54 protein-coding genes, 1 tRNA gene and 1 other RNA gene (1 of these 56 only partly in view) are annotated in these 56,673 nt (G+C 68.3%); 29 read left to right on the top strand and 27 right to left on the bottom strand.

The window, feature by feature from the left end; genetic code table 11:
• Window positions 1–7, top strand: partial view of an alpha/beta fold hydrolase gene (locus tag AC5Y3P_RS05355; RefSeq protein ID WP_500044853.1) — the 3' end only. 728 nt of this gene lie to the left of the window's left edge; the window shows 7 of its 735 coding nt (coding positions 729–735); its start codon lies beyond the left edge, outside the window; its stop codon occupies window positions 5–7.
• On the opposite strand, the gene AC5Y3P_RS05350 is transcribed toward AC5Y3P_RS05355, so the two are convergent.
• Together AC5Y3P_RS05350 and AC5Y3P_RS05345 are read right to left on the bottom strand one after the other, a co-directional pair.
• The gene (locus tag AC5Y3P_RS05350; RefSeq protein WP_500044852.1) at window positions 4–1,728 is read right to left on the bottom strand and encodes an SDR family oxidoreductase; all 1,725 of its coding nucleotides are present in this window, start codon (window positions 1,726–1,728) and stop codon (window positions 4–6) included. The genes AC5Y3P_RS05355 and AC5Y3P_RS05350 overlap by 4 nt on opposite strands.
• A 3-nt stretch (window positions 1,729–1,731) precedes the next feature.
• Window positions 1,732–2,055 carry an oxidoreductase gene (locus tag AC5Y3P_RS05345; RefSeq protein ID WP_500044851.1) on the bottom strand — a complete coding sequence of 108 codons (324 nt, stop codon included), beginning with the start codon at window positions 2,053–2,055 and terminating at the stop codon, window positions 1,732–1,734.
• A 167-nt stretch (window positions 2,056–2,222) separates the two neighbouring features.
• Between AC5Y3P_RS05345 and sucB the strand changes: the two genes are divergently transcribed.
• Both sucB and AC5Y3P_RS05335 read left to right on the top strand, forming a co-directional pair.
• Window positions 2,223–3,989, top strand: coding sequence for a 2-oxoglutarate dehydrogenase, E2 component, dihydrolipoamide succinyltransferase (sucB, locus tag AC5Y3P_RS05340; RefSeq protein ID WP_500044850.1), 1,767 nt, complete (start codon window positions 2,223–2,225; stop codon window positions 3,987–3,989).
• A 3-nt stretch (window positions 3,990–3,992) separates the two neighbouring features.
• Window positions 3,993–4,898: a TIGR01777 family oxidoreductase gene (locus AC5Y3P_RS05335; RefSeq protein WP_500044849.1), complete on the top strand. Its 906-nt coding sequence runs from the start codon at window positions 3,993–3,995 to the stop codon at window positions 4,896–4,898.
• A gap of 40 nt (window positions 4,899–4,938) precedes the next feature.
• On the opposite strand, the gene AC5Y3P_RS05330 is transcribed toward AC5Y3P_RS05335, so the two are convergent.
• On the bottom strand, window positions 4,939–6,012 hold the full coding sequence (locus tag AC5Y3P_RS05330) for an NAD(P)H-dependent amine dehydrogenase family protein (protein ID WP_500044848.1): 1,074 nt from the start codon (window positions 6,010–6,012) through the stop codon (window positions 4,939–4,941).
• A gap of 156 nt (window positions 6,013–6,168) precedes the next feature.
• Between AC5Y3P_RS05330 and AC5Y3P_RS05325 the strand changes: the two genes are divergently transcribed.
• From AC5Y3P_RS05325 to AC5Y3P_RS05310, 4 genes are read left to right on the top strand one after another with little or no spacing between them, the layout of a single operon-like run.
• A complete protein-coding gene (locus AC5Y3P_RS05325; RefSeq protein WP_500044847.1) occupies window positions 6,169–7,224 on the top strand; it encodes an NAD(P)H-dependent amine dehydrogenase family protein in 1,056 nt (351 codons plus the stop codon).
• Between the two features lie 50 nt (window positions 7,225–7,274).
• A complete protein-coding gene (gene lipB, locus AC5Y3P_RS05320) occupies window positions 7,275–7,970 on the top strand; it encodes a lipoyl(octanoyl) transferase LipB (RefSeq protein WP_500044846.1) in 696 nt (231 codons plus the stop codon).
• Window positions 7,967–8,905, top strand: coding sequence for a lipoyl synthase (lipA, locus tag AC5Y3P_RS05315; RefSeq protein ID WP_500044845.1), 939 nt, complete (start codon window positions 7,967–7,969; stop codon window positions 8,903–8,905). The genes lipB and lipA overlap by 4 nt, the downstream gene beginning before the upstream one ends.
• Window positions 8,906–8,929: 24 nt before the next feature.
• The gene (locus AC5Y3P_RS05310) at window positions 8,930–9,685 is read left to right on the top strand and encodes a DUF4191 domain-containing protein (protein WP_500044844.1); all 756 of its coding nucleotides are present in this window, start codon (window positions 8,930–8,932) and stop codon (window positions 9,683–9,685) included.
• A 527-nt stretch (window positions 9,686–10,212) separates the two neighbouring features.
• On the opposite strand, the gene AC5Y3P_RS05305 is transcribed toward AC5Y3P_RS05310, so the two are convergent.
• A complete protein-coding gene (locus AC5Y3P_RS05305) occupies window positions 10,213–10,692 on the bottom strand; it encodes an RDD family protein (RefSeq protein ID WP_500044843.1) in 480 nt (159 codons plus the stop codon).
• 192 nt (window positions 10,693–10,884) lie between these two features.
• On the opposite strand from AC5Y3P_RS05305, the gene glnA (AC5Y3P_RS05300) reads away from it, so the two are divergent.
• Window positions 10,885–12,321, top strand: a complete 1,437-nt coding sequence (glnA, locus tag AC5Y3P_RS05300) for a type I glutamate--ammonia ligase (RefSeq protein WP_500044842.1) — start codon at window positions 10,885–10,887, stop codon at window positions 12,319–12,321.
• A 54-nt stretch (window positions 12,322–12,375) separates the two neighbouring features.
• Here the strand turns inward: glnA (AC5Y3P_RS05300) and AC5Y3P_RS05295 are convergent, their stop codons facing one another.
• The gene (locus AC5Y3P_RS05295) at window positions 12,376–12,636 is read right to left on the bottom strand and encodes a hypothetical protein (RefSeq protein WP_500044841.1); all 261 of its coding nucleotides are present in this window, start codon (window positions 12,634–12,636) and stop codon (window positions 12,376–12,378) included.
• Between the two features lie 70 nt (window positions 12,637–12,706).
• Here AC5Y3P_RS05295 and AC5Y3P_RS05290 point away from each other — a divergent pair, with 70 nt between their 5' ends.
• From AC5Y3P_RS05290 to AC5Y3P_RS05275, 4 genes are read left to right on the top strand one after another with little or no spacing between them, the layout of a single operon-like run.
• A complete protein-coding gene (locus AC5Y3P_RS05290) occupies window positions 12,707–14,203 on the top strand; it encodes a carotenoid oxygenase family protein (protein ID WP_500044840.1) in 1,497 nt (498 codons plus the stop codon).
• An 8-nt stretch (window positions 14,204–14,211) separates the two neighbouring features.
• Window positions 14,212–14,643, top strand: a complete 432-nt coding sequence (dtd, locus tag AC5Y3P_RS05285; RefSeq protein WP_500044839.1) for a D-aminoacyl-tRNA deacylase — start codon at window positions 14,212–14,214, stop codon at window positions 14,641–14,643.
• Window positions 14,644–14,688: 45 nt separating this feature from the next.
• On the top strand, window positions 14,689–15,081 hold the full coding sequence (locus AC5Y3P_RS05280) for a DoxX family protein (protein ID WP_500044838.1): 393 nt from the start codon (window positions 14,689–14,691) through the stop codon (window positions 15,079–15,081).
• 10 nt (window positions 15,082–15,091) lie between these two features.
• The gene (locus tag AC5Y3P_RS05275; RefSeq protein ID WP_500044837.1) at window positions 15,092–16,243 is read left to right on the top strand and encodes an acyl-CoA dehydrogenase family protein; all 1,152 of its coding nucleotides are present in this window, start codon (window positions 15,092–15,094) and stop codon (window positions 16,241–16,243) included.
• An 87-nt stretch (window positions 16,244–16,330) separates the two neighbouring features.
• On the opposite strand, the gene ahpD is transcribed toward AC5Y3P_RS05275, so the two are convergent.
• The 9 genes from ahpD to AC5Y3P_RS05230 all read right to left on the bottom strand — a co-directional run bounded on the left by ahpD (window position 16,331) and on the right by AC5Y3P_RS05230 (window position 28,187).
• Window positions 16,331–16,864, bottom strand: a complete 534-nt coding sequence (gene ahpD / locus AC5Y3P_RS05270; RefSeq protein ID WP_500044836.1) for an alkylhydroperoxidase, AhpD family — start codon at window positions 16,862–16,864, stop codon at window positions 16,331–16,333.
• Between the two features lie 2 nt (window positions 16,865–16,866).
• On the bottom strand, window positions 16,867–17,454 hold the full coding sequence (locus tag AC5Y3P_RS05265; protein ID WP_500044835.1) for a peroxiredoxin: 588 nt from the start codon (window positions 17,452–17,454) through the stop codon (window positions 16,867–16,869).
• A gap of 200 nt (window positions 17,455–17,654) precedes the next feature.
• The gene (locus tag AC5Y3P_RS05260) at window positions 17,655–18,515 is read right to left on the bottom strand and encodes a TIGR03619 family F420-dependent LLM class oxidoreductase (protein WP_500044834.1); all 861 of its coding nucleotides are present in this window, start codon (window positions 18,513–18,515) and stop codon (window positions 17,655–17,657) included.
• Window positions 18,512–19,138 (bottom strand): PaaI family thioesterase, encoded by a 627-nt coding sequence (locus tag AC5Y3P_RS05255; RefSeq protein ID WP_500044833.1) that lies wholly within the window; start codon window positions 19,136–19,138, stop codon window positions 18,512–18,514. The genes AC5Y3P_RS05260 and AC5Y3P_RS05255 overlap by 4 nt, the downstream gene beginning before the upstream one ends.
• A 77-nt stretch (window positions 19,139–19,215) precedes the next feature.
• The gene (locus tag AC5Y3P_RS05250; RefSeq protein WP_500044832.1) at window positions 19,216–22,185 is read right to left on the bottom strand and encodes a bifunctional [glutamine synthetase] adenylyltransferase/[glutamine synthetase]-adenylyl-L-tyrosine phosphorylase; all 2,970 of its coding nucleotides are present in this window, start codon (window positions 22,183–22,185) and stop codon (window positions 19,216–19,218) included.
• Window positions 22,186–22,231: 46 nt separating this feature from the next.
• On the bottom strand, window positions 22,232–23,572 hold the full coding sequence (glnA, locus tag AC5Y3P_RS05245; RefSeq protein ID WP_500044831.1) for a type I glutamate--ammonia ligase: 1,341 nt from the start codon (window positions 23,570–23,572) through the stop codon (window positions 22,232–22,234).
• 34 nt (window positions 23,573–23,606) lie between these two features.
• Window positions 23,607–25,130: an alpha/beta hydrolase gene (locus tag AC5Y3P_RS05240; protein ID WP_500044830.1), complete on the bottom strand. Its 1,524-nt coding sequence runs from the start codon at window positions 25,128–25,130 to the stop codon at window positions 23,607–23,609.
• Window positions 25,131–25,195: 65 nt separating this feature from the next.
• A complete protein-coding gene (locus AC5Y3P_RS05235) occupies window positions 25,196–26,740 on the bottom strand; it encodes an alpha/beta hydrolase (protein ID WP_500044829.1) in 1,545 nt (514 codons plus the stop codon).
• A gap of 40 nt (window positions 26,741–26,780) precedes the next feature.
• Window positions 26,781–28,187 (bottom strand): WS/DGAT/MGAT family O-acyltransferase, encoded by a 1,407-nt coding sequence (locus AC5Y3P_RS05230; RefSeq protein ID WP_500044828.1) that lies wholly within the window; start codon window positions 28,185–28,187, stop codon window positions 26,781–26,783.
• A 155-nt stretch (window positions 28,188–28,342) separates the two neighbouring features.
• On the opposite strand from AC5Y3P_RS05230, the gene panB reads away from it, so the two are divergent.
• Window positions 28,343–29,194: a 3-methyl-2-oxobutanoate hydroxymethyltransferase gene (panB, locus tag AC5Y3P_RS05225; protein WP_500044827.1), complete on the top strand. Its 852-nt coding sequence runs from the start codon at window positions 28,343–28,345 to the stop codon at window positions 29,192–29,194.
• A gap of 52 nt (window positions 29,195–29,246) precedes the next feature.
• Here the strand turns inward: panB and AC5Y3P_RS05220 are convergent, their stop codons facing one another.
• Both AC5Y3P_RS05220 and AC5Y3P_RS05215 read right to left on the bottom strand, forming a co-directional pair.
• Window positions 29,247–30,026 (bottom strand): enoyl-CoA hydratase/isomerase family protein, encoded by a 780-nt coding sequence (locus AC5Y3P_RS05220; protein ID WP_500044826.1) that lies wholly within the window; start codon window positions 30,024–30,026, stop codon window positions 29,247–29,249.
• Window positions 30,023–30,694, bottom strand: coding sequence for a TetR/AcrR family transcriptional regulator (locus AC5Y3P_RS05215; RefSeq protein WP_500044825.1), 672 nt, complete (start codon window positions 30,692–30,694; stop codon window positions 30,023–30,025). Before AC5Y3P_RS05215 ends, AC5Y3P_RS05220 begins: the two co-directional genes overlap by 4 nt.
• Window positions 30,695–30,916: 222 nt before the next feature.
• Between AC5Y3P_RS05215 and AC5Y3P_RS05210 the strand changes: the two genes are divergently transcribed.
• The 4 genes from AC5Y3P_RS05210 (at window position 30,917) to AC5Y3P_RS05195 (ending at window position 35,815) form a co-directional block, all read left to right on the top strand.
• The gene (locus AC5Y3P_RS05210) at window positions 30,917–31,660 is read left to right on the top strand and encodes a DUF1989 domain-containing protein (RefSeq protein ID WP_500044824.1); all 744 of its coding nucleotides are present in this window, start codon (window positions 30,917–30,919) and stop codon (window positions 31,658–31,660) included.
• Entirely contained in the window at window positions 31,657–32,289 is a 633-nt protein-coding gene (locus AC5Y3P_RS05205; protein ID WP_500044823.1) for an urea amidolyase associated protein UAAP2, read from the top strand. The genes AC5Y3P_RS05210 and AC5Y3P_RS05205 overlap by 4 nt, the downstream gene beginning before the upstream one ends.
• Window positions 32,289–34,283: a 5-oxoprolinase/urea amidolyase family protein gene (locus AC5Y3P_RS05200; RefSeq protein WP_500044822.1), complete on the top strand. Its 1,995-nt coding sequence runs from the start codon at window positions 32,289–32,291 to the stop codon at window positions 34,281–34,283. Before AC5Y3P_RS05205 ends, AC5Y3P_RS05200 begins: the two co-directional genes overlap by 1 nt.
• A gap of 98 nt (window positions 34,284–34,381) precedes the next feature.
• A complete protein-coding gene (locus tag AC5Y3P_RS05195; protein ID WP_500044821.1) occupies window positions 34,382–35,815 on the top strand; it encodes a CYTH and CHAD domain-containing protein in 1,434 nt (477 codons plus the stop codon).
• Window position 35,816: 1 nt separating this feature from the next.
• On the opposite strand, the gene rnpB is transcribed toward AC5Y3P_RS05195, so the two are convergent.
• From rnpB to AC5Y3P_RS05165, 6 genes are all read right to left on the bottom strand, one after another.
• Window positions 35,817–36,180, bottom strand: an RNA gene (gene rnpB / locus AC5Y3P_RS05190) — RNase P RNA component class A.
• Window positions 36,181–36,198: 18 nt separating this feature from the next.
• Window positions 36,199–37,473, bottom strand: coding sequence for an HNH endonuclease (locus AC5Y3P_RS05185; RefSeq protein ID WP_500044820.1), 1,275 nt, complete (start codon window positions 37,471–37,473; stop codon window positions 36,199–36,201).
• A 75-nt stretch (window positions 37,474–37,548) separates the two neighbouring features.
• A complete protein-coding gene (locus tag AC5Y3P_RS05180; RefSeq protein ID WP_500044819.1) occupies window positions 37,549–37,905 on the bottom strand; it encodes a VOC family protein in 357 nt (118 codons plus the stop codon).
• A 31-nt stretch (window positions 37,906–37,936) separates the two neighbouring features.
• Window positions 37,937–39,118 carry a bifunctional RNase H/acid phosphatase gene (locus tag AC5Y3P_RS05175; protein WP_500044818.1) on the bottom strand — a complete coding sequence of 394 codons (1,182 nt, stop codon included), beginning with the start codon at window positions 39,116–39,118 and terminating at the stop codon, window positions 37,937–37,939.
• Window positions 39,115–39,843 (bottom strand): zinc ribbon domain-containing protein, encoded by a 729-nt coding sequence (locus AC5Y3P_RS05170; protein WP_500044817.1) that lies wholly within the window; start codon window positions 39,841–39,843, stop codon window positions 39,115–39,117. Before AC5Y3P_RS05170 ends, AC5Y3P_RS05175 begins: the two co-directional genes overlap by 4 nt.
• Window positions 39,843–40,964, bottom strand: a complete 1,122-nt coding sequence (locus AC5Y3P_RS05165) for a Nif3-like dinuclear metal center hexameric protein (RefSeq protein ID WP_500044816.1) — start codon at window positions 40,962–40,964, stop codon at window positions 39,843–39,845. Before AC5Y3P_RS05165 ends, AC5Y3P_RS05170 begins: the two co-directional genes overlap by 1 nt.
• Window positions 40,965–41,007: 43 nt before the next feature.
• Here AC5Y3P_RS05165 and AC5Y3P_RS05160 point away from each other — a divergent pair, with 43 nt between their 5' ends.
• From AC5Y3P_RS05160 to AC5Y3P_RS05150, 3 genes are read left to right on the top strand one after another with little or no spacing between them, the layout of a single operon-like run.
• A complete protein-coding gene (locus AC5Y3P_RS05160; RefSeq protein WP_500044815.1) occupies window positions 41,008–41,682 on the top strand; it encodes an HAD-IA family hydrolase in 675 nt (224 codons plus the stop codon).
• Window positions 41,675–42,160: a low molecular weight protein-tyrosine-phosphatase gene (locus AC5Y3P_RS05155; protein ID WP_500044814.1), complete on the top strand. Its 486-nt coding sequence runs from the start codon at window positions 41,675–41,677 to the stop codon at window positions 42,158–42,160. Before AC5Y3P_RS05160 ends, AC5Y3P_RS05155 begins: the two co-directional genes overlap by 8 nt.
• On the top strand, window positions 42,157–42,987 hold the full coding sequence (locus AC5Y3P_RS05150) for an SURF1 family cytochrome oxidase biogenesis protein (protein WP_500044813.1): 831 nt from the start codon (window positions 42,157–42,159) through the stop codon (window positions 42,985–42,987). The genes AC5Y3P_RS05155 and AC5Y3P_RS05150 overlap by 4 nt, the downstream gene beginning before the upstream one ends.
• On the opposite strand, the gene AC5Y3P_RS05145 is transcribed toward AC5Y3P_RS05150, so the two are convergent.
• Window positions 42,969–43,940 (bottom strand): cobalamin biosynthesis protein, encoded by a 972-nt coding sequence (locus tag AC5Y3P_RS05145; RefSeq protein WP_500044812.1) that lies wholly within the window; start codon window positions 43,938–43,940, stop codon window positions 42,969–42,971. The genes AC5Y3P_RS05150 and AC5Y3P_RS05145 overlap by 19 nt on opposite strands.
• A gap of 37 nt (window positions 43,941–43,977) precedes the next feature.
• Here AC5Y3P_RS05145 and AC5Y3P_RS05140 point away from each other — a divergent pair, with 37 nt between their 5' ends.
• Together AC5Y3P_RS05140 and AC5Y3P_RS05135 are read left to right on the top strand one after the other, a co-directional pair.
• The gene (locus AC5Y3P_RS05140) at window positions 43,978–44,799 is read left to right on the top strand and encodes an oxygenase MpaB family protein (RefSeq protein WP_500044811.1); all 822 of its coding nucleotides are present in this window, start codon (window positions 43,978–43,980) and stop codon (window positions 44,797–44,799) included.
• Between the two features lie 127 nt (window positions 44,800–44,926).
• Window positions 44,927–45,187 carry a hypothetical protein gene (locus AC5Y3P_RS05135; RefSeq protein ID WP_500044810.1) on the top strand — a complete coding sequence of 87 codons (261 nt, stop codon included), beginning with the start codon at window positions 44,927–44,929 and terminating at the stop codon, window positions 45,185–45,187.
• A 30-nt stretch (window positions 45,188–45,217) separates the two neighbouring features.
• Here AC5Y3P_RS05135 and AC5Y3P_RS05130 read toward each other — a convergent pair.
• The 4 genes from AC5Y3P_RS05130 to AC5Y3P_RS05115 form a co-directional block, all read right to left on the bottom strand.
• Window positions 45,218–45,292, bottom strand: a tRNA-Val gene (locus AC5Y3P_RS05130).
• 71 nt (window positions 45,293–45,363) lie between these two features.
• A complete protein-coding gene (locus tag AC5Y3P_RS05125; protein ID WP_500044809.1) occupies window positions 45,364–45,834 on the bottom strand; it encodes a peroxiredoxin in 471 nt (156 codons plus the stop codon).
• On the bottom strand, window positions 45,834–46,262 hold the full coding sequence (locus tag AC5Y3P_RS05120; RefSeq protein ID WP_500044808.1) for a DUF3052 domain-containing protein: 429 nt from the start codon (window positions 46,260–46,262) through the stop codon (window positions 45,834–45,836). Before AC5Y3P_RS05120 ends, AC5Y3P_RS05125 begins: the two co-directional genes overlap by 1 nt.
• A 73-nt stretch (window positions 46,263–46,335) precedes the next feature.
• Entirely contained in the window at window positions 46,336–46,881 is a 546-nt protein-coding gene (locus AC5Y3P_RS05115; protein ID WP_500044807.1) for an Rv2240c family protein, read from the bottom strand.
• A 136-nt stretch (window positions 46,882–47,017) separates the two neighbouring features.
• Between AC5Y3P_RS05115 and aceE the strand changes: the two genes are divergently transcribed.
• The 7 genes from aceE to AC5Y3P_RS05080 form a co-directional block, all read left to right on the top strand.
• The gene (aceE, locus tag AC5Y3P_RS05110; RefSeq protein WP_500044806.1) at window positions 47,018–49,816 is read left to right on the top strand and encodes a pyruvate dehydrogenase (acetyl-transferring), homodimeric type; all 2,799 of its coding nucleotides are present in this window, start codon (window positions 47,018–47,020) and stop codon (window positions 49,814–49,816) included.
• A gap of 85 nt (window positions 49,817–49,901) precedes the next feature.
• Entirely contained in the window at window positions 49,902–51,188 is a 1,287-nt protein-coding gene (locus AC5Y3P_RS05105; protein ID WP_500044805.1) for a PucR family transcriptional regulator, read from the top strand.
• 145 nt (window positions 51,189–51,333) lie between these two features.
• The gene (locus AC5Y3P_RS05100) at window positions 51,334–52,251 is read left to right on the top strand and encodes an ACP S-malonyltransferase (protein WP_500044986.1); all 918 of its coding nucleotides are present in this window, start codon (window positions 51,334–51,336) and stop codon (window positions 52,249–52,251) included.
• A 153-nt stretch (window positions 52,252–52,404) separates the two neighbouring features.
• Window positions 52,405–52,704 (top strand): meromycolate extension acyl carrier protein AcpM, encoded by a 300-nt coding sequence (gene acpM, locus AC5Y3P_RS05095; RefSeq protein ID WP_500044804.1) that lies wholly within the window; start codon window positions 52,405–52,407, stop codon window positions 52,702–52,704.
• Complete coding sequence (gene kasA, locus AC5Y3P_RS05090) at window positions 52,701–53,951, top strand: 3-oxoacyl-ACP synthase KasA (RefSeq protein WP_500044803.1); 1,251 nt, start codon at window positions 52,701–52,703, stop codon at window positions 53,949–53,951. The genes acpM and kasA overlap by 4 nt, the downstream gene beginning before the upstream one ends.
• Window positions 53,952–53,989: 38 nt before the next feature.
• Window positions 53,990–55,243, top strand: coding sequence for a 3-oxoacyl-ACP synthase KasB (gene kasB, locus AC5Y3P_RS05085; RefSeq protein ID WP_500044802.1), 1,254 nt, complete (start codon window positions 53,990–53,992; stop codon window positions 55,241–55,243).
• 19 nt (window positions 55,244–55,262) lie between these two features.
• On the top strand, window positions 55,263–56,673 hold a 1,411-nt coding region (locus AC5Y3P_RS05080; protein ID WP_500044801.1), incomplete at its 3' end, for an acyl-CoA carboxylase subunit beta.

Here is a 56,673-nt window from a genome sequence, read left to right as displayed (position 1 = left end):
GTTCTAGAACGGATTGGTCCGCGCGGCCCGGCGCAATGCTGCGGGCAGCACCCGCGACAAGCCGTAGACCGCGTAGGCCTCGGGTGTCACCGGCCGGATCGGCGTGTCCCGCTGGACCGACGCCAGGATGGCCGCGGCCACCTTCTCCGGGCCGTAGCGCCGTTTGGTGAACATCTCCCGGCCCCGGTCGCGGGCCGACTCGATCAGCTCCTCGGGCAGGTCGAAGCGCGTCGAGTTGACGATGTCGGTGTCGATCACGCCGGGGCAGATCGTCGTCACACCTATTGCAGCGCTGGACAATTCAGCGCGCAGACAGTCAGAGAACATATACACCGCAGCCTTGGACGTGCAGTAGGCGCTCATCGTGCCCAGGGGTGCGTAGGCCGCCATCGACGCCACGTTCACGATGTGACCGCCGGTGCCGCGCTGCACCATCCGGGTGGCGAACGCACGGCACCCGTTGACCACACCGCCGAGGTTGACGTCGAGCACCCGCTCCCACTGTTCGGGCGGGGTGTCCAAAAACGCGCCGGCTTGACCGATCCCGGCGTTGTTGACCACCACGTCGGGCACGCCGTGGACCGCGCACACCTGCTCGGCGAACTCCTCGACCGCGCCCGAGTCGGCGACGTCGAGCCGGTAGGCGTGCGCGAGGCCGCCGGCGTCGGCGATGGCCGCCGCGGTCGCCTTGGCGGCGGCCTCGTCGATGTCGCTGACCACCAGTTCGGCGCCCTCGGCGGCGAACGCCAGCGCGGTGGCCCGCCCGATGCCGCTGCCCGCGCCGGTCACCGACACCAGGGTGTGGCCGAACGCACCGCCGGTTGCGCCGACCTGCGCGCGGGCCAACGCCCGGGCCTGCGGCGCGCCGTCGAGGTGCTCGACGAGCTCGATCACCATCTGCGCCAGCGCCGGGGCGTGCGACATCGGCATCCAGTGCCCGGCGGGCAGCACCCGGCGCCACAGCCGCGGGGTCCAGCGGGCTTCCTCGGTCAGCCCGTAATCGCGCACCACCAGGTCGTGCTCGCCGGTGACCACCTGCACCGGCACCGAGACGTAGTGGTCGCGCCGCACCGTGCGCATCGAACTGACCAGCGCGGGATAGATCTTGAGCAGGTTGGCGGCGTCGTCGTCGAAGTTCTCGCCGCGGTACTTGGGCGCGCCGGCCGAGTCCAGCGCCTGCATCCGGCGTGCCAAGCCGCGCCGCATCAGCGCCGGGGCCAGCACCGGCACCGAGAACGGCAGCCAGTAGCTGAACCGCGCCGCCAGGCCTACCGCGCGGGCGAACTGCACGGGCCGGTACGGCCGGGCCAGCCCGGCCCGGATGAACGCGCTGTAGTGGTCGCCGCTGGGACCGGCGACCGAGGTGAACGACGCCACCCGCTGGTCGGCGCCCGGGCGGTGCAGGTACTCCCAGATCGACACCGAGCCCCAGTCGTGGGCCAGCACGTGCACCGGCGCATCCGGGCTGCAGGCGGCGATGACGGCCGCGAAGTCGTCGGCCAACCGGTCCATCCGGTAGGCCCGCACCGGCTTGGGGACCGTCGAGTTGCCCGCGCCCCGACCGTCGTATCGGATCAGCCGGAATCGATCCGCCAGCAGCGGCACCACGCCGTCCCACAGCGCATGCGAATCCGGCCAGCCGTGCGCCAACACCAGCGGCGGCCCGTCCGGATTGCCTTCCTCGTACACCGCGATCCGAACCCCGTCGCTGCTGTCGACGAACTGCACGTGTCAGCCTCCGAGTTCCTCGCGCAGCGCACGTTTGCGCTGGATCCGCCGACGGTTGTCGAAGTCCCGCATGCGCTGCGGGTATCCGGTCTTCTGCACGTCGTACACCGGGATGCGCAACTGATCGGACAGCTTGCGGGCGCCGGCTTCGCCGACGGTGCGGCGGGTCCATTCGCCGTCGGCGGCCACCAGCACCACGGTGACGTCGGTGACCGTGGTCTTCGGTTCGACGAAGGCCTCGACCCCGGTTCGCTGCGCCATCCACTCCCGCATTGCGCGTACCTCGGTTCCGCTACTGCGGGAACGGAACCTGTCCAACCAACCCATGAATTCGATAGTGCCAGAATCATCGCGGTTGGCCCGGGTTCATGGCCCAGCCCGATCAGTGACAGGATGGAGTCGGACAGACCGCCCTGGACGCCCACCCGCAGGCGCGCCGCTGTGGTAAGCCAGAGTTCGACCCGTGATGACTGACCTTCGAGGAGTCAATTGACATGGCCGTCTCCGTAACGATGCCCGCACTCGGTGAGAGCGTGACCGAAGGGACTGTTACCCGCTGGCTCAAGCAGGAGGGCGACACCGTCGAAGTCGACGAGCCTTTGCTCGAGGTTTCCACCGACAAGGTCGACACCGAGATCCCGGCACCTGCCGGCGGTGTGCTGACCAAGATCATCGCGCAGGAAGACGACACCGTCGAGGTCGGCGGCGAACTCGCCGTGATCGGCGACGCCGGTGAGGCACCCGCGGACTCCCCGGACGCCACCGAGGCCGAGCAGGCCGAGCCCGAGGTCGAGCAGGCCGAGCAGCCGGCCGAACCGCAGGTTCCCGAGGAAGCGCCGGCCGAACCGGCCGCGCAGTCGTCGGGCGGCGGCGACGGCACCCCGGTGCTGATGCCGGAGCTGGGCGAATCGGTCACCGAGGGCACCGTGACCCGCTGGCTGAAGAAGGTCGGCGACTCGGTCGAGGTCGACGAGCCGCTGGTCGAGGTGTCCACCGACAAGGTCGACACCGAGATCCCGTCGCCGGTGGCCGGCACGTTGCTGTCGATCAGCGCCGAAGAGGACGACACCGTCGAGGTCGGCGGCGAGCTGGCCAAGATCGGTGACGCGCAGGCCGCAGCCGCTCCGGAACCCAAGCCCGAGCCCAAACCGGAGCCCAAGCCCGAACCCAAGCCGGAACCCAAACCGGAGCCGAAGCCCGAACCCAAGCCCGAACCGGTCGCCGAGGCCAAGCCGGAGCCCAAGCCCGAACCGAAACCGGAACCCAAGCCCGAACCGGCCGCGCAACCCGCGGCCTCCGGGGACACCCCGTACGTCACGCCGCTGGTCCGAAAGTTGGCCGCGGACAACGACGTCGACCTGAGCACCGTGCAGGGCACCGGCATCGGTGGCCGCATCCGCAAGCAGGACGTGCTGGCCGCTGCGGAAGCCAAGAAGGCCCCGGCTCCGGCAGCTGCCCCGGCCGCCCCGGCCGCTTCGGCTGCCCCGGCCGCCCCGGCTGCTGCTGCGGCACCGTCGGCCCCGAGCCCGCTGGCGCATCTGCGCGGCACCACCCAGAAGGCCAACCGGATCCGGCAGATCACGGCCAAGAAGACCCGGGAATCGCTGCAGACCACCGCGCAGCTGACCCAGACCCACGAGGTCGACATGACCAAGATCGTGGCGCTGCGGGCCAAGGCCAAGGCCGGGTTCACCGAGCGCGAGGGCGTCAACCTGACCTACCTGCCGTTCATTGCACGCGCGGTGATCGACGCGCTCAAGGCGCACCCGAACATCAACGCCAGCTACAACGAAGAGTCCAAGGAGATCACCTACTTCGACGCCGAGCACCTCGGCTTCGCGGTGGACACCGAACAGGGTCTGCTCTCCCCCGTCGTGCACAACGCCGGCGACCTGTCGCTGGGCGGTTTGGCGCGCGCCATCCACGACATCGCCGACCGCGCCCGCTCGGGCAACCTGCGTCCCGACGAGTTGGCCGGCGGCACCTTCACCATCACCAACATCGGTAGCCAGGGCGCGCTGTTCGACACGCCGATCCTGGTGCCGCCGCAGGCCGCGATGCTGGGCACCGGCGCGATCGTCAAGCGACCCCGGGTCGTGGTCGACGAGAACGGCAACGAGTCGATCGGCGTCCGTTCGATCTGCTACCTGCCGCTGACCTATGACCATCGGTTGATCGACGGCGCGGACGCCGGTCGGTTCCTCACCACGGTTCGTAAGCGCCTCGAGGAAGGTGCATTCGAGGCCGACCTGGGGCTGTAAGTCATGGCCTCCTCGACGGTCGCCATCGCGGGCTCCTCGGGTCTGATCGGTTCGGCGCTGAGTTCGGCGCTGCGCGCCGACGGTCACCGGGTGCTGCGGCTGGTTCGGCGCGCACCGTCGAACCCGGATGAGCGGCACTGGAACCCCGCGACCGGCGAACTCGACCCGGCCACCCTGGACGGCGTCGACGCGGTGGTCAACCTGTGCGGCGTCAGCGTCGGCGGCGGCCGCTGGTCGGGTGCCTACAAGCAGAGCCTGCGCGACAGCCGGATCGACCCCACCGAGGTGCTGGCCCAGGCCATCGCCGACACCGGTGTGCCGGTCCTGGTCAACGCCAGCGCGGTCGGCTTCTACGGCGACACCGGAGCCCGCACGGTCGACGAATCCGATCCGGTCGGTACGGGTTTCCTGGCCACGCTGTGCGCAGACTGGGAGGCCGCCACCGCACCGGCAGCCGATGCCGGAGCCCGCGTGGTGTTGGCCCGCACCGGACTTGTGCTGTCCCGCACCGGTGGCATGCTGGCCCGGCTGCGTCCGCTGTTCGCGGCCGGACTGGGCGCGCGGATCGGCAACGGCCGGCAGTATCAGCCGTGGATCACCCTCGACGACGAGGTCCGTGCGTTGCAGTTCGCGCTGTCCGACGACCGCCTGGCCGGACCGGTGAACCTGACCGGACCGGCCCCGGTGACCAACGCCGAATTCACCGACGCGCTGGCCAAGACGCTGCACCGGCCGTCGTTCGTGTTCATCCCGAGCTTCGCCGCCAAGCTGGCGTTCGGCGAGTTCGCCGAGGAGGGGCTGCTGGCCGGGCAGCGCGCCATCCCGGCCGTGCTGGAACGCGCCGGCTTCGAGTTCCGGCACAACACCATCGGCGAGGCCTTGGCCTACGCCACCAGCCGACCGAGCTGAGCCGTCCCGGCGGGGATCGAACTCGGCCCGGCGAGCGCACTCACCACATCAGGCCGCGCACCATCTCGGTCGGCGGGATGGCGTCGACGGCGATCAGGCCCGCCGGGGCGCGGCACACCCAGTCGATCGCGTTGACCGCGCGCGCCGCCGTCGACAGGCAGCCCGCTTCGGTGACGTCCAGCGTGGGATGCGACAGGCTGGTCTGGATCTCGATGCGCGGTTCGCCCTCGATGATCACCTTGTGCACACCCGGCATACCCTCCGGCGGGTACTGCCAGTCCGGTCCGGACGCCGGGGTCAGCCGGTTGACGTGCTCGACGGTGATGACCGGCGCACCGTTGCGCACACCCTCGGCCGCGAACCGCACGGCGGCCAGCTGGCCGGGCTCGACGGTGGTCATCACGCACTCGATGCGCTCGTCGGTGTACCAGGGCTCGAAGCGCTGGCGCACCTCGTCGAGTTCGACACCGAGCTGCGTGGCGATGTTGCGCACCAGGCCACCGAACATCGAGACCACCACGCCCGGCTGGAACGCCAGCGGGGTCTGGTCGTCCGGAGTGCTGCCGAATCCCATTGCGGTTCCGGTGTATTCGAAGTCGTCGTAGTTGCCGTAATCGAAAATCTCCTGCACGGTCACCGATCGCGCGCGGGTCACCAAACTCAGCGCGCCGTACACCGCGGTGTCGCTGGAGTAGCCCGGGTCGATGCCGTTGATGTACAGCGACGAGTTGCCGGCTGCACACGCCTCCTCCAAGGGCACCCGCAGCCAGTCGTCGGCGTGGTGCGGCGCCACCAGCCACACCATCGACGTGCCGACCACGTTGATGCCCGCCGCCAACAGCTTCGTCATGTCGGCCAGAGCCTCCATCGGCCGGGTCTCGCCCAGCGCGGTGTAGAGCACGCAGTCCGGCCGCAGCGCGATCAACTCCTCGATGTCGCCGGTGGCGATCACCCCGGTCGGTTGCCCGAGGCCGCACAGTTCGGCGGCGTCCTTGCCGATCTTGTCCGGACCGGACGCGTGCACCCCCACCAATTCCAGGTCGGGTCGGCCGATGATGGCCGCCAGCGAATGCCGACCGACATTGCCCGTGGAGAACTGCACGACTCTGCGCATCGCGTGAGATCCGTTCCTAGTTCGTGAATCCGGCGGCCACCATGCCGAGGCCGCGGCGATGCACATCGCATCGCCGAGTTCCACTCTGCCTGCCCACAGCGGCTCGTGGATGCGCTTTACTGTAAACCCGACGGGAAAGATTTCAGGAGGCTTCCTATGACGCAGCGGCCCTACCGCGTCGTGCAGTGGATGACCGGAGACGTCGGGCAGGTGGGCATCCGACACTTCACCGAGAACCCGGTCTACGACCTGGTCGGGGTGCTGGTGCACAGCGCCGACAAGGTGGGCAAGGACGCCGGTGCCCTCGCCGGCATCCCCGACACCGGCGTGATCGCCACCGACGACGTCGAGGCGATCATCGCCACTGACGCCGACGTGGTGTTCTACACACCGCTGCTGATGGACGTCGAGACCGTGTGCCGACTGCTGCGCTCTGGCAAGAACGTCGTCACCACCAGCGGCTTCTATCACCCGTCGCCGGACTTCGCCGCACCCGCCGCGGCCGTCGCGGCGGCCTGCGCCGACGGTGGCACGTCGCTGCACGGCGCCGGCATCCACCCCGGGTATGCCGGCGACCTTCTGCCGCTGACCCTGGCGCGGGTGATGAGCCGGATCGACCGGATCGACGTCTACGAGGTGGTCGACGTGCTGGCCGATGCCCCACTCGACCACGTCGACTGGATGGGCTTCGGCAAGGACCCGGAGAAGTTCCGCACCGAGCCGACCATCCTGGGCATGGCTGTGCCGTTGTTCGCACAGTCGATGTACCTGGTCGCTGACGGCCTGGGCGTGCAGATCGACGAGGTCACCGCCGCCGAGGTCGAATGCGCGGCGGCCGCCCGGGACATCCCGTATGCCGAGGGCGTCATCCCCAAGGGCACCGTCGCGGCACAGAAGCACCGCTGGAGCGCGTGGTCTCAGGGCCGCGAACTGATCACCTACCACCCCATCTACCTGATTGGATCGCCGGAAGACCTTGACCCACAGTGGGATTGGGGCGAGACGCGGTACCGCATCGTGGTCGAGGGTGATCCGCCCACCGAACTCACCCTCAAGGGTGTGCGCCGCGACGACGGCACCATGAAGCATCCCGGCTACACCTGGACCGCGATGGCCGCGATCAACGCGATCCCCGACGTCTGCGAAGCGGCCCCGGGCTGGTGCAACCATCTCGACCTCGGCCTGGTCCGGCCCCGCGGGCTGGTGCGCTGATCGAGCTGATCCGCCGCCGGCTGCGACGCTGATCCAGGTACGGTCGACCCATGACCTCGATCCGGGCCTCGAGCGCACCGCTGGTCGTCCGCGAACTCGACGTGCTGGACTACCAGGCGGCCTGGGATCTGCAGCGCGAACTGGCCGAAGCCCGGGCCGCCGGCGGGCCCGACACGCTGCTGCTGCTCGAACATCCCAGCGTCTACACCGCCGGGCGGCGCACCGAACCGCACGAACGTCCGGTCGACGGCACGCCGGTGGTGGACACCGACCGCGGCGGCAAGATCACCTGGCACGGCCCCGGTCAGCTGGTCGGCTATCCGATCATCGGCCTGGCTGAACCGCTGGACGTGGTGAACTTCGTGCGGCGGCTGGAGGAAGCACTGATCGAGGTGTGCGCCGGATTCGGACTGGACGCCATCCGGGTGGACGGCCGCTCCGGGGTGTGGCTGCCCGCCGACGAGCTGCGCCCGGAACGCAAGCTCGGCGCGGTCGGGATCCGGGTGACCCGCGCGGTCACCCTGCACGGCTTCGCGTTGAACTGCGATTGCGATCTGGGCGCCTTCGGGCGGATCGTGCCGTGCGGCATCGCCGACGCCGGCGTCACGTCCCTTTCCGCCGAACTCGGCCGCCGGATCGGCGTCGACGACGTTCGCGAACAGGTGGCCGACGCGGTCTGCGCCGCTCTCGACGGGCACCTCGAAGTCCGCGAGCACGCACCGACCCGGGTACCATCACAGGGGTGACTGTCGATCCCGGGGCCCGAAAGCTGCTGCGTCTGGAAGTACGCAACGCGCAAACCCCGATCGAACGCAAGCCGCCGTGGATCAAGACCCGAGCCAAGATGGGCCCGGAATACACCGAACTGAAGTCACTGGTCCGCCGCGAAGGCCTGCACACGGTGTGCGAAGAAGCAGGCTGCCCCAACATCTACGAATGTTGGGAGGACCGCGAGGCCACCTTCTTGATCGGCGGTGAACAGTGCACGCGGCGCTGCGACTTCTGCCAGATCGACACCGGCAAACCCGCCGATCTGGACCGTGACGAACCGCGCCGGGTCGCCGAGAGCGTGCAGGCGATGGGCCTGCGCTACTCCACGGTCACCGGCGTGGCCCGCGACGATCTGCCCGACGGTGGCGCTTGGCTCTACGCCGCGACGGTGCGACAGATCAAGGCGCTGAACCCGAACACCGGCGTCGAATTGCTGATTCCCGACTTCAACGGGCACGCCGACCAACTCGAGACGGTGTTCGAGACCCGTCCGGAGGTGCTGGCGCACAACCTGGAGACGGTGCCGCGGATCTTCAAGCGGATCCGGCCGGCGTTCCGCTATCAGCGCAGCCTCGACGTGCTCACCGCGGCGCGCGACTACGGCCTGGTGACGAAGTCCAACCTGATCCTGGGGATGGGCGAAACCATCGATGAAGTGCAAGACGCGCTGCGCGATCTGCACTCGGCCGGCTGCGACCTGGTCACCATCACGCAGTACCTGCGGCCGTCGGCGCGCCATCATCCGGTGGAACGCTGGGTCAAACCCGATGAGTTCGTCGAACTCGCCAAGTTCGCCGAGGAACTTGGCTTTGCCGGGGTGCTGGCCGGACCGCTGGTGCGTTCGTCCTACCAGGCGGGTCGGTTGTACGCGCAGGCGGTCGAGGCCCGCACCGCCGCCGCAAAACCCTGAGCGCCGCCACCGTATCCTTGGTGCATGGCGAAAACCCGTACGCCCGCCGAGCTCAAGGCGGCCAAGGCCGAGGCGAAGGCGGCCCGTAAGGCCGCCGCCAAACAGCGGCGCAGTCAGCTGTGGCAGGCCTTCCAGATGCAGCGCAAGGAAGACAAGCGGCTGCTGCCCTACATGATCCTGGCCTTCGTGCTGATCGTCGGATTGTCGACGGCCGCGGGCATCTGGATGGGTGGTCTGCAGATCTACCTGATGCCGGTGCTGGGTGTGATCCTGGGCGCGCTGGTGGCGTTCATCATCTTCGGCCGCCGCGCCCAGAAGTCGGTGTATCAGAAGGCCGAAGGCCAAGCCGGTGCAGCGGCCTGGGCGTTGGACAACCTGCGCGGCAAGTGGCGGGTCACGCCGGGAGTGGCCGTCACCGGCAACTTCGACGCCGTGCACCGCGTGATCGGCCGGCCCGGGGTGATCTTTGTCGCCGAGGGCTCCGCGTCGCGGGTCAAGCCGCTGCTGGCCCAGGAGAAGAAGCGCACCGCGCGCTTGGTCGGCGACGTGCCCATCTACGACGTCATCGTCGGCGCCGGCGAGGACGAGGTCCCGCTCGCCAAGCTGGAACGACACCTCAACCGGTTGCCGGCCAACATCAACGTCAAGCAGATCGACACGCTGGAATCCAAGCTCGTGGCCTTGGGCAGCAAACTCGGTCCGGCCGCGGCGATGCCCAAGGGGCCGTTGCCCACCCAGGCCAAGGTGCGCAACGTCCAGCGCAGCGCGCGACGTCGGTAGGGCCTGGCGCCGGTCGGCCTACGGCTACCGCCCCTGATTCCTCACTCGACACCGGCCCGAGGTACGTCACTCCTCACCCAGCAGCCGTCCAGATACGACATTCCTCACTCGACACCGGTCCAGCTACGTCATTCCTCACTCGAGACCGCCCGAGGTACGGCATTCCTCACCCGAGACCGCCCGAGGTACGGCATTCCTCACCCGAGACCGCCCGAGGTACGGCATTCCTCACTCGACGGTGAACCTGTGCCGAGTGAGGAACCACGCACATTTTTCCTGCCGAGTGAGGAATCCTGCAGGTGACACGTGCCGAGTGAGGAACCCTGTACACAAAGTGCGAGTAACCCTGTGCGTCACTCCTCACTCGAAACCCGTCGAGGTACGGCATTCCTCACTCGGCGGTGACGCGGTACCTGATTCCTCACCCGCGGCGCTACCCACACGAATGAGGGTCCTGCATGGCACTGGCAATCAAGGCCGCCAACAGTGCAGTTGCCCGCGGAAGGGCAGACAACCCTGCATACAAGTCAGCGCCGCACTACGGCCGTATTGGTGAACTTGTCGTGCAGACCGCGGCCGTCGGCGTCCATGAACAGCGCCGGGATGACCAGTGCCAGCAACAGTCCGCGCACCACCGCGCGACCGAAGCCGACGTGCAGCCGCCCGTCGATCGGGACGACCTGCAGGCCCAGCGCCAGTTGCCCCGGTGAGAAACCGAACAGTCGTACCGAAATCGCACCGATCGCGAACCAGATGCCGATGATCGTGGCCGAACCGACCCAGGTGTAGCGCAGCGTCTCCAGGCTCATCAGCCCGAGCGGTATGGCCAAACCAGCCAGCCCGTAGGCGATGAACCAGTCCAGCAGCAGTGCCCCGAACCGCCGGAAACTGCGGGCCAGTGAACCGGGGCCGGTCTCCGGCAAACCCAACGAGGCGCCCGGATAGGCGTCGGGCGGGGTTTCGTCGGGATCGCGGCCGTACAGCCAGGACGAAATCGGGCGGGACATGCCCACCAGCATAGGTGTCGGCAAATTCCGCGAAATTGCGTAACGTCGGCGCAACATTCGGTTGACTACTGCGCAACATCACCTCCATAGCGTCAGCGCCGGGTTGGACACGCACCGCGAAAGACACGCGCTCAAACCAGGACCTGCCCTCAGAAGGACATGCGGCTCAGAAGCACTCAGAAGGAGTAGTAAGTGGCAGAACAGACGCAAGACGACATTTTCAAGCTGATCAAGGATGAGAATGTCGAGTACGTCGACATCCGCTTCTGCGATCTGCCCGGTGTGGTCCAGCATTTCTCGATCCCCGCGTCGGCGTTCGACGAGAGTGTCTTCGAAGACGGCCTGGCCTTCGACGGTTCCTCGGTGCGCGGCTTCCAGTCGATCCACGAATCCGACATGATGCTGCTGCCCGATCCGGCAACCGCCCGCATCGACCCGTTCCGGGCCGCCAAGACGCTGAACCTCAATTTCTTCGTGCACGACCCGTTCACCCGCGAGGCGTACTCGCGTGACCCGCGCAACGTCGCCCGCAAGGCCGAGAACTACCTGGCCAGCACCGGTATCGCGGACACCTGCTTCTTCGGCGCCGAAGCCGAGTTCTACATCTTCGACTCGGTGAGCTTCGACTCCAAGATCAACGGCACCTTCTACGAGGTCGATTCGGAGTCCGGCTGGTGGAACACCGGTGAGCCGTTCGAGGCCGACGGCTCGGCCAACCGCGGCTACAAGGTGCGCCCCAAGGGCGGCTACTTCCCGGTCGCCCCGTACGACCACTACGTCGATCTGCGCGACGAGATGGCCACCAACCTGATCAACGCGGGCTTCACGCTCGAGCGTGGCCACCATGAGGTCGGCACCGCCGGGCAGGCCGAGATCAACTACAAGTTCAACACGTTGCTGCACGCAGCCGATGACGTGCTGCTGTTCAAGTACATCATCAAGAACACCGCGTGGAAGAACGGCAAGACCGTCACCTTCATGCCCAAGCCGCTGTTCGGCGACAACGGCTCCGGCATGCACGCCCACCAGTCGCTGTGGAAGGACGGTAAGCCGCTGTTCCACGACGAGTCGGGCTACGCCGGCCTGTCCGACATCGCCCGGCACTACATCGGTGGCATCCTGCACCACGCCCCGTCGCTGCTGGCGTTCACCAACCCGACGGTGAACTCCTACAAGCGACTGGTGCCCGGTTACGAGGCCCCGATCAACCTGGTTTACAGCCAGCGCAACCGCAGCGCGTGTGTGCGTATCCCGATCACCGGCAACAACCCGAAGGCCAAGCGCCTCGAGTTCCGCTGCCCGGACAGCTCGGGCAACCCGTACCTGGCGTTCGCGGCGATGCTGATGGCCGGCCTGGACGGCATCAAGAACAAGATCGAGCCGCTGGCGCCGGTCGACAAGGATCTCTACGAGCTGCCGCCGGACGAGGCCGCCAACATCCCGCAGGCACCCACGTCGCTGGCCGCGGTGATCGACCGGCTCGAAGCGGACCACGAGTACCTCACCGAGGGCGGCGTGTTCACCGAGGACCTGATCGAGACCTGGATCTCCTACAAGCGGGAGAACGAGATCATGCCGGTGCAGATCCGTCCGCACCCCTACGAGTTCAGCCTCTACTACGACTGCTGAGTCGTGATACGAAAAGCCGGGTGGCGCAGCTGCGCCGCCCGGCTTTTCGTTGCGCTAAACACATACCGAAGCTGCTGCGGCCGTGGCGATTTCGTCGTCGCTCAAGGTATTGCTCGGCGACAGGTAGTGCGACAGCACGGTGCGCACCAGCAACTCGGCGTGCGGTTCGGCGGCCAGCACCGGTTCGACGGTTTGGGCCACCAGGTCGATCACAGTGAGATCGGCGCCGGCGTGCGGCACGACCAACTGCAACAGTTGGTCGACGTCGTGGTCGCGGATCGCGCCGAGTGCGCGATGCGCCCGCAGGTAGTCCAACGCGAACCGGACCAGGGTTCAGCCGGGATAGGGTGAGACTGAATCGTATATCCGTCTCACGGAGGTGCGCATGACCACAGCCCAGCATCCGACTCCCGGACCAGCACTGCTCAGCTATCTGGAGTCGCTGCCGGGTGCCCGGCGTCGCGCCGCACAAGATCGGATCGCCGCGCTGCCCCCGCACGAATTGGCCAGCTTGGGCGCCTCCGAGCCGCAGTACTTCGAATACGACTACGCCGTCACCGAGGTCGAGGGCACCGTACCGGCCGGGCTGTCCGGCGCGCTGTACCGCAACGGCCCGGGCCGCTGGGAGGACTATCGGCACCGCCCGCTGAATCACCTGTTCGACGGCGACGGGATGATCTCCAAGTTCGCCATCGGCAACGGCGCGGTGCGGTACCGCAACCGCTACGCGCGCACCCGCCACTACGGCGGCCGGGGCAGCACCACGCATATCGGCACCCCGTCGCAGGGCGCTCGGCTCAACCGGATCCTGCATCCGATGCCGTCGAATCTGGCCAACACCAACGTGATTCAGCACGCCGGCCGGATGTATGCACTCTGGGAGGGTGGCCCACCGCATGAGCTCGATCCGGAGACGCTGGAAACCCTCGGCGTGCGCCGGTTCGGTGGGCAGCTGCGCTGGCTGGGCTCCTACTCCGCGCACCCGTCGGTGTGCCCGGACTCCGGCGAGCTGTACAACTTCGGAGTCGAGCTGTTCCCGGCACCGCATCTGCGGGTGTACCTGACCAACACCCGCGGTCGGCTCCGGCATCTGACCTCGCTGAAACTGCCGTACGCCGCGATGATCCACGACTTCGCGCTCACCGAACGGCATCTGGTGTTCCTGGTATCCCCGATCATCCCGGCCGCGCTGCCGATGCTGCTCGGCGAGAGCCCGCTCGGCGATCTGATGACCTACCGGCCCGAACGCGGTTCGGTGGTGATCGTGGTCGACCGTGACGGCACCAACGCCCGCACTATCGAAACCGACCCGTTCATGCAGTTCCATCTCAGCAACGCCTACGACCGCGGTGACGACGTCGTCGTCGACGCCATCACCTACCGCGGCGGTGCAGTGTTGGCCGGCATCGCCGACTTCCGCACCCGGTCGCTGGCCGATGCGCACTCGGAGCTGACCAGGTTCACCGTGACCCGCTCCGGAGCCGTGCGACGCGACACCATCAGCAGCACGTCGTGTGAATTCCCGCGCCACCACCCGGATTTGGAAGGTAAGGACTACCGGTACTGCTACTTCTCCAGCCGCAACCAACTGGCCACGCTGTATGACGCGGTCACCAAACTCGACGTCGTCGCGCAGACCGAGACCCGCTACGTCGCCGAGCAGGCCGGAAACAGCTTCTGCGAACCGGTGTTCACGCCACGCCCCGACGGCACCGACGAAGACGACGGATGGCTGCTGACCGTGGAGTATGAGGCCGCGAGCCACCGCTCCCGGCTGGTGGTGCTTGATGCCCGCGACCTGGCAGCCGGTCCGGTGTTCCGCGCGCAGCTGCACCATCACATTCCGCAGGGCTTCCACGGCAACTTCTATCCGGCTGATTAGATTGCTGCATGCGGGTTTTGGTGCAGCGGGTCAGTTCGGCCAGCGTCGTCGTCGATGATCAGGTGGTCGGCGAGATCCAACCGGAAACCCAGGGTTTGGTGGCCTTGGTCGGCGTCACGCACACCGACGACCCCGCGGTGGCCCGCAAGCTGGCCGAAAAGCTGTGGCGGCTCCGGATTCTGGACGACGAGCGCAGCGCAGCCGATGTCGGTGCGCCGATCCTGGTGGTCAGTCAGTTCACGCTGTACGCCAACACGGTCAAGGGCCGGCGGCCGTCGTGGAATGCCGCGGCACCGGGACCGGTGGCCGAACCGCTGGTGGAGGTGTTCGCAGCGGCGCTGCGTGAGCTGGGCGCCGAGGTCGCCACCGGGAGCTTTGGTGCGCACATGCAGGTCGCGCTGGTCAACGACGGTCCGGTGACACTGATGCTCGAATCGTGACCGTGGGTTGCCTCCATCTTCACCAGCGGCCCCTACCGTCAGTCCATGGCAACTAAATTCGATGACCGCGTCACGACGTACTCATCACCGATGCTGAGCGTCTTCCGAATCGTGATCGGATTGCTCTTCTTGCTGCACGGCACCACGAAGCTGTTCGCCTGGCCGGGTGCCGGGCCGGCGGCCGAGATGTTCACCTGGCCGTACTGGTGGGCCGGCCTGATCGAACTGGTGGTCGGCGTCCTGGTAACGGTCGGCTTCTTCACCCGCGAGGCCGCGTTCATCGGCTCGGGCATGATGGCCGTCGCCTATTTCTGGCAGCACTTCCCCACCGACTTCTGGCCGATCAACAACGGTGGCGAGCCGGCGGTGCTGTTCTGCTTCGCGCTGCTGCTGCTGGTGTTCACCGGTCCCGGATCGTGGGCGGTGCAGCGCAGGTAGTCTGCCCTGCATGGTCAACAAGCACGTTCCGTCCTGGTACGACGACGAAGTCTCGGCACTGTTCGATCTGGCGAAGGGCTTCTTCGAACGCGAGGTCGTCGCCCACGTCGAGAAGTGGGATGCCCAGCGGCACATCGACCGGTCGGTGTGGCTGGAGGCCGGCAAGCTGGGACTGCTGTTGTGCTCGATACCAACTGAATATGGTGGCGGCGGCGGCACTTTCGCCCATGACCTCGCCGTGTTCGATGCCCAGGGATATGCCGGCGACCTGTCCCTGGGCATCGGCGTGCACAGCGGCATCGTGCCGCATTACATCCTGAGCTACGGCAGCGAGGAACAGAAGAAGACCTGGCTGCCGTCGATGGCCAGCGGTGAGGTGCTCGGCGCCATCGCGATGACCGAACCCGGGGCCGGATCGGATCTGAAGGCCATCCGCGCCACCGCGGTCCGCGACGGTGATGGCTACGTGATCAACGGATCCAAGACGTTCATCACCAACGGCAGTCAGGCCGACCTGGTGCTGCTGGCCGCCAAGACCGATCCCAAGGCCGGCGCCCGCGGCATCTCACTGCTGCTGATCGACGTGCGCGACTGCCCCGGCTACCAGGTCACCCGGGTGCTCGACAAGGTCGGCATGCACGGTGCGGACACCTCGGAGATCTCCTTCACCGACGTGCGGGTGCCCACCTCGGCGCTGCTCGGACCGGACGACGGCAAGGGTTTCGGTCAGATGATCGCCCAACTCGCTCAGGAGCGGCTGATCGTGGCGGCCCAGGCGGTCGGCGGCATGGAGCGCGCCGTCGATGAGACGATCGCCTACACCAAGAGCCGGGAAGCCTTCGGGCACAGCCTGTTCAATTTCCAGAACACCGCCTTCGAGTTGGCCGAGTGCATGACCATCGCGCGCACTTCACGGGTGTTTCTGGACCACTGCATCGAGACCCATCTGCGCGACGAACTCGACGGCACCGAGGCCGCGATGGCCAAGTACTGGCTGACCGACAAGCAGTGCGAGGTGATCGACCGCTGCGTGCAGTTGCACGGCGGCTACGGCTACATGCGCGAGTACCTGATCGCCCGGATGTACGAGGACGCCCGCGTGCAGCGGATCTACGCCGGGGCCAACGAGGTGATGAAGGAGATCATCGCGCGCTCGCTGTAGCACGCGACGACCAGCTGAAAAAGCACGCAGGCCCGCAGCGATCCGAAGATCACTGCGGGCCTGCGTGTTCGTACCAGGCCAAGAGCCTTAGGCCGAGGACAGCACGTCCGCGGTCACCAGCGCTTGGGCCACACCGGAAATGATGGCCGCCAGCCGGATTGCCTCGAAGATCGCAGTGCGCGAAACTTCGGCTTCGCGCAGCACGTTCTCGTGAGCCTCCAGGCAGTGCGAGCAGCCGTTGATCGCCGACACCGCCAGGGACCACAGCTCGAAATCAGCCTTGGGCACACCGGGATTGGCGATGATGTTCATCCGCAGCCCAGGCCGCAGGTCGTCGTAGCGACCCTCGAGCTGGCCCCGAGTCCGGTAGAACACGTTGTTCATACCCATGATCGAGGCGGCGCCGAGCGCAGCGTGGTAGGCCTCCTCGGAGAGCACGTCGAGGGCGTCCTCGGCGATCTCCTTGATCAGCCGCTCGTTGCGCGTCGCGGCTGCGGTCGCCACCAGGGCGCCCCACAACTGCTGCTCGTTGAGCTCCGTGCTGCGCGCGATGTTGCCAAGGTTGAGCTTGAGGTCCTTGGCGAACTCCGGTAGCGCTTCCTTGACGTTGTCGATACTCATGGTTAGACCGCCTCAGACAGCAATTCGCCTGCGTTGATGGTCGGGTCGCCCTTCTTCCAGTTGCAGGCGCACAGCTCATCAGACTGCAGAGCATCGAGCACGCGCAGCACCTCGTCGACGTTACGACCCACCGAGCCGGCGGTCACGGACACGAACTGCACCTCGTTGTTCGGGTCGACCAGGAAGGTCGCGCGGTCGGCCACACCGTCGGCGTTGAGTACGCCGGCTGCGGTGACCAACTCGCGGTTGAGGTCGCTGAGCATCGGGAACGGCAGCTTCTTCAGATCCTCATGCTGGGCCCGCCACTGGAAGTGCACGAACTCGTTGTCCACCGACACGCCCAGGACCTTGGCATCGCGGTCCTCGAACTCGTCGTTCAGCTTGCCGAACGCAGCGATCTCGGTCGGGCACACGAAGGTGAAGTCCTTCGGCCAGAAGAACACCACGCGCCACTTGCCCTCGTACTCCTCGCTGCTGATCTGCGTGAAGTAGTCGTCGGGAGACTTGGCCTCGACCTCGGACAGGTCGCCACCGATGACGGCCTTCAGATCGTAGGACGGAAACTGATCGCCGATGGTGAGCAACGCCACGACAAACACCCCTTTTCTGGAATTAGTCCAATTTGGTTACGTTCCCATTGTGCCTGGGAAAACCGCACCAGGGAACACCCTGGGACGTGATTGCCGCCACATTTGCTGCGCGAGATAGCCTGCGTATCAAAGAATGTGAGGAACTTCAAGCGATGCCGTCACACCCTATGGGTGATCTTGGCAACGAATCGGCGCCCCGGCTACCGTTCCATCGCGACGTCGTCGGCGAACCTTCGCAACCCGTCGATCTTCTCGGCCGGCGTCGCGTCCGGACCGGCGTAGAACATCCACGGCATGGTGACGATGCCATGGATGCCGCCCTCTTCGGCGCGCCGGTAGTGCTCGGCCGTGTAGGCGTCGGCCAGCGGTGTGATGATGGTGAAGTCGTCCATGCCCAGACCGTCGGCAGCGCGCAACTCGCGCAACCGCTCGATGCGCGACAGCGCGTCGTCGAGGGTGATCAGATCCCCGATCCAGCCGTCGTACCGGGCCGCGCGCCGCATCGCCACCTCGGAGAGCCCACCGACGTAGACCGGGATGCGCGGCGGCGTCGGTTCCATCTCGAGTCGGGGCACGTCGTAGAACTCGCCGTGGAACTCGGTCCAGCCTTCCGACCAGAGTGCTTTCATCAGCTCCAGCATCTCGTCGGTGCGCTTGCCGCGCCGTTCGAACTCGGCACCGAGCAGTTCGAACTCGTCGCGGCACCACCCCACGCCGATGCCCAACTCCAGCCGGCCGCGGGCCAGATAGGCCGCCGTCCCGATGGCCTTGGCGGCCGCGAACGGATTGCGCATCGCCGGGACGTACACCGTGGTGACGAACCGCAGCCGCTCGGTGACCAGGGCCAGCGCTCCGATCAGCACCCACGGGTCGGGCCACGGCGTGAACGGCTGCCAGCGCCGCTGGCCGTCCTTGGTGTAGGGATAGGGGGTCTGGAGCGTCTCCAGGTTGACCACATGGTCCGGGACGGCCATCCCGGCATAGCCCAGTTCGTCAGCGGCCCGGGCAATTTCGACGGCCTCGTGGGTCTCCATGAAGGCGGTGCCGACGTAGAACCTCACTGCGGGTCCCGGGCCCACTGCGGCTGGATGAACACACCTTCGGCCTCGACGGTGGGTCCGGCGGCGTCGGCGATGAAGCCGCGGCAGAAGGTCTTGATGCCGTCCACCCGCTCGATCCAGGCCTCGGTGCGCAGCCGGCCCAGCGGGGTGCCACGCAGATAGCGCAGCGAGATGGTGCCGGTGAACAGCGGGCGGGTCAGACCGGCGCTGGCGGCCTCGCCGAGGATGTGGTCGAGGATCAGCGCGCTCATCCCGCCGTGCACGTGGTTGGGCGGTCCCTCGTAGGCCGCACCGAACTCGAAGTCGGCCCAGCAGCGCTCGCCGTCGCGTTCGATCGACAGCGGCGGCGCGATCGGGTTGCGCAGCCCCACCACCGGGTTGCCCCAGGATTGGCCCTCGCCTTCGACGGTGAACCGCACCCCGAACGGACCGTCGAGTTGCCGTTCCCGCAGCGACGCCGTCACCGCCTCGATCGCCGCGGTGGCGGCGGCGATCACCTCGGCGTCGGCCTCGGTGCGAATGGTGGCGTCCACCAGTTCTCGCACCGCCACGGCCAGCGGCTCATAGATCACCCGCTGCGCGGCGGCCTCCTCGTCGCTGATCGCCTGATAGCTGAACTGCACCCGTTCTTCATATCATCGCCGGGTCTATGAAACGGTGCGGGGCCGACGGCGCGGCCCACCACGGCAAGCCTCCGGCCTCAGCCGAACACCTTGCGCACGACGGCCTTGGCCCGGCGGGTGACCCGCAAGTAGTTGTCCAGGAACTCGCCGCCGTCGTCGGTGGGCCAGCTGGCCGCCACCGCGACGGCGTTGAGGAACCGGCCCGGTCCGGGCAACTGATCGACCGGCTTACCCTTGACCAGCACCAGCGCGTTGCGCGCCGCAGTCGCGGTCAGCCACGCGTCGCGCAGCAGATCCACGTCGCCCTCCGAGATCAACTCGGCCGCACCGATCGCATCCAGGGTCTGCAGCGTCGAGGTGTTGTGCAGCGCGGGCAGGTCGTGGGCGAACCGCAGCTGCAGCAGCTGCACGGTCCACTCGATGTCGGCCAGCCCGCCGCGGCCCAGCTTGGTGTGCGTGTTGGGGTCCGCACCGCGCGGCAGCCGCTCGGCGTCCACCCGGGCCTTGATCCGCCGGATCTCGTTGACCGTCTCCGCCGAGATCCCGCCCGGCGGATACCGGAACTCGTCGATCATCAGCAGGAACCGCTCCCCCAGCTGCACATCGCCGGCCACCCGGTGGGCCCGCAGCAACGCCTGCACCTCCCACGGCTGGGACCACTGCCGGTAGTAGGCCTCATAGGAAGCCAAGGTGCGCACCAGCGGTCCGTTGCGACCTTCGGGCCGCAGGCTGGCATCGACCTCCAGCGGCGGGTCGGCGCTGGGCGTGCCCAATAGCGTGCGGATCTGCTCGGCCACCGAGGTGGCCCACTTGACCGCGACGGCTTCCTCCACGCCGTCGGCCGGCTCGCACACGAACAGCACGTCGGCGTCCGAGCCGTAGCCCAGCTCGCGGCCGCCGAGTCGACCCATGCCGATCACCGCGATCGTCGCCGGCGCCCGGCCGGCCGCGGGGCCGTCGTCGGGCACGTTGGCGCGGATCACCACGTCGAGAGCGGCCTGCAGCACCGCCACCCACACCGAGGTCAGCGCCGCGCACACGTCGCGCACCTCGAGCATGCCGAGCAGATCAGCCGACGCGATCCGGGCCAGTTCGCGCCGGCGCAGCGTGCGCGCCGACGCGATCGCCTTGGCCGGGTCGGTCTGCCGGCCCGCGGCAGCCACCAATGCCTTGAACACACCGTCGGGTTCGACCTCGAGCAGCTTGGGTCCGGTCGGCCCGTCGGCGTAGGACTTGATCACATCCGGTGCGCGCAGCAGCAGTTCGGGCACATAGGCCGAGGTACCCAGCACCCGCATCAGGCGTTTGGCCACCGCGCTCTCGTCGCGCAGGGTGGCCAAGAACCAGCGCTGATCGGCCAGCGCATCGGACAGCTTGCGGTAGGACAACAGACCGGCGTCCGGATCCGGGGTGTCCGAAAGCCAGTCCAGCAGGGTCGGCAACAGCACGGTCTGCACCTGACCACGCCTACCGGTCTGGCCGGCCAGCGCGCGCAGATGCGTGATCGCCGAGCGCGGCGCCTGATACCCCAGGGCGGCCAACTGACGCTCGGCCGCCTCGGTCGACATTCCGGTGGAAAGCTCCAGCGAGGCAACCGATTCCAGCAGCGGCTGATAGAACAGCTTGGCGTGCAGCCGGGTCACCCGCAGGCTTTGCCGCTTGAGTTCCTTGCGCAGCACCCCCAAGGCGTCATGCGTGCCGTCCGGTCGGACGTGTGCGGCGCGGGCCAGCCAGCGCAACGCTTCGTCGTCGTCGGGTTCGGGCAGCATGTGGGTGCGTTTGAGTCGCTGCAGCTGTAGCCGGTGTTCGAGAAGTCGAAGGAATTCGTAGGAGGCGCGCATGTTCGCCGCATCGTCACGGCCGACGTAGCCGCCGTTGCCGAGCGCGGTCAGCGCGTCCACGGTCGAGGTCACGTGCAGCGATTCGTCGTTGCGGCCGTGCACCAATTGCAGTAGCTGCACCGCGAATTCGACGTCGCGCAGCCCGCCGGTGCCCAGTTTGATCTCGCGGTCGCGCACATCGGCCGGCACGTTGTCGATCACCCGACGGCGCATGGCCTGGACGTCGGCGACGAAGTCCTCGCGTTCGCAGGCGGTCCACACCATCGGCATCAGCGCGGCCATGTACTGCTCGCCGAGCTCGGCGTCGCCGGTGGCCGGGCGGGCCTTGAGCAACGCCTGGAACTCCCAAGTCTTGGCCCAGCGCTGATAGTAGGCGATGTGGCTGTCCAGGGTGCGCACCAGCGGCCCGGCCTTGCCCTCCGGGCGCAGTGCGGCGTCGGTTTCGAAGAACGTCTCCGAAGCGAATCGCATCATCTCCCCGGCCACCCGGGTGGTGACCGAGTCGGCCTCCGCGCCGACGAAGATGATGTCGACGTCGCTGACGTAATTCAGTTCGCGCGCACCGCATTTGCCCATTGCGATGATGGCCAGCCGGGGCCGGGGAGCGTCGTCCTTGCACACCGCGTTCTCGGCCACCCGCAGCGCGGCGGCCAGCGCCGCATCCGCCAGGTCGGACAGATGCTCCCCCACCGTCGGGAACGGCAGCACCGGCTCGTTTTCCACGGTCGGCGCGGTGTCCAGGCCGGCCAACACCAGCAGCCGGTCCCGGTAGACCTTGCGCAGCGTCAAACTCAGTTTGTCCGTGGGGGTTTCGTCGACGCAGTCGCACAGTTGCCGGGTCAGTTCGGCGGCCGTGGGCAGCTGAACGTCACCGGCCAGCAACCGCCAGGACTGCGGGTGGGCCACCAAGTGGTCGCCGAACGCCAAGGACGAACCCAGCACCGCGAACAGCCGACCGCGCAGACCCTTGTCGGTCAGCAGCGCGACGTTCAGTTCGTTCCAGTCGGACTCCAGCGCATCGGCCAACCGGACCACCGCGCGCAGTGCCGCATCGGCGTCCGGAGCGCGCGACAGCGACCACAGCAACTCCACATGCGCATCGGTGTCCCAGCCCAGCCGCGCCAGGTCGTCCGCAGCGGTCCGTCCGACCAGGCCGAGCCGACCGACTCCGGGCAGCGTAGGACGCTGCGTCGATGGTTTGGCCACGTCTAGAACCGTAACGCACCAGACATATCGAGCAGGCCGGCCGGGGCTAGAGCGACAGGTAGTTCTTCAGCTCGAACGGGGTGACGTTCTTGCGGTAGTTCTCCCATTCGGCGTGCTTGTTGCGCAGGAAGAAGTCAAAGACATGCTCGCCCAAGGCTTCCGCGACCAACTCCGAGTTCTCCATGGCTTCCAGCGCCATGCCCAGGCTGGTGGGCAGTTCGCGATAGCCCATCGCCCGGCGCTCCTCCGGCGTCAGACTCCACACGTTGTCCTCGGCTTCCGGTCCCAGCTCGTAGCCCTTCTCCACCCCGCGCAGCCCGGCGGCCAGCAGCACCGCGAAGGTCAGGTAGGGGTTGCAGGCCGAGTCGGGGCTGCGCACCTCGACGCGCCGCGAGGCCGCCTTGTTCGGGGTGTACATCGGGACCCGGACCAGCGCCGACCGGTTGGCCGCGCCCCAGGACGCCGCCGTCGGGGCCTCGCCGCCGTGGATCAACCGCTTGTAGGAGTTCACCCACTGGTTGGTGACCGCGCTGATCTCGTTGGCGTGTTCCAGGATCCCGGCAATGAACGACTTGCCTACCGCGGACAGTTGCAGCGGATCGTCGGGGCTGTGGAAGGCGTTGGTCTCACCTTCGAACAGGCTCATGTGGGTGTGCATGGCCGAGCCGGGATATTCGGTGAACGGCTTGGGCATGAACGAGGCCCGGACCCCGTCGGCGAGCGCGACCTCCTTGACCACGTACCGGAACGTCATCACGTTGTCGGCCATCGACAGGGCGTCGGCGTAACGCAGATCGATCTCCTGCTGGCCGGGCGCGCCTTCGTGGTGGCTGAACTCCACCGAGATGCCCATCTGTTCCAGCGCCTCGATGGCGTGCCGCCGGAAGTTGGGTGCCGAGTCGTGCACGGCCTGGTCGAAGTAGCCGCCGTCGTCGGCCGGGGTTGGCACGCTGCCGTCGGCCGGGCCGGGCTGCAGCAGGAAGAACTCGATTTCCGGATGCACGTAGCAGGTGAAGCCCAGATCGCTGGCCTTGGCCAGCTGGCGGCGCAGCACGTGCCGCGAGTCGGCCCACGACGGTGAACCGTCGGGCATGGTGATGTCGCAGAACATCCGTGCCGAGTAGTGGTCACCGCCGGCCGAGGTCCACGGCAGCACCTGGAAGGTCGACGGGTCCGGTCGGGCGACGGTGTCAGATTCCGAGACCCGGGCGAACCCCTCGATCGAGGAGCCGTCGAAGCCGATGCCCTCAGCGAAGGCGCCTTCGAGTTCGGCCGGGGCGATCGCCACGGATTTCAGATAGCCGAGAACGTCGGTGAACCAGAGTCGGACGAAGCGGATGTCCCGCTCCTCCAAAGTGCGCAGCACGAAATCGGTCTGGCGATCCATGCAGTGAGCGTAGGCAGTGGCTGTTAATTCTGTGTTACGGGCGTGTCCCGGGTCCGCACTGCATATTGCCGGGCACCACGCCGTCGACGAGGTAGTTCACGATCGCGGTGTCCACACACTCGTAGCCGTTGAACACCACGGTGTGCTGCGAACCTTCGAAGCTCAACAGCGGTGCACCCAACTGTTGCGCCAGACTCACCCCGGCCGCGTACGGCGTGGCGGGGTCGTGCGTGGTGGAGACGACGACGACTTTGCCGTGCTGCACCGGGTTGGCCCGGTGCGGCGCCGACGTGGCCGGCACCGGCCAGAACGCGCAGATGTCACGCGGGGCGTAGCCGGTGAACTGGCCGTACGCCGCGAACGGGGCGACCGCCCGGATCTGCCGGTCGGCTTCCACCCACACCGCCGGATCGGTGGGGGCCGGCGAGTCCACGCAGCGCACAGCGTTGAACGCGTCCTGGACGTTGCGGTATTGGCCCTGCTGGTTGCGGCCCTGGTACTCGTCGGCCAGCAGCAGCAGGTCACCCGGATCGGTGCCGCGGGCCAGCCCGAGCAGGCCGCTGGTCAAGAACCGCCAGAAGAACTGGGTGTAGAGCGCGTTGAAGGTGCCGGTGTTGGCGTCGGCGTAGGACAGCCCGCGCGGGTCGGACGGGGTGACCGCGGGACGCAGCGCCAGCGGCTCGACCAGTGCGCGGTAACGGGCCACGGCCTGGCTGGGGTCGGTGCCCAGCGGGCAGCCCGGTGCTGCCGTGCAGTCCGCGGCGTAGTCGTCGAACACGGTTTGGAAACCGGCCATCTGGTTGATGCTGGCGGAGATCGAGTCGACGGTCGGGTCGATCGCGCCGTCGAGCACCATGGCGCGCACGCGCTCGGGAAACTGCTGGGAGTATTCAGTGCCGATCGAGGTGCCGTAGGAGAAGCCGAGGTAGTTGATCTGTTCCTCGCCGAGCAGCCCGCGCACCAGATCGAGGTCGCGGGCGGCTTCCCGGGTGCCGACGCTGGCCAGGAAGGCCGGTCCCATCCGCTGCGCACAGTTCTGCGCGTACTGCGCGTAGATCGCCTCGATGTGGGCCACCCCGGCCGGGCTGTAGTCGACCATCGGTTCGCGCCGCCAGGCGTCGAACTCGGCATCGGTGCGGCAGCGCAGTTGCGGCCGGGAGTAGCCGACACCGCGCGGGTCGACGCCGATCAGATCGAAGGCCTCGTTGATCGGTGAACCGGCCAGCGCTATCCCCATCCCGGCGACGCTGTCGACCGCCGAGGCCCCCGGCCCGCCCGGGTTGACGAACAGCGCACCGATCCGCTGCCCGGACGCCGGGATGCGGATGACGGCGACCTGGACCTGCGGGCCACCCGGGTCGTCATAGCTCAGCGGGACGTCCACCAGCGCGCACTGCGCGGTCTCCAAATCGGTTATGTCACCGAGGAATCCAACGCACGAGGACCAATTCGCTTGCGCTGCAGCAACGTTGGGTTCAGCCGAGCTGAGTGGCGGTTGCGCGCCGAAGAGCAAAGCGAGACTCAGCAGCGCAGAGCCCAGTTTCGTAGTGCGCTGCATCGCCACATCGTCGCATGGTCAGATCACGGCTCGGTCTCGGGTCGGCGTCAGCTCGCGGTCTGCGCTCAGGAACACCGCGCGCCTTCCGGCGGCAGGGTGCCGTCGATCAGGTAGGCGGTGGCGTAGTCGTCGACGCACGGGTTGCCCTGGAACACCACGGTGTGCTGGGTGCCCTCGAAGGTCAGCAGCCGGCCACCGAGCTGGCGGGCCAGGTCGACGCCGGCCTGGTACGGGGTGGCCGGGTCACCGGTGGTCGAGACGACCAGCGGCGGCGGCAGGCCGGGCACCGACAGCTCGTGCGGTTCGCTGGTCGGCGGCACCGGCCAGAACGCACACGTGGACAGCGGTGCGTGCCCGGTGAATTCGCCGTAGCTCATGAACGGTGCGACCTCACGGACCCGGCGATCCTGCTCGACGGCAACCTCCCGGTCGGTGATCGCCGGCTTGTCCACGCAGTTGATCGCCACCCGGGCGTCGGTGGAATTGTTGTAGTGGCCCTGGCTGTCTCGGCGCATGTACATGTCGGCGAGGATCAGCAGGGTGTCACCGGAGCCGTCGCGCAGCTCGGTCAAGCCCGCGGTCAGGTGCTGCCACAGCTGCGGCGAGTACAGCGCCATGATGGTCGCGATCACCGCGTCGCTGTAGGGCAGCGTGCGACCGCTGCGGGTGGGCGCGGGGTTGCCGACCAGTTTGGCCACCATCTCGCGGTACACCTCGGTGGCCTTGGCCGGGTCGGTACCCAGCGGGCAGTCGGAGTCCTTGGCGCAGTCGGCGGCGTAATCGTCGAACGCCTGCTGGAACGCAGCGGCCTGGGCGATCTCGGCCTCCACCGGATCCGCGTTGGGGTCGACGGCACCGTCGAGGATCAGCGCGCGCACGTTCTGCGGGAACTGTTCGGCGTACAGCGCGCCGATCCGGGTGCCGTACGAGTAACCGAGGTAGGTCAGCTTCTCGTCGCCGATGGCCTTGCGGATCTCGTCGAGATCCTTTGCCACGTTCACGGTTCCGACGTTGGCCAGGAACTCCTTGCCCATCTTCTCGACGCACCGGGCGATGAAGGCCTGGGTTTCGCTTTCCATGTCGGCGACGCCGGCCGGGCTGTAGTCGACCATGTCCAGGGCGCGCAGCCGGTCATTGTCCTCATCGGAGTTGCACCACAGCGGAGGCTGCGAGGACGCCACCCCGCGCGGGTCGAAGCCCACCAGATCGAAACGCTCCCGCACCTTGGCGGGCATCAGGTCGACCAGCCCGACGGCGGCCTCGATGCCGGATTCGCCCGGCCCGCCCGGATTGACCAGCAGCGAGCCGATCTTGTCCCCGGTCGCCGGGAACCGGATCATGGCCAACTTGATCGGCTCGCCGTCGGCGTCGGGCTCGGCATAGTCCACCGGCACCGCGATGAAGCCGCACTGGGTGTTCGGCGGCAGCTGGGTCTCGGCGCCACTCTTGAACCGGCACTGCTCCCAATTGACCGGGTCGCCGATGCGCGGTCCGGCGATCCGGGGCTGGCCGTCGACGACTCGGCTGCAACCGGCCGAGGCCACCAGCGCGAGCACGGTCAGCGCGATCAGGACGGTGCGCACGAATCGTCGGGGGCGAAACAAGCTCATGGCACGTCACTCTGCCATGACCACCGGAGGGGCCCGCAGATCACCGCGCCGCGGCGAGCAGTTCTGCCATCGCGGCTTTGAAGTCGTCGGCCATATCCCACAGGTCCGGCAGCAGGTCCGGGCAGGAGATCAAGCCGACGTCGAGGTTTCCGGACAGGCTCATCACGGTGATGTTCAAACCGGAGCCGTGGAAGATCGGCCCCAGCGGATACATCGCCTTGACCTCACCGCCGAGGAAGTACAGCGACTCCTGCGGTCCGGGCACGTTCGAGATCACCAGGTTGTGCACCGGCCGGGCCTCGGTCAGCCGGGTGCCGGCATAGAGCCGCATCGCGACGCCGAACACCGCGGGTGCGGCGAACTGTGACCAGTCCTGCAACAGCGTGGCGGGGATGGCCGAACTGTGTTCCTTGGCAACCGAACTGGCCTGTGCGATGGCCAGCAGCCGCTCGGCGGGGTCCTCGATGTGGGTCTGCAGGCTGGAGAACATGCCGGAAACCTTGTTGCGGCCGGGCCGATCCGAGCGGCCGTGCACCGACACCGGCACCATGCCCACCAGCGAGGTGGTCGGCAGCTCACCGCGGTCGGCGAGGAACTTGCGCAGCACCCCGGACACCAGGGCCATCACCACATCGTTGACCTTGACGTGGAAGTGGTTCTTCACGGTCTTGACGTCCTCGAGATCCAACTGCGCGTAGGCGATGTTGCGTTGGCCGCTGATCCCGGCGTTGAACGCGGTCTGCGGCGCGGTGAACGGGCTGGCCATCGCGGCACCGGCCATCGCGCGTCGCACGGTGTCGACCACGGTGCTGACGGTGGCCGGCAGCGCCCGGGTGGCCAGGTACACCGGTCGGGTGGCGAACCGGGCCAGGCCGCGCGCGGCGATCTCGAGTTGGTTGGCACCGCCGGGTGCCTCGACCGGGTCGGGCGGTGCGCTGGCCGGTTCGGTGGTGCACAGCTGCGACATCAGGTTGGCTCCGGTGACGCCGTCGACCGCGGCGTGGTGCACCTTGGTCATCACGGCCAGCACCGCGCCGTTGCGGGCGTCGGCGCCGTCGACGTTCTCGATCACCAGCATCTCCCACAGCGGTTTGCTGCGGTCCAGCGGCAGCGACGCGAAATGGCCGCAGATCTCCGCCAGTTCGTCCCGGCCGCCGGGCGCGGGCAAACCCACCCGGTGGATGTGCCGGTGCACGTCGAAGTGCTCGTCTTCCACCCAGACCGGGTGGTCGAGGTTCAGGAAGCTGTCGGTGATCTTCATCCGGAACTCCGGCATGGCGGTGAGCCGCAGCGCCAGTTCGTCGCGCAGCCGGTCGAACGTGTAGCCGCCCGGCATGGTCGAGGTGTCGATCTCGAGCAGCGAGCACACATGCAGGGGCTGGGCGGGCGTCTCGAGATAGAGGAAGCTGGCGTCGAGGCCGCTGAGCCGCTGGTAACCGGGGGACATGGGTGCAGATCGTAAGCCCGCCACCTCGGCGGTGTGAGGAAGTCCACTCAACAACCGGTTCACCCCGGCGTGTCATCTTTGGCAGACTGGACCGGTCAGCGACCCGGGGACCCGTTCGAGGCCTCGAGGATCGACCAGACGAACGAAGGACGACGATGTCTGATCTGCCCGTCTACGGTGCTGCCCCCGATTCCGGCACCACTGCCCGTCCCCGCACCAAGGTACGTACCCACCACCTGCAGAAGTGGAAGAGCGAAGGCCACAAGTGGGCCATGCTCACCGCCTACGACTATTCCACCGCCCGGATCTTCGACGACGCCGGCATCCCGGTGTTGCTGGTCGGCGATTCCGCCGCGAACGTGGTCTACGGCTACGACACCACCGTTCCGGTCTCGATCGACGAGATGATTCCGCTGGTCCGCGGTGTGGTCCGGGGTGCTCCGCACGCCCTGGTGGTCGCCGACCTGCCGTTCGGCAGCTACGAGGCCGGCCCCGAGCAGGCCCTGGCCACTGCCATCCGGTTCATGAAAGAGGCCGGTGCGCACGCGGTCAAGCTCGAAGGTGGTGAGCGGGTCGCCGACCAGATCGCGATGCTGACCGCCGCCGGCATCCCGGTCGTCGCGCATATCGGCTTCACCCCGCAGAGCGTCAACACCCTGGGCGGGTTCCGGGTGCAGGGCCGCGGCGACGCCGCCGAGCAGACCATTCACGACGCGATCGCGGTGGCCGAGGCCGGCGCGATCGCGGTGGTGATGGAGATGGTGCCGGCCGAGCTGGCCACCCAGATCACCGGCAAGCTGACCATCCCCACCGTGGGCATCGGCGCCGGCCCCAACTGCGACGCGCAGGTGCTGGTCTGGCAGGACATGGCCGGCATGACGTCGGGCAAGACCGCGAAGTTCGTCAAGCGGTTCGGCGACGTCGGTGCCGAGCTCGGCCGGGCGGCCGCGCAATACGCCGAGGAGGTCGCCAACGGCGCCTTCCCGGCCGAAGAGCACAGCTTCTAGCCGGCGATTTCGGTGCGTTTGGGTGCGCCCACCGCCCCCAAACGCACCGAAATCACGCGAACTTGGGCGCGCGCTTGTTCAGGAACGCCTCGATGCCCTCGCGGCCGTCGGCGCCGTCGGCGTTCTGGGCGATCAGCTGGCTTTCCAGGTCCAACTGGGCTTCGATCTCGTTGCCGTAGCTGGCGGCCAGCAACTTCTTCACCGCGGCTGCCGAACCCTTTGCACCGGAGGCGATTTCGTTGGCAATCTGGTCGACCTTGGTTTCCAGTTCGGCGTCGTCGACGACGTAGTTGACCAGCCCCCAGTCCTCGGCCTGCGCGGCGGTCAGCTTGCGGTTGGTCAGCATCAGGTCCGCGGTGCGGCGCACCCCGACCAGTCGCGGCAGATAGTAGGACGCGCTGCCGTCCGGGCTCAGCCCGGCGCGGGTGTAGGCCATCGTGAACGACGCCGACGACGTCGCCACCACCAGGTCACCGCTGACCGCCAGCGAGAACCCGGCCCCGGCCGCAGTGCCGTTGACCGCGGTGATCAGCACCGCGTCCATTCGGGCGAACAGCGCGATCGCCTTGTGCAGATCGTCGGCGATGCCCTTGACGAACGGTCCCGGGCCCAGCGGTGAGGCGGCCATCGCCTTCAGATCGCCACCCGCGCAGAAGAATCGACCGGCACCGGTCAGCACCACGGCCTTGGTCTCGGCGCCGCGGCAACGCTGCGCGGCGTCGGCGAGTTCACGGGTCAACACGTCGTTCATCCCGTTGGCCGCGTCGGGCCGGTTCAACGTGATGCGGGTGATCGGGCCGGACGAATCGAAGAGCAGGGTTTCGTAGGTCACACCGTGACGTTAACGCCTGCCGATTCCAAACGGTCAGCCGTCCCCCGGCGCAGCGCGGCGAAGTCGCCGTCGTAGCCCAGCGCCCGCAGCGCGCCGTCGGCGACGGTCCAGGGCTGCTCGGGTGGGCAGCTGCCGTCGTCGGAGCGACAGTTGATCACCGATTCGACCAGCCGGAACGGCAGGTCGTCGGCTTCCGGTGGGCCGCCACACTCCCCGATCACCTCGGCTGCCAGCCGCCGGTACCGCGCGCGCAGTTCGGCACGCCGTTGCCGGAACGTCTCGAACCGGTCCAACCGCAACTCCGGCAGCAGGTAGAGCGCACCCAGGTTCCACCGCCCACTGCTCAATTGCGCTGCGTCGCAGGTGATCAGCGCGTGCAGCCGGGCTGCGGCCGGCCCGGGTTCGGCCAGCAGGTCGGCGGCCAACTGCAGAGCCTGTTCGATGGTGCCGGACAGCAACGCGTCCAGGATGTCGTCCTTGGTCGCGAAGTGGTGATACAGCGAGGCTTGGCGCACGCCGACGGCGTCGGCGATCGCGCGGGTCGAGGTGCTGGCGTAACCGTTGGTGGTGAACAGTTCGGCCGCGGCGTCCAAGATCTCCTCGCGCGCGGTGCTGCCCGGCCGCTGGGCCCGCTTCAGGCGGGGACGTCCGCGGCCATCGCTGCTCATGGCCGACATTATGGCCGACATCGCTGGCGCCTTCCGTTTCACATGACCTCGCCCCTCGCCTTCACATGACCTCGCCCCTCGCCTTCACATGACCTCTCCCCTCGCCGCCACCATTTCCTGTCAATTGACAGGAAATGGTCACACGGATGTAACCGACCGGACATCGGGCCGGAATGACCCGTCGCAAAACTTTCGACCGACAGTTATTCGAGGGAGGACCCAATGAGCACTGCATCCACCCGGGACGCCCGTGCGCACGCTCGCGCACAGGCCCATGACGCCACGCTGCGGATCCCGCCGAGCCCGGGGCTCGCGCCGCTGTGGGCCGAATCGGTGCCGGCCGGCTCGTATGCCAGCCGGGTGCTCGGCCGCGGCACCCGGCTGCGACTGGCCGATCCGGACGGGCGGGCCTGCGCGCACCTGCTGCTGTTCCGCGCCGACGCGCCGTGGGAGCGACTCAACGTCGCCGACACCATCAAGGTGCCCTGGCAGGCCTACCTGGGCGTCGGTCATCCCCTGCTGTCCGACCAGGGCCGGGTGCTGGCCACCGTCGTCGCCGACAGTTCCGGTCAGCACGACACGCTGTGCGGGCCCACCCCGGCGGGTTGGCAGGCGCTGCTGCTGGGTGCGCACAAACACGGGCTGGACAGCCGGGACCTGGCCCCCTCCGTCTCGTTCTTCCAGGGTGTGCGGGTGCAGTCCGACGGTGAGCTGAGTTTTATCGGCTCGGCGAGCCCAGGCACCGCAGTCGACCTGCTGGTGCACCTGCCGGTGGTGGCGGTGCTGGCCAACACCGCCCATCCATTGGACCCGAATCCAGCAGGCAGTCCGCTCGACGTGCTGGCCTGGCGCGCCGACGAGCAGTTGAGCACCCCGGTCAATGCCGACCCGGAATACCTGCGCGCCCTGTTCAACACCGAATCCACCTGGGCTGCAGCCCAATCCAGCGCAAGGACCATGCCATGACACTGACCACCGATCGGACCGTCGTCGTCGACCAGGTAGTGGCGGCCTGTGCGCCGTGGTCGGCCATCCTCACCGCCGGCCAACACCTGCAGATCATCGACCTGCACGGCAACCAGGCCGTCGACACGCTGTTCTACGGTGTGCGCGACGGAGTGCCGGACCCGCAGCTGCGCTACAGCGCGCAAGCCACCGTGGCCGCGCAGCGCAACGTGTTCCTGACCACCGGTTCGGTGTTGCGGGCCGCCGACGGCACCGCGTTGGTGAGCATCGTCGCCGACGAGGTGGGCAACCACGACACCATCGCCGGGGCGTGCTCCAAGGAGTCCAACACGCTGCGCTACGGGCATCACACCGTGCACCAGCACGCGTGCGCCGAGAACTTCCTGGCCGAGGCCCTCCGCTGGGGTATGAGCAAGCGCGACCTGGTGTCCAACGTCAACTTCTTCATGAACGTCCCGGTGGAAGCCGACGGCACGCTGGGCATCGTCGACGGGCTGTCGGCGCCGGGCAAGTCGCTGACACTGCGGGCCGAGACCGACACTTTGGTACTGGTGTCCAACTGCCCGCAGATCAACAACCCTTGCAACGGCTTCGACCCCACCCCGGTCCAGATGGTGATCACGCGGTGATGATCGAGGTGATCAGCCCCGGCATGCTGACCACGGTGCAGGACTGGCCCGGCCGGGTGGGCCACTGGGGCGTCGGGGTGCCGCCGTCGGGCCCGATGGACGACCTGTCGTTCCGGATCGGCAACCGGGTGCTGGGCAATCCGGAGGGCGCCGCCGGCCTGGAATGCACCCGCGGCGGACCAACGCTGCGCTTCCCGGACGGCGGTCGGGTCGCGGTGACCGGCGCCCCGGTACCGGTCAGTGTCGACGGCCGTGCCGTACCGATGTGGCAGTCGGTGCGAGTGCCGTCCGGCGGCGTGCTCGAGGTGGGCGCGCTGTGCGGACCCGGTATGCGCTGCTACCTGCTGTTCGCCGGCGCGCTGATCGAACTCGAATACCTGGGCAGTGCAGCGACGTTCACGCTGGCGGCGTTCGGCGGCCACGACGGCCGGACGCTACGGGCGGGCGATCAGCTCACCGTCGGCGTCGACCCGGGCCCGCACCGGGCCGAGCGAGACGCGCGCGCCGCGATCGACGAGCAGCCCGCGATCGGGCACCGCTGGCAGTTGGCGGTCACCGAAGGCCCACACGGCGCACCGGAGTTCTTCACCCGGGCCGACATCGAGAGCCTCTTCGGTACCGACTACACCGTGCACTTCAACTCCGACCGCACCGGTGTGCGCTTGGAAGGACCCAAACCGCAGTGGGCCCGCACCGACGGCGGCGAGGCCGGTCTGCACCCGTCGAACATCCACGACAACGCGTATTGCGTTGGCGCCCTGGACTTCACCGGCGACACCCCGATCCTGCTCGGCCCGGACGGCCCCAGCCTGGGCGGGTTCGTCTGCCCGGTCACCGTGGTGGCCGGGGACCGCTGGAAACTGGGTCAGCTCGCACCCGGGGACACCGTGCGCTTCGTGCCGGTGCGCACCGACCGCGCGCCCTCGCCACGCACCATCGACGCCGGCCGGCGGGCGGCCTGGCCGTGGGTCAGTTCGGCCGGCGGCGACGGCGACGACGGCGTGTTGAGCCGATTCGTCAGCGCCGACGGCACCGACGTCACGGTACGTCGTTGCGGCGACGGTGGCGCGCTGGTCGAGTACGGACCGATGGCGCTGGATCTGACGCTGCGCGCGCGGGTGCACGCGCTGCATCAGCGGCTGACCGAGATCGAGGTGCCTGGGGTCACCGAACTGACGCCGGGAGTCCGGTCGCTGCAGGTGCAGTTCGATCCCGCGGTGTGCTCACCGGCCGAGGTCGCCGCGTTGCTCGGTGAACTCGACGACGCGTTGCCACCGGCCGATCAGCTGGTGCTGCCCAGCCGCACGGTCCGGTTGCCGCTGTCCTGGGACGACCCGTCCACCCGGGAAGCGATCCAGCGCTACGTGCACGGCGTGCGCGCCGATGCGCCGTGGTGCCCGGACAACATCGAGTTCATCCGGCGGATCAACGGTCTGGCCGACGTCTCGGAGGTCTACGACACCGTCTTCGCTGCGCAGTATCTGGTGCTCGGCCTCGGTGACGTGTACCTGGGTGCGCCGGTGGCCACGCCGCTGGACCCGCGGCACCGGTTGGTCACCACCAAGTACAACCCCGCGCGCACCTGGACCCCGGAGAACGCGGTCGGCATCGGCGGCGCCTACCTGTGCATCTACGGCATGGAGGGACCGGGCGGCTACCAGTTCGTGGGCCGCACCACCCAGGTGTGGAACCACTGCCATCCAGGTACCGCCGGTTCGTTCGAGCCCGGCACGCCGTGGTTGCTGCGCTACTTCGACCGGATCAGCTTCTACCCGGTCAGCGCCGAGGAGTTGACCGAGTTGCGCGCCGACATGGCCGCCGGTCGCGGCGCGGTCGAGATCAGCGACGGCCAGTTCTCGCTACCGGCCTATCAGCAGTTCTTGGCCGCCGAGGCCGAGCCGATCGCGGCGTTCCGCCGGCAACAGGTCGCCGCGTTCGGCGCCGAGCGACAGGCCTGGGCCGAGGCAGGCGAGTTCCAGGCCCGCGCATCCTGACCCCGGTGTCAATGCCGTCGTCGTCGCCACTTGGCTAGGCTGGGAGGAACCCGCGGCGCCCGCCGCCCCCCGACGCGAAGGTGAGCAAAGGCGCCGATATGGCCAAAGACAAGCCAAAATCCGTCCGCTACACCGAAGTCGAGCGCAAGTTCGACGTCGATGACACCGCCGTCGCGCCGTCCTTCGACGGTTTGACCGTGATCGCGCACGTCGAGTTGTCACCGACCCAGGAACTCGACGCGACCTACTTCGACACCGCCGAGCATGACCTGGCACGGAATCGGATCACGCTGCGCAGGCGCCGCGGCGGCCCGGACGACGGCTGGCATCTGAAGTTGCCGGCCGGCCCGGACTCCCGCACCGAGGTGCACGTCCCGGTGGACTCCGAGGACGTGCCCGAGGAGTTGCGCGACGTGGTGCTGGCCGTGGTGCGGGATCGGCCGCTGGTTCCGGTGGCCCGGATCCAGACCACCCGGCAGGTGCAGTCGCTGCGGTCGGCCGAAGGGCCGCCGCTCGCCGAGTTCTGCGACGACCAGGTGACCGCCTCGGCCGGCGAGAACGAACAGCAGTGGCGGGAATGGGAATTGGAACTCGCTCCCGGCGTCGACGACTTCGACTTGCTGGACCGGCTGAGCAACCGACTGATCGACGCCGGGGCCCGTCCGGCCGGTCACGGATCGAAGCTGGCGCGGATCCTGCCTGCCAAGCCGGAAGGCGTGCAAGCACCCAAGAAGTCGGTTCAGCGAGCCATCGCCGAGCACGTCGACGAGCTGATCATCTGGGATCGTGCCGTGCGCGCCGACGCCTGGGATTCGGTTCACCAGATGCGGGTCACCATCCGCAAGTTACGCAGCCTGCTCAAGGAGGTGGGCTTCGACAAGGCCGAGGACGCCTGGGTGCTCGACGAGTTGCGCCAGCTGGCCGCCATCCTGGGCACCGCGCGCGACGCCGAAGTGCTCGGCGAGAAGTACCAGCAGGCCCTGGACGCGCTGCCGGAGGCGCTGATCCGCGGGCCGGTGCACGAGCGCCTGGTCGGCGGTGCGCGGCGCCGCTACGACACCGGGCTGCGCCGCTCGCTGATGGCGATGCGTACGCCGCGCTACTTCCGTCTGCTCGACGCCCTCGAACACGTCAGCGCGTTGCCCGCGGACAGCGACGATGCCCCGGTCTCGCTTGACGCCGCCTACCGTCGGGTGCGTAAAGCCGCCAAGCACGCCGATACGGCCGACGCCGTGCATCACGACGAAGCGTTGCACCGAATCCGCAAGAGCGCCAAACGATTGCGCTACACCGCGGCGGCCACCGGCAAGGCCAAGGTGTCCGAGGCCGCCAAGACCATCCAAACCTTGCTCGGCGATCACCAGGATGCCGTGGTCAGCCGCACCCACCTGGCCAAGCAGGCCCAGGCGGCGCACGAGGCCGGTGAGGACACCTTCACCTACGGCGTGCTGTACCAGCGCGAGGACCAGTTGGCCCGCGACGCGCGGGATCAGCTCGGCGCTGCCCTGAAGAAGCTCAAGAAGGCGATGTAGGCGAACGAGTTGGCCTGTAAGCCGGATTCTGTTCTGTAGCGCAGCTACAGCGGCGACCATCCATCTGGGCACACCGTCGCCGGGTACCTCGAGCGGCCTACCCGCAGGCTCGGGCGAGCAGCCCTCGAGCGCCTGCGCGACCGCATCAGCGGCCTTCTTGGCCTTGCTTCGGGTGGGGTTTGCCTAGCCACCCCGGTCACCCGGGATGCTGGTGCGCTCTTACCGCACCGTTTCACCCTTACCTTTCGGCGGTCTGTTTTCTGTGGCACTTTCCCGCGAGTCACCTCGGATTGCCGTTAGCAATCACCCTGCTCTGTGAAGTCCGGACTTTCCTCGGATCTCTCCGCGGCCGCCCGGCCAACTCGTTCGCGCAGATCAGCGTATCAAGCCGCGTGCCGGTCGCAGAGCTTCCAGCCCAACTCCCCCTCGACCGCGCTTTCGCGTCGCCGCGGACGACGCACCGGCGGTGCCGTCGAGTCGTACTGCGCACCGGTCGGCGTGGTGATTTCGGTGCTGTGCCTGCCGCTCGTCTGCACCGGTTTGGCCCGCCAGCGTTCGCCCTGTTTGACGTAATTGCACGCCTCGCACAGCCCCTGCGCGTTGATCCCGGCGGTCGGCCCGCCGTGCGCGGCAGCTTCGACGTGGTCGATGTGCCGGATCGGGGCGTCGCAATACGGGGTGCGGCACTGCTGATCCCGCAATCCGATGAACGCCGCCAGGCCCTTGGGAAATTTCCGGGACCGAGACTCCATCGCCACCAGAGCGCCGGTCTCGGGGCTGGCGTACAGCTTGCGCAGCGTCGCTGTCGAGGCCGGATCGGTCAGCGCGGCTTCGACCAGACGGCAGGCGATCTCGGCAGGCACCGGCCCGTAGCCGCTCACTGTGGCCGGCGCCGAGCCGCCCATCAGGCTGTCGTCAGAGAGCACCAGGTTGACCGCGATCGGCGTCGCAGTTGCGGCCGACCGGCCAGTCACCCGCTCTACCAGGGTGTCGGCCATGACCTGAGCGCGCGAGCGTCCATCGCAGCACACGTCGGCCTCCCGCTTGAGCGCGGCGTACACCGAAACTCCCTGCGCCATCGGCAGCAGAGCGGTCACGTAGGACATGGTGTCCGGGGCCGGCCGAACCGTCACGCAGCGTTCGGATTCGGCGCGCGCTGCCCGATCAACGATGGCCTTCGGATCCAACCGGTAGGCGATCGCCTTGGCTGCCGCGGCGATCCGGGCGTCGCCAAGCCCGACCAATCCCGCCGGGTCAGCGCACAACTCGGCATCCAAGGTCCGCCGATGCTCGACGTCCAGGCAGGCCGATTCGCGGACCACCAGCGTGGCCCGCCACTCCGAGAGCACCCCGGATTCCAGTGCGGCCAAGGTGTGCGGCATCTCGTGTACAAGGGCCTTGGCGAACCCGAGATGCCGGTTCCCGCGTGCCGGCGAATCCTTGCGTGCCAACGCCACTTCGGCGGCCAACCCGCGGCCGCGGCGAGCGGCGGATACGCCGCGCGCAATCTCGTCGGCCTGCCGCGCCGCCGCCAGCGCAGCCGCCGCCCGCGCCTGCTGCGCGGCGGCCGCAGACTTGAGTGCCTCCATCTCGCCGATGAACGAGATCAGGCTCGCTTCATCGGCCGCGGGGTCGAACTCCGAAACATTCTCGAACATACTTTCGAAGGTACACCGACCCCACGACAATTCCTGCCCACTTCAGTGGGCAGTCACCGCAGCGAGCCCGCGCGGCTACTTGCGCGGCAGCGGACTGTAGAACACCAGGCCGTTGCCCTTGTTGTCGTAGACCACGGCACGGCGTTCATGGGCGTCGTCGTACGGGCCCTTCACCACGCCGCCACCCTGCGCCTCGATGGCCTTGGCTGCGCCGTCGACGTCGGCGGTCTTGATCCCCACCACCACCTGACCCGGAATCGGATGGTCGACGGCGGTGGCCAACGCCAGCGTGATGGATCCGCCGTCGAGCGCCGCGAAGTGCGCGCCGTCGCGGAACTTCAGCGGCATGCCCAACGTCTCGCTGTAGAACTTGATCGACTCGTCCAGATCGTCGGTCGACAGCACAATCATCCGTACTTCGTGATCAGACACTTCTTCCTCCCCAAGGTGAACTACCAACCGATTACAGATATGACGTCTCGTTGACCAACCGTACCGACGCCAAGCCGTCAGAGTAGAACTCCGCGATGGACAGCGACGCCAGATCCAAATGCAGCCGGTACAGAATGCTCGGACCGGCGTCCAGCGCCATCCGCAGCACGGTCTTGATCGGCGTCACGTGCGACACCACCAGCACCGTCGCGCCACCGTGTTCGGCGATGATCCGATTGCGGGCGCGCCGCACCCGGTCGTGCACGGCATCGAAGCTCTCGCCGCCCGGCGGCAGCACCGAGGTGTCCCGCAGCCAACGCCCGTGCAGCTCAGGGTGTCCGGCGCTGGCTTCACCGAACGTCAAGCCCTCCCAACTGCCGAAGTCGGTCTCGATCAGATCGTCGTCGACCGTCACCGGCAGCCCCAGCTCCGCGGCCACCGCGGCTGCGGTGTCATAGGCGCGCTGCAGCGGCGACGAGTACACCGCCGCGATCCCGCCGCGCCCGCCGATGAAGTTCGCGGCCGCGGCCGCCTGGGCCCGGCCCAGCTCGGTCAGCGGCGGGTTGCCCCGGCCGGAATAGCGGCGCTGCACCGACAGGTCGGTCTGTCCGTGCCGCAGCAGCAGCAACCGGGTCGGGGTACCGCGCGCCCCGGTCCAGCCCGGCGCCGCGGGCTTGTCCCCCAGCGCCGGGGGCTTGTCCCCCGCCGCGGACGACGCATCCCCGGAAACTGGTTCCACCCCTTCGGAATTCGACGACGACGTCTCCCCGGAAACCGGTTCCGCCCCGCCTCCCGCGCCGCCCGCCAGCTCCGCCGCGGCATCCATCGCCTCATTGGCCAACCGGTCGGCGTGCGCATTCTGGGCGCGCGGAATCCAGCGGTAGGACACCGCATCGAAGCGGCCGGCCAACGCCCGGGCCTGGCCGTGCAGGTCGATCAGATCCGGATGCTTGACCCGCCACCGGCCCGCCATCTGCTCGACCACCAACTTGGAATCCATCGCGACCGCAACCTCGGCGGCACCGAGCTCGGCCGCGGCAGTCAATCCGGCGATCAGACCGCGATACTCGGCGACGTTGTTGGTGGCGATCCCGATGGCTTCCTTGCGCTCGGCCAGCACCGTGGCGCGGTCAGCCGAAAACACCACGGCGCCATAGCCGGCCGGGCCGGGGTTGCCGCGCGAACCACCGTCGGCCTCGATCAACACCTTCACAGCGTGGCCCGCACCAGCACCGCGCCACACTCCGGGCAGCGCATGACGTCGTCGTCGGCGGCAGCGCTGATCCGGGACATCTCGCCGCGGTCGATCTCGATCCGGCAGGCCCCGCAGCGCCGACCCTGCAACGCACCCGCGCCCGCACCGGTCTTCGCCCGCTGCTGCTCATAGAGCTTCATCAGGTCCGGATTCACACTCTGCACCAAGGTTTCTCGGCGCGATGCCCGCTCGGCACGGATGGTTTCGATCTCGGCCAGCGCAGCGTCCCGGTCGGCTCCGGCGGCCTCGATCTCACCGGCCAGCCGTTCGATGGTGGCGGCTTCTTCGTCCTGCTCGGCGCCGAGTTGTTCACGGCGTTCCATCACCTCGAGCTGCGAATCCTCCAGCGCGGATTGCCGGCGCTCCAAGGTTTCCAACTCGTGCTGCAATTCGGTCAGCTGCTTGGCGCCGACATTGCCGGACGCCAGCAGGTCACGGTCCCGGTCCTCGCGCTGGCGCACCCCGTCGATCTCGGCCTCCAGTCGGCTGACCTGACCGTCGACGTCCTCGGCGGCGATCCGCAGCACCGCGAGCCGGTCGGTCGCGGCCTGCTGCTGCTCGGTGAGCTCATCGACCCGGCGCTGCTCGGCCAGGTTGGCCGCCCGGTGTGCCACCTGGGCCAGTTCGGCGTCGATCTGCGAGATCTCCAGTAGCGAACGCTGTTGCCACAGATCGGCTTTCATCAATGCACTCCCAGATTCCAAGGGTCGGTACGGATCTCGCTGACCCGCACCGGTAACGCGTCGGTGAACGCCGCGGTCAGCAGGCCGGCGGCCTGCCGACACCACGGTTGTTCAGAAGCCCAATGTGCCACGTCGATCAGCGCCACCTCGGAGGCCCGCCGGTGCTCGTCGGCGGGATGGTGGCGCAGATCGGCGGTCAGGTAGGCCTGCACGCCCGCGCCGGCCACCCGGCCCAGCAGTGAATCACCGGCACCACCGCACAGCGCCACCCGCGACACCTCCAGATCCGGCGGGCCGGAAGCACGCACTCCCCACGACGTCGTCGGCAACCGCTGCCCGGCCCGCGCCACGAACGCCGCCAGCGGCTCCGGGCTGGCCAGTTCCGCGATCCGCCCGATCCCGATCCCGGACGGCAGCGTCGCCAGGGCGAACACGTCGAAGGCCGGCTCCTCGTAGGGATGCGCCGCGCGCATCGCGGCCAGTATCGCTGCGCGCCGAGCAGCCGGCGCGATCGCCTCGATGCGGTCCTCGGGCAGCCGCTCGACGGTGCCGACCACCCCGACCGCCGGCGACGCGCCCTGCTGCGGCAGGAACTGACCGGTGCCGGTCACACTCCAGCTGCAACACGAGTAGTCCCCGATCTGCCCGGCGCCGGCCGCGAAGATCGCCGCGCGCACCGGTTCGGCCGACTCTGGGGGCACAAAGATCACCCACTTGTCCAGGTCCGGCCCGCTCGGAGCCGGGTCGAGCACGTCGACCACGGTCAGCCCCAGGGCCTCGGCCAGCGCGTCGGACACCCCGGGGGCGGCCGCGTCGGCGTTGGTGTGCGCGGTGAAAAGCGCCTGCCCGGCCCGGATCATCCGGTGGATCAGCGCGCCCTTGGCGGTGTCGGCGGCCACCGAGTCCACCCCGCGCAGCAGCAGCGGGTGATGCGCCAGCAGCAGCCCGCGTTCCGGCAGGTCGGCGACCACTTCAGCGGTCGCGTCGACGGCGATGGTCACCGAGTCGACGTCGGCGTCGGGGTCACCGCAGACCAACCCGACCGAATCCCAGGACTGGGCCAGCCGCGGCGGATAGGCCGCGTCGAGCACCTCGATCACGTCAGCCAGGCGCACACTCACGCCTAGAAACAGTAGTGCTCGGCCGATCAGGGACAATGGCAGCGTGACCGAACTGGCCCCGACCCTGCGCGCGCTGCACCCGCAACTGGTGCTCTTCGACCTCGACGGCACGCTGACCGACTCGGCAGTCGGCATCGTCGCGAGCTTCCGGCATGCCCTCGAGCAGGTCGGCGCGCCGGTGCCGGACGGCGATCTGGTGGCCCGGATCGTCGGCCCGCCGATGCACCACACGCTGGGTTCACTGGGTCTGGGTGAGCGCACCGACGAGGCCATTGCGGCCTACCGGGCCGACTACGTCGACCGCGGCTGGGCCATGAACACCCCGTACGACGGCATCCCCGAGCTGCTCGAGGACCTGAGCGCAGCCGGGGTGCGGCTCGCGGTGGCCACGTCCAAGGCCGAACGGACCGCGCAGCGGATCCTGGCGCACTTCGGCCTGGCCGACCACTTCGAGGTGATCGCCGGGGCCAGCGCCGACGGGGTGCGCGCCGCCAAGGCCGACGTCGTCGCGCATGCGCTGGCCCAGTTGCAGCCGCTGCCCGAGCGGGTGCTGATGGTCGGTGACCGCAGCCACGACGTCGACGGCGCGGCCGCGCACGGCATCGACACCGTGGTGGTCGACTGGGGTTACGGCCGGCACGACTTCGTCGACGGCGACGGCGACGGTCCGGTCCGGGTCGCCGACGTGATCGCGCTGCGTGAGGTGCTCGGTGTCTGAACTGCACGTGACGTTCGTCTGTTCGGGCAACATCTGCCGGTCCCCGATGGCCGAGAAGATGTTCGCCCATCAGATCGCCGAACGCGGTCTGGCCGACGCAGTCCGGGTCAGCAGCGCCGGCACCGGCGACTGGCACGCCGGCAACAGCGCGGATCGACGGGCCACCGAGGTGCTTGCAGCACACGGCTACCCCACCGAGCACGTCGCCGCCCACCTCGGCGATGACCATCTGGGGGCCGATCTGGTCATCGCGCTGGGCCGCAACCACATGCGGATCCTGACTCAGCTCGGGGTCGAACCGGAGCGGGTCCGGATGCTGCGCTCGTTCGACCCGCGCTCGGGCGCCCATGCGCTCGACGTCGAAGACCCCTACTACGGCGAGCTGGCCGACTTCGAGGAAGCCTTCGCGGTGATCGAAGCCGCGCTGCCCGGCCTGCACGACTGGGTCGACGCCCGGCTCGGTGGTGCAGCGCCGTGAGACGGCTGGCGTTCTTGTTCAAGCCCGGCTGGATCGCGCTGGCGATCGTGGTCGCGGCGTTCGCCTACCTGTGCTTCACCGTGCTCGCACCGTGGCAGCTGGGCAAGAACACCACCACCTCACGCGAGAACGCGCAGATCAACGCAGCCCTGACGGCCGACCCGGTGCCGGTGAAAGATGTCTTGCCGCACCAGGATTCATCGGCCCCCGATGAGCAGTGGCGGGAGGTCATCGCGACCGGGCACTATCTGCCGGAACGCCAGATCCTGGCCCGGCTGCGGGTGGTGGAAGGCGACGCGGCGTTCCAGGTGCTGGTGCCGTTCGTCGTGCAAGACGGGCCGACCGTGCTGGTCGACCGCGGCTACGTGCGTCCGGTCCAGGGCTCGAAAGTGCCCGACATCGAGGCGGTCCCGGACGGCACCGTGACGCTGACCGCGCGGCTGCGGAACTCGGAGAAGGCGCCGCGGGACAAAGAGCCGTTCATCGAGGACGGTGTGCAGCAGGTGTACGCGATCGACACCACGCAGTTGGCCGGGCTGTTCGGTGTCCCGCTGACCGGGTCGTATCTACAGTTGGTGGCCGATCAGCCCGGCGGGCTGGGTGTGCTGGCGCTGCCGCACCTGGATGCCGGGCCGTTCCTGTCCTACGGCATCCAGTGGATCGCGTTCGGTCTGTTCGCCCCGCTGGGGCTGGGCTATTTCGTCTACAAGGAGATCCAGGCCCGCCGCCGGGAGAAGGAAGCCGACGACGCCGCCCAAGCCGCCGGCAGTTCCGAACCGGTCACCGTCGAGGACAAGCTGGCCGACCGTTACGGCCGCCGCCGCTGAGACCGCTCCGCCAGCCGCGTAAGGCCAGCCGCCACACCGACGCCCACCGCGACGGCACCGGCCTGTACCCAGCGCGACAGCGTGACCGCGCGCCGCAGATCGGCCGCCGTGGGCACCGGCCCGTCGCCGAGCGTCGGACGCAGCTCGAGTTCGTGCGCGTACTGCGTGGGCCCGCCCAGCCGGATCCCCAGCGCTCCGGCGAACGCGGCTTCGACCACGCCGGCGTTCGGGCTGGGATGTCGATGCGCGTCGCGGCGCCAGACCCGGGCCGCCGCACGCGGTGAACCACCGACGGCCGGTGCGCACAGCACGGTCAACGCCCCGGCCAGCCGGGCCGGGGCGTAGTTGACGACGTCGTCCAGACGCGCTGCCGCCCAACCGAATCGGGCATACCGCGCGGAGCGGTACCCGATCATCGCGTCCAGCGTGTTGATCGCCCGGTAGCCCAACACCGCAGGCGCGCCACCCAGCGCCACCCACAGCGCGGGCGCCACCTGCGCGTCGGAGGTGTTCTCGGCAACCGATTCCAGCGCGGCCCGGGCCAACCCGTCGGCGTCCAGGGCGGCCGGATCCCGCCCGCACAGCGACGGCAGCAAACCGCGCGCGGCATCCAGATCGTCGGCGTCGAGCAGATCGGCCAGCTGCGCTCCGGTGCGGCCCAGCGAGGTGCCGCCGAGCGCGGCCCAGGTGGCCGCCGCACATACCGCAACCCCGCAGACCGGACCGCGGCGCGCCGCCAGCTGCGACGCCGTCGTCGCAGCCAGACCCACCCCGGCCAGCAGCAACGCGACATGCGCGACGCCGGCGGCACGGTCGTCCCGGTAGGTGCGTCGTTCCAGGGCCGCGGCCGCGGTGCCGAAGCCGGCCACCGGATGGCCGCGGCGCGGATCGGCCAGCACCACGTCGGCCAGATATCCGGCGAGCAGACCACCCCCGGCAATCCCCAGATTCATCACCGGCAAGGCTCTCATGAGTGGTGTACTGCCATCCATGGGCCCTGTCCGACATCCCACCCGCGTCGCCGACCTGCTCAACCCGCTGGCAGCGCTGATGCCGGCGTCCAACGTGATCATGCAGCTGGCCCGGCCGGGCGTGGGTTATGGCGTGCTGGAGAGTCCGGTCGACAGCGGCAACGTCTACAAGCATCCGTTCAAGCGGGCCCGCACCACCGGCACCTATCTGGCGGCGGCAACCATCGGCACCGAACGCGACCGCGAGCTGATCCGCGAGGCCGTCGACACCGCGCACGCCCAGGTGCGCTCCACCGAGACTTCCCCGGTGCGCTACAACGCCTTCGACCCGAAGCTGCAGCTGTGGGTGACGGCCTGCCTGTACCGCTATTTCGTCGACCAGCACGAGCTGCTGTACGGCCCGCTCGACGACGCGGCCGCAGACGCGATCTACGCCGACGCCCGCACGCTCGGCACCACCTTGCAGGTGCGCGAATCGATGTGGCCGGCCGACCGGGACGCGTTCGAGGACTACTGGAAGCGCTCGCTGGACGAACTCGACATCGCCGAACCGGTGCGCGAACACCTGCGCGGGGTGGCCTCGATGAAGTTCTTGGGCCGGCCGGTCGAGGCCACGCTGGGCCGGTTCAACCTGTGGGCCACCGCCGGCTTCCTGCCGCAGCGGTTCCGCGAGTTGATGCGGCTGGACTGGGATTCGGGCCAGCAGCGCCGGTTCGAGTGGCTGCTGGCCGCGCTGCGGCTGGCCGACCGGCTGATCCCACACCGACTGTGGGTGCTGGGGTATCAGAGCTATCTGTGGGATATGCGGGCCCGGGCCCGGCGCGGCAAGCGCATCGTCTGAACGACGACGGCGTCGCGCCCCGCGTGGCCTGCCGCGCCTCTGGGTGCGCGCCGCTGCAACGCGGGTAAACGAGGTGATCAGTGGGTATATCCAGGTGACCTGCCGCATCGGGAGGAGGACAACTGCAATGAAGAAGCTTCTGTTTACCGGGGTCTGCGCCCCGTTGGCGGCGATGGCCGTGCTGGTGGCACCGGCCGATGCGCAGGCTCTGCCCGGCGAGTGCTTCAACACGCCGTGGGGTGGCTACTGCGACAACGACCCATGGGAAGACGGCAGCTTCCAGCACTGTGAAAGCGCAATGGGTTTCACCAACTGCTTCCGGGCCTGCCACGATCCGGTGAGCAACGGCAGGGTCCCGACCGACGCGGATCCGAGCACGCCCTGCTGACTCACGCGGAACCAGCCGCTGCACTGACCTTGGTGGGCGCGGACGGTATCGAACCGCCGACCGCTGGTGTGTAAAACCAGAGCTCTACCACTGAGCTACGCGCCCGTGCCGTGGCAGGCTACCGAACCGGGCTGCCACGGCGCCAATTCGTGCCTGTCCAACCGCACGCGGACCGGCTAGCCGGCTTGGGACTCCAGGGCCGCCAGCGCCGCATGCCACACCGACTGATCGCGTGCCTCGCCGGGTTCCTTGCACTCGGCGAACCGGATGATGCCGTCCCGGTCGATCAGGAAGGTGCCGCGGTTGGGCACCCCGGCCTGCTCGTTGAACACGCCGTAGGCCTGCGTCACCGCGCCGTGCGGCCAGAAATCGGACAGCACCGGGAAGGTGAAGCCGCTCTGGATCGCCCAGATCTTGTGCGTGGGCGGCGGGCCGACCGAGACCGCCAGAGTCACGGTGTCGTCATTCTCGTAGCGCGGCAATTCGTCGCGCACCGCGTCGAGTTCGCCCTGGCAGATCCCGGTGAACGCGAGCGGGAAGAACACCAGCAGCACATTGCGCTGCCCGCGGTAGCTCGACAGCGTCACCGGCCGGCCGTTTTGGTCCTTGAGTGTGAAATCGGGTGCCTCGGTCCCAGGGGTCAGCATCAGGTTCGCCGTCCGGCGGCCTTGGACTTCGGCTGCACCAGGCGACTGGCACTCCAGTCCCCCAGGTTGTGCGACGAGGTCTGCATCAGCCCGGCCGTCGGCGCGGACTCCGCGATCTCGGCCGGCTGCACATGTCCGGGCTTGCCGGTCTTGGGTGTGATCACCCAGACGACGCCGTCGTCGGCCAGCGGCGTGATGGCGTCCATCAGCGCGTCCACCAGGTCGCCGTCGTCGTCGCGCCACCAGAGCAGCACGACGTCGATGACCTCATCGGCGTCTTCGTCGAGAAGTTCGCTGCCGCAAGCCTCTTCGACATCGGCGCGGATGTCATCGTCGGTGTCGGTGTCCCACCCGAGTTCTTGGACCACCTGATCTCGTTGGATGCCCAACCTCTGGGCGTAATTCGGGGCGCCATCCGCCGCCACCACCGTGTTTCCTCCTCCGTTTGTCCGCGCTTCATGCCGATTTGTGCTCATCGTTGCACAACCCGGCGGGTTTGTTTCACCGATACGCCGCGTCACACTGGGCAAGCGCTTCGGTACGGGTGTCGTTGACCCGGTTGACCGCGTTGTTGAACTGCTCCGGGGAGCCCCCGACCGCGCCGGCCGCCGCGCGCGAGGCATCCACCCAGGCCTGCAGCGCGCCGCGCAACTGGCCGGGCACCCGGTCGTTCATATCGCGTTCGACGTCATCAGCGCTGCTGTTGAGCGCATCGACGGCCGGCTGCTTGGCGCCCTCGGCGTCGCCGCCACTATTGACCGCTTCGACGTAAGCGTTGACGGTCTTGACCGCATCGGCGCTGCGGGTGGACAACGTCTCGCACACGGTGTGGATGGCTTCTGTCGTCAAGGAGGCCTGCCGCTGCGACTCCCGCACGCTGGACGTCACCGACGCCGCCGACTGCGACGCCGAGGTCGACGACCGGTAGGCCGGCACGTCCTTGGCGTCCACCGTTGCGGTGCCCCCACTGACTTGCGTGCACCCAGCGACGGTGAATATGCCCAGCGCGATCACCCCGACGACGACGCGCACCCTTCGGCTCTGCACCCGGCAGACGTTACCGCGCCGGAGCCGCGCTGTACGCCAGAGGTTGGATCAGTCCGCCGCGATCAAAGCGAAGGGGGCAGGATGGGGGTCGTACCCCGCGCGGGTGACCCCCGCGCCACGATCGAGGAGAAATGCGTTGACTACCGAGTTCGTGCGCCAAGACCTGGCCCAAAACTCCGGCACCGCAGCCGAACCCGACCGGGTTCGGGTCATCCGGGAGGGTGTCGCGTCGTATCTGCCCGACATCGACCCGGAGGAGACCGCGGAATGGCTCGAGTCCTTCGATGACCTGTTGGACCGCTCGGGTCCGGCCCGGGCCCGGTATCTGATGTTGCGTCTGCTGGAGCGCTCCGGCGAAAAACACGTCTCGATCCCGGCGCTGACCTCCACCGACTACGTCAACACCATCCCCACCGAGCTCGAGCCGTGGTTCCCCGGCGACGAGGACGTCGAGCGCCGCTACCGGGCCTGGATCCGGTGGAACGCCGCGATCATGGTGCACCGCGCGCAGCGGCCCGGCGTGGGCGTCGGCGGACACATCTCCACCTACGCCTCCAGTGCCGCGCTCTACGAGGTCGGCTTCAACCACTTCTTCCGGGGCAAGGCCCATCCGGGCGGCGGGGACCAGATCTTCATCCAGGGCCACGCCTCCCCCGGCATCTACGCCCGCGCCTTCCTGGAAGGCCGGCTCACCGAAGACCAGCTCGACGGTTTCCGCCAGGAGCACAGCCATCCCGGCGGCGGCATCCCGTCCTACCCGCATCCGCGGTTGATGCCGGACTTCTGGGAGTTCCCGACGGTGTCGATGGGCCTGGGCCCGATGAACGCCATCTACCAAGCCCGGTTCAACCACTATCTGCATGACCGCGGCATCAAGGACACCTCCGATCAACACGTGTGGGCGTTCCTCGGCGACGGCGAGATGGACGAACCGGAAAGTCGCGGCCTGGCACACGTGGCTGCCCTGGAGGGTCTGGACAACCTGACCTTCGTGGTGAACTGCAACCTGCAGCGCCTGGACGGCCCGGTGCGCGGCAACGGCAAGATCATCCAGGAGTTGGAGTCGTTCTTCCGCGGCGCCGGCTGGAACGTGATCAAGGTGGTGTGGGGCCGCGAGTGGGACGCGCTGCTGCACGCCGACCGCGACGGCGCACTGGTCAACTTGATGAACTCCACGCCCGACGGCGACTACCAGACCTACCGCGCCAACGACGGCCGGTTCGTGCGCGAGCACTTCTTCCACCGCGACCCGCGCACCAAGGCGCTGGTCGAGGACATGACCGACCAGCAGATCTGGAACCTCAAACGCGGCGGGCACGACTACCGCAAGGTGTACGCGGCCTACCGCGCGGCCATGGAGCACAAGGGTCAGCCGACGGTGATCCTGGCCAAGACCATCAAGGGCTATTCGCTGGGCGCACACTTCCAGGGCCGCAACGCCACTCACCAGATGAAGAAGTTGGCGTTGGAGGACCTCAAGTACTTCCGCGACGCCATCCGGATCCCGGTCTCCGACGAGCAGCTGGAGCAGGACCCCTACCTGCCGCCGTACTACCACCCCGGCCCGGAGGCCCCCGAGATCCGCTACATGCTCGACCGTCGTCGCGCGCTGGGCGGTTTCGTCCCGGAGCGCCGGACCAAGAGCAAGGCGCTGCCGCTGCCGCCGCGGGAGACCTACAAGTCGCTGAAGAAGGGCTCCGGCCAACAGGAGGTGGCCACCACCATGGCCACCGTGCGTACCTTCAAGGAACTGTTGCGCGACAAGAACATTGCGCCGCGGCTGGTCCCGATCATCCCCGACGAGGCCCGCACCTTCGGGATGGACTCGTGGTTCCCCAACTTGAAGATCTACAACCGCAACGGGCAGCTCTACACCTCGGTGGACGCCGACCTGATGTTGGCCTACAAGGAAAGCGAAACCGGCCAGATCCTGCACGAGGGCATCAACGAGGCCGGGTCGACGGCGTCGTTCACGGCCGTGGGCACCTCCTACGCCACGCACAACGAGCCGATGATCCCGATCTACATCTTCTACTCGATGTTCGGGTTCCAGCGCACCGGCGACGGGTTCTGGGCCGCGGCCGATCAGATGGCGCGCGGCTTCGTGCTGGGTGCGACGGCCGGCCGGACCACGCTCACCGGTGAGGGCCTGCAGCACGCCGACGGACATTCGCAGCTGCTGGCCTCCACCAATCCCGCCGTGGTGGCCTATGACCCGGCGTTCGCCTACGAGATCGCCTACATCATCGAAAGCGGCCTGGCCCGGATGTTCGGCGAGAACCCGGAGAACGTCTTCTTCTACATGACGATCTACAACGAGCCCTACGTGCAGCCGGCCGAGCCCAAGGACTTCGACCCCGAGGGTCTGCTGCGCGGTATCTACCGGTTCCAGGCCGCACCCGAGCCGCGTTCACACGTCGCGCAGATCCTGGCCTCCGGGGTGGCGATGCCCGAGGCGCTGCGCGCCGCCGAACTGCTGGCCGCCGACTGGGACGTGGCCGCCGACGTCTGGTCGGTGACCAGCTGGGGTGAGCTCAACCGCGACGGCGTCGCGGTCGAGCAGCAGCGGTTGCGCCATCCGGAACTGCACGGCGACGACGCCCCGGTGGCCTATGTGACCCAGGCGCTGCGCGACACCGCGGGCCCGGCCGTCGCGGTCAGCGACTGGATGCGCGCGGTGCCCGAGCAGATCCGCGCCTGGGTGCCCAACACCTACATCACGCTGGGCACCGACGGATTCGGCTTCTCCGATACCCGCCCGGCCGCCCGGCGCTACTTCAACACCGACGCCGAGTCGGTGGCGGTGGCCGTGCTCGAGGCGCTGGCCCGCGACGGTGAGATCGATCCGTCGGTGGCGGTCGAGGCGGCCCGGAAGTACCGGATCGACGACGTGCACGCGGCCGGGGTCTCGTTCAAGGACACCGGCAGCGCCTGACCGACCTGCGATTTCGGTGCGTTTGGGGGCGCTGAGCACCCCTACGCGCACCGAAATCGCAAAGGTCGGGGCGTAGATTCTAGGGGTGCCGGAGAACCCGTTCGATACCTCGCGTCAGCCGCTGGCGCTGTTGGGGAACATCCCCGACTCGCTGCGGCGCCGGCTCAAGCAGTACTCCGGACGGCTGGCCACCGAAGCCGTGCAGGCGATGTCCGAGCGGTTGCCGTTCTTCGCCGAACTCGAGGCCGCCCAGCGCGCCAGCGTGCAGCTGGTGGTGCAGACCGCGGTGGTCAACTTCTCCGAGTGGCTGCACGACCCGGAGAGCGACGTCGGCTACACCGCCGAGGCGTTCGCCCTGGTGCCGCAGGACCTGACCCGACGCATCGCGCTGCGGCAGACCGTCGACATGGTGCGGGTGTCGATGGAGTTCTTCGAAGAGGTGGTGCCGCAGCTGGCCCGCAACGACGAACAGATGGTGGCGCTGGCCGTCGGCATCCTGCGCTACAGCCGCAACCTGGCGTTCGCCGCCGCGGCGGCCTACGCGGATGCCGCCGAAGCCCGTGGCGCCTGGGACTCCCGGATGGAATCCAGCGTCGTGGACGCGATCGTGCGCGGGGACACCGGCGCCGAGTTGCTGTCCCGCTCAGCCGCATTGAACTGGGACACCACCGCGCCGGCCACCGTGGTGGTCGGCACCCCGCCGTCCGAGCGCGGCGAGTTGGCCTCCGAAACAGTGCGCGAAGTGACCACCCGGCACGGCCGCGCCGCACTGACCGATGTGCACGGCACCTGGTTGGTGGTCATCGTCTCCGGCCTGCTGACCCCCACCGACAAGCTGCTGCCCGATCTGCTCACCGCGTTCTCCGAGGGTCCGGTGGTGATCGGACCGACCGCGCCGACGCTGACCGCGGCGCACTACAGCGCCCGGGAGGCGATCGCCGGGATGAATGCGGTGCCCGGCTGGACCGGAGCGCCACGGCCGGTGCCGGCCCGCGAATTGCTGCCCGAACGCGCTCTGATGGGTGACCAGTCCGCGATTGCCGCCCTGCACACCGAAATCATGCGACCGCTGGCCGATGCCGGCCCGGCACTGACCGAGACCTTGGACGCCTACCTGGACTCCGGCGGCGCGATCGAGGCCTGTGCGCGCCGGTTGTACGTTCATCCAAATACCGTCCGCTACCGACTCAAGCGGATCGCCGACTTCACCGGCCGGGACCCGACCGAGCCGCGCGATGCCTACGTCCTGCGGGTGGCCTGCACCGTGGGCCGGCTGGCGCCGCAAGCCATCCACCCGAGCACGCTAAACACTGTTGTGAAGCAAGTCACCGCGAGCAAACCCGACGCCGGGGACGACAGCAAAGCCGTCTGACAGGTCGCAGCCAGGTCTCATTGAAGTCGCATCACATGCCGTTTTGTGGGAACTCCACAAAAACATAAGACAAGGTTCATAATCTCTTACACCCCGCAAATGCGTCTTCACAATGTTTTCTTAATGAGTGCCTGAAACGACACCCGTGATCGCGCTGCTCGCCCCCGGCCAGGGGTCGCAGACTCCCGGAATGCTGACCGAGTGGTTGGAGCTGCCCGGGGCCGCCGATCAGATCGCCACCTGGTCGCAGATCAGCGGTCTGGATCTGGCCCGGCTGGGCAGCACCGCGACCGCCGACGAGATCACCGACACCGCGGTCACGCAGCCGCTGGTGGTGGCTGCGACCCTGCTGGCCCACCAGGAGCTGACCAAGCGCGGCCTGCTGGCCGACGCCAACCTGGTGATGGCCGGACATTCGGTCGGTGAGATCGCCGCCTATGCGATCGCCGGCCTCATCTCCGCCGACGACGCGGTCAAGCTGGCCGCCACCCGCGGCGCCGAGATGGCCAAGGCCTGCAATGACGAGCCCACCGGCATGTCCGCGGTGCTCGGCGGCGACGAGGCCGAGGTGCTGGCCGCGCTGGCCGACCTGGACCTGGTGCCGGCCAACCGCAACGCGGCCGGCCAGATCGTGGCCGCCGGCCGGGTCGAGGCACTGGCCAAGCTGGCCGAGAACCCGCCGGCCAAGGCCCGGGTGCGTCAGCTGGCCACCGCAGGTGCCTTCCACACCCAGTTCATGGCCTCGGCGCAGCAGGGCTACTCGGCGGCCGCCGGCGCGGTCAGCACCGCCGACGCGCTGGACCCGCGGGTCACTCTGCTCAGCAACGCCGACGGCCAGCCGGTCGCCTCACCGGCCGACGCGATGGACAAGCTGGTCGCCCAGCTCACCAACCCGGTGCGGTGGGACCTGTGCAACGCAAGCCTGCGCGACCGCGAGGTCAGCGCCATCGTGGAATTCCCGCCGGCCGGAACGCTGGTCGGAATCGCCAAACGTGAACTTCGGGGAGTGCCGACGCGCGCCATCAAGTCCCCGGCAGACCTGGACGGACTCGCTGAGCTCTAGGAGCCGCCAGAACAACCACATACGCAGTACCCGCATGACCCCGTACGACCTGTACGACAACCGACGACCAGTACGACCCAACCGGATCTACCCAGTCGACCCGGGAAGCTCTTCCCGCCCCCGGGCCATCAATGAAATGAAGGGAGCCACACTGTGGCCGCCAGTCAAGAAGAAATCATCGCCGGTCTCGCCGAGATCATCGAAGAGGTCACCGGTATCGAGCCCTCCGAGGTGACCCCGGAGAAGAGCTTCGTCGACGACCTGGACATCGACTCGCTGTCGATGGTGGAGATCGCGGTGCAGACCGAGGACAAGTACGGCGTGAAGATCCCGGACGAGGACCTCGCCGGCCTGCGCACCGTCGGTGACGTCGTCGGCTACATCCAGAAGCTCGAGGAAGAGAACCCCGAGGCTGCTGCCGCCCTGCGCGAGAAGTTCGGTTCGGCAGAATGACCAGACCTTCCACTGCTAACGGAGGCTTCCCGAACGTCGTGGTGACCGCCGTGGAGGCCACCACGGCGCTCGCGGCTGACATCGAGAGCACGTGGAAGGGCCTCCTGGCCGGCGAAAGCGGCATCCGTGAGTTGACCGACGATTTCGTCACCAAGTGGGACCTTCCGGTGCGGATCGGTGGCCACCTGGTCGACGGCGTCGACGACCACATGACCCGTCTGGACCTGCGTCGCATGTCCTATGTGCAACGCATGTCGAAGCTGCTCGCGAAGCGGCTCTGGGAGAACGCGGGCACGCCCGAGGTCGACCCGGACCGTTTCTCGGTGGTGATCGGCACCGGTCTGGGTGGCGGCGAGAAGATCGTCGAGACCTATGACCTGATGAACGAGGGCGGCCCCCGCAAAGTGTCGCCGCTGGCCGTTCAGATGATCATGCCCAACGGTGCGGCTGCGGTCGCCGGCCTCGAGCTGGGTGCACGTGCCGGGGTCATCACCCCGGTGTCGGCCTGCTCGTCGGGTTCGGAGGCCATCGCCCACGCGTGGCGTCAGATCGTCATGGGTGACGCCGACTTCGCCGTCTGCGGCGGTGTGGAAGGCGGCATCGAGGCGCTGCCGATCGCGGCGTTCTCGATGATGCGCGCCATGTCCACCCGCAACGACGACCCGGCCGCGGCCTCGCGTCCGTTCGACAAGGACCGCGACGGCTTCGTGTTCGGCGAAGCGGGTGCGCTGATGATCATCGAGACCGAGGAGCATGCCCTGGCCCGTGGCGCCAAGCCGCTGGCCCGGTTGCTGGGTGCCGGCATCACGTCGGACGCCTATCACATGGTGGCTCCCTCGCCGGACGGCCTGCGCGCCGGCCGGGCGATGACCAGGGCGTTGGAACTGGCCGGCCTGTCCGCCAAGGACATCGACCACGTCAACGCACACGGCACCGCCACGCCGATCGGTGACACCGCCGAGGCCAACGCCATCCGGGTTGCCGGATGTCAGGAAGCCGCGGTCTACGCGCCCAAGTCGGCGCTCGGTCACTCCATCGGTGCCGTCGGCGCCCTGGAGTCGGTGTTGACGGTGCTGACGCTGCGTGACGGCGTCATCCCGCCGACGCTGAACTACGAGACGCCGGATCCGGAAATCGATTTGGACGTCGTGGCCGGAGCACCGCGCTACGGCGACTACCAGTACGCGATCAACAACTCCTTCGGCTTCGGCGGCCACAACGTCGCCCTGGCCTTCGGAAAGTACTGACAGCAGTACGAACAGGGGAAAGGACAACCTGGGCAGCCATGGCTTCTCCGACAACGGGCAATGGATTGCCGGATATCGTGGTCACCGGTGTGGCCATGACGACGGCGCTGGCTACCGACGCCGAGACCACCTGGAAGAACCTGCTCGACGGGCAATCCGGGATTCGCACCCTCACCGATCCGTTCATCGAGGAGTACGACCTGCCGGTTCGCATCGGCGGTCACCTACTCGAAGATTTCGACGGTGAGCTCAACCGGGTTGAGCTGCGCAGGATGTCCTACCTCCAAAAGATGGCCACCGTGCTGGGCCGGCGGGTTTGGGAAAACGCCGGCTCACCGGAGGTCGACACCAACCGTCTGATGGTGTCGATCGGCACCGGCTTGGGTTCCACCGAGGAATTGGTGTTCGCCTATGACGGCATGCGGGCCAAGGGTCTGCGTGCGGTCTCGCCGCTGGTCGTCCAGATGTACATGCCCAACGGCGCGGCCGCGGTCGTCGGTTTGGAGCGTGGCGCCAAAGCCGGTGTGACCACTGCGATCTCGGCGTGCGCGTCGGGCTCGGAGGCGATCGCCAACGCGTGGCGCAACATCGCCTACGGCGAGGCCGACATCGCGATCTGCGGTGGTGTGGAAACCAAGATCGAGGCCGTGCCGATCGCCGGCTTCGCCCAGATGCGAATCGTGTTGTCCAACACCAACGACAACCCGGCCGGTGCCTGCCGCCCGTTCGACCGGGACCGCAACGGTTTCGTGTTCGGCGAAGGCGGCGCGCTGCTGGTGATCGAGACCGAGGAGCACGCCAAGGCCCGCGGCGCCAACATCTTGGGCCGCATCATGGGCGCCTCGGTGACCTCCGACGGGTTCCACATGGTGGCTCCCGATCCCAACGGCGAACGCGCCGGGCACGCGATCTCGCGTGCCGTCGAGTTGGCGGGCCTGCAGCCTTCCGACATCGACCACATCAATGCCCACGCCACCGGCACCAATGTCGGTGACGTCGCCGAGGGCAAGGCGATCAACAACGCCATGGGCGGCCACCGCCCCGCGGTGTATGCGCCCAAGTCGGCACTGGGTCACTCGGTGGGCGCCGTCGGCGCCGTCGAGTCGATCCTCACTGTCCTGGCCCTGCGCGAAGGGGTCATTCCGCCTACCTTGAACCTGGAGAATCTCGATCCCGAGATCGATCTGGACGTGGTGGCGGGCAGCCCGCGGACCGGGGACTACCGGTACGCGGTGAACAACTCTTTCGGATTCGGCGGGCACAACGTCGCACTCGCCTTCGGGAAGTACTGACGAGAAGCTAGGAGACGATATGACGACGATGGCCCCCGAAGCGGTGAACGAATCCCTGGACCCTCGCGACCCGCTGCTGCGGCTGTCGACGTTCTTTGACGACGGCTCCGTCGAACTCCTGCACGAGCGGGACCGCTCCGGTGTGCTGGCCGCCGCCGGCACCGTCAATGGTGTTCGCACCGTGGCGTTTTGCACCGACGGCACCGTGATGGGCGGCGCCATGGGCATCGAAGGCTGCGCGCACATCGTCAATGCCTACGACACCGCGATCGCCGAGCAGAGCCCGATCGTCGGCATCTGGCATTCCGGCGGTGCCCGGCTGGCCGAGGGCGTCAAGGCCCTGCATGCCGTCGGCCTGGTGTTCGAGGCAATGATCCGCGCCTCGGGTTACATCCCGCAGATCTCGGTGGTGGTCGGATTCGCCGCCGGCGGTGCGGCTTACGGCCCGGCGCTGACCGACGTCATCATCATGGCCCCCGAGTCCAAGGTGTTCGTCACCGGCCCGGACGTGGTGCGCAGCGTCACCGGCGAGGACGTCGACATGGTCTCGCTCGGCGGCCCGGACGCGCACCACAAGAAGTCCGGCGTGTGCCACATTGTCGCCGACGACGAACTCGACGCCTATGAGCGCGGCCGTCGCCTGGTCGGATTGTTCAGCCAGCAGGGCCATTTCGACCGCAGCAAGGCCGAAGCCGGTGACACCGACCTGCATGCATTGCTGCCCGCCTCGGCCCGCCGCGCCTACGACGTGCACCCGCTGATCAATGCGCTGCTCGACGACGACGTGCCGTTCGAGGAGTTCCAGGCCAAGTGGGCCCCGTCCATCGTGGTCGGGCTGGGCCGGTTGGCCGGCCGCAGTGTCGGTGTGATCGCCAACAACCCGCTGCGCCTGGGCGGCTGCCTGAACTCCGAAAGTGCCGAGAAGTCAGCACGTTTCGTGCGACTGTGCGACGCGTTCGGCATTCCGCTGGTGGTGGTCGTGGACGTGCCGGGTTACCTGCCCGGGGTGGACCAGGAGTGGGGCGGCGTGGTGCGTCGCGGCGCCAAGCTGCTGCACGCGTTCGGCGAGTCCTCGGTCCCCCGCGTCACGCTGGTGACCCGCAAGATCTACGGCGGTGCCTACATCGCGATGAACTCACGTTCGCTGAACGCCACCAAGGTGTTCGCCTGGCCGGACGCCGAGGTGGCCGTGATGGGCGCCAAAGCCGCCGTCGGCATCCTGCACAAGAAGAAGCTGGCCGCCGCGCCCGACCACGAGCGCGAAGCGCTGCACGAGGAGTTGGCGCTCGAGCATGAGCGGATCGCCGGCGGTGTGGACAGCGCGATCGAGATCGGCGTGGTGGACGCCAAGATCGACCCGTCGCAGACCCGCAGCGTGCTGACCCAGGCGCTGGCCGAGGCTCCGCACCGGCGCGGTCGGCACAAGAACA

The sequence above is a fragment of the Mycobacterium sp. NGS45 genome, from assembly GCF_059812645.1.
The sequence above is the reverse complement of the archived record's forward strand: the minus strand, read 5'-3'. Positions and strand labels throughout refer to the sequence as shown.

Bases quoted from the DNA above. Each gene is read 5' to 3' on its own strand.
- AC5Y3P_RS05345 (WP_500044851.1), bottom strand. From the start codon at position 2,055: ATGGGTTGGTTGGACAGGTTCCGTTCCCGCAGTAGCGGAACCGAGGTA.
- sucB (WP_500044850.1), top strand. From the start codon at position 2,223: ATGGCCGTCTCCGTAACGATGCCCGCACTCGGTGAGAGCGTGACCGAA.
- AC5Y3P_RS05335 (WP_500044849.1), top strand. From the start codon at position 3,993: ATGGCCTCCTCGACGGTCGCCATCGCGGGCTCCTCGGGTCTGATCGGT.
- AC5Y3P_RS05330 (WP_500044848.1), bottom strand. From the start codon at position 6,012: ATGCGCAGAGTCGTGCAGTTCTCCACGGGCAATGTCGGTCGGCATTCG.
- AC5Y3P_RS05325 (WP_500044847.1), top strand. From the start codon at position 6,169: ATGACGCAGCGGCCCTACCGCGTCGTGCAGTGGATGACCGGAGACGTC.
- lipB (WP_500044846.1), top strand. From the start codon at position 7,275: ATGACCTCGATCCGGGCCTCGAGCGCACCGCTGGTCGTCCGCGAACTC.
- AC5Y3P_RS05310 (WP_500044844.1), top strand. From the start codon at position 8,930: ATGGCGAAAACCCGTACGCCCGCCGAGCTCAAGGCGGCCAAGGCCGAG.
- AC5Y3P_RS05305 (WP_500044843.1), bottom strand. From the start codon at position 10,692: ATGTCCCGCCCGATTTCGTCCTGGCTGTACGGCCGCGATCCCGACGAA.
- AC5Y3P_RS05290 (WP_500044840.1), top strand. From the start codon at position 12,707: ATGACCACAGCCCAGCATCCGACTCCCGGACCAGCACTGCTCAGCTAT.
- dtd (WP_500044839.1), top strand. From the start codon at position 14,212: ATGCGGGTTTTGGTGCAGCGGGTCAGTTCGGCCAGCGTCGTCGTCGAT.
- AC5Y3P_RS05280 (WP_500044838.1), top strand. From the start codon at position 14,689: ATGGCAACTAAATTCGATGACCGCGTCACGACGTACTCATCACCGATG.
- AC5Y3P_RS05275 (WP_500044837.1), top strand. From the start codon at position 15,092: ATGGTCAACAAGCACGTTCCGTCCTGGTACGACGACGAAGTCTCGGCA.
- ahpD (WP_500044836.1), bottom strand. From the start codon at position 16,864: ATGAGTATCGACAACGTCAAGGAAGCGCTACCGGAGTTCGCCAAGGAC.
- glnA (WP_500044831.1), bottom strand. From the start codon at position 23,572: ATGGATCGCCAGACCGATTTCGTGCTGCGCACTTTGGAGGAGCGGGAC.
- AC5Y3P_RS05240 (WP_500044830.1), bottom strand. From the start codon at position 25,130: ATGCAGCGCACTACGAAACTGGGCTCTGCGCTGCTGAGTCTCGCTTTG.
- AC5Y3P_RS05235 (WP_500044829.1), bottom strand. From the start codon at position 26,740: ATGAGCTTGTTTCGCCCCCGACGATTCGTGCGCACCGTCCTGATCGCG.
- AC5Y3P_RS05230 (WP_500044828.1), bottom strand. From the start codon at position 28,187: ATGTCCCCCGGTTACCAGCGGCTCAGCGGCCTCGACGCCAGCTTCCTC.
- panB (WP_500044827.1), top strand. From the start codon at position 28,343: ATGTCTGATCTGCCCGTCTACGGTGCTGCCCCCGATTCCGGCACCACT.
- AC5Y3P_RS05215 (WP_500044825.1), bottom strand. From the start codon at position 30,694: ATGAGCAGCGATGGCCGCGGACGTCCCCGCCTGAAGCGGGCCCAGCGG.
- AC5Y3P_RS05210 (WP_500044824.1), top strand. From the start codon at position 30,917: ATGAGCACTGCATCCACCCGGGACGCCCGTGCGCACGCTCGCGCACAG.
- AC5Y3P_RS05205 (WP_500044823.1), top strand. From the start codon at position 31,657: ATGACACTGACCACCGATCGGACCGTCGTCGTCGACCAGGTAGTGGCG.
- AC5Y3P_RS05200 (WP_500044822.1), top strand. From the start codon at position 32,289: ATGATCGAGGTGATCAGCCCCGGCATGCTGACCACGGTGCAGGACTGG.
- AC5Y3P_RS05195 (WP_500044821.1), top strand. From the start codon at position 34,382: ATGGCCAAAGACAAGCCAAAATCCGTCCGCTACACCGAAGTCGAGCGC.
- AC5Y3P_RS05185 (WP_500044820.1), bottom strand. From the start codon at position 37,473: ATGTTCGAGAATGTTTCGGAGTTCGACCCCGCGGCCGATGAAGCGAGC.
- AC5Y3P_RS05170 (WP_500044817.1), bottom strand. From the start codon at position 39,843: ATGAAAGCCGATCTGTGGCAACAGCGTTCGCTACTGGAGATCTCGCAG.
- AC5Y3P_RS05145 (WP_500044812.1), bottom strand. From the start codon at position 43,940: ATGAATCTGGGGATTGCCGGGGGTGGTCTGCTCGCCGGATATCTGGCC.
- AC5Y3P_RS05140 (WP_500044811.1), top strand. From the start codon at position 43,978: ATGGGCCCTGTCCGACATCCCACCCGCGTCGCCGACCTGCTCAACCCG.
- AC5Y3P_RS05135 (WP_500044810.1), top strand. From the start codon at position 44,927: ATGAAGAAGCTTCTGTTTACCGGGGTCTGCGCCCCGTTGGCGGCGATG.
- AC5Y3P_RS05125 (WP_500044809.1), bottom strand. From the start codon at position 45,834: ATGCTGACCCCTGGGACCGAGGCACCCGATTTCACACTCAAGGACCAA.
- kasA (WP_500044803.1), top strand. From the start codon at position 52,701: ATGACCAGACCTTCCACTGCTAACGGAGGCTTCCCGAACGTCGTGGTG.
- kasB (WP_500044802.1), top strand. From the start codon at position 53,990: ATGGCTTCTCCGACAACGGGCAATGGATTGCCGGATATCGTGGTCACC.